The sequence below is a fragment of the Eubacterium xylanophilum ATCC 35991 genome (assembly GCF_000518685.1).
Taxonomy (GTDB): Bacteria; Bacillota; Clostridia; order Lachnospirales; family Lachnospiraceae; genus Eubacterium_F; species Eubacterium_F xylanophilum.
Window position 1 is genome coordinate 34,623 of the sequence record NZ_KI912470.1, and the last position, 57,671, is coordinate 92,293.

The 57,671-nt window shown below is 39.4% G+C and carries 43 protein-coding genes (1 of these 43 only partly in view); 30 read left to right on the plus strand and 13 right to left on the minus strand.

Annotation, left to right across the window (positions count from 1 at the left end; all coding sequences use genetic code 11):
- The first annotated feature begins 380 nt into the window (after nt 1–380).
- Genes L877_RS0107480 through L877_RS0107490 form a run of 3 tightly spaced genes read left to right on the plus strand, consistent with a single transcriptional unit; the run spans nt 381 to nt 3,830 of the window.
- Nucleotides 381–1,811, plus strand: coding sequence for an efflux RND transporter periplasmic adaptor subunit (locus L877_RS0107480; RefSeq protein WP_026835522.1), 1,431 nt, complete (start codon nt 381–383; stop codon nt 1,809–1,811).
- A gap of 31 nt (nt 1,812–1,842) precedes the next feature.
- A complete protein-coding gene (locus tag L877_RS0107485; protein ID WP_026835523.1) occupies nt 1,843–2,547 on the plus strand; it encodes an ABC transporter ATP-binding protein in 705 nt (234 codons plus the stop codon).
- Nucleotides 2,541–3,830, plus strand: coding sequence for an ABC transporter permease (locus L877_RS0107490; RefSeq protein ID WP_026835524.1), 1,290 nt, complete (start codon nt 2,541–2,543; stop codon nt 3,828–3,830). The genes L877_RS0107485 and L877_RS0107490 overlap by 7 nt, the downstream gene beginning before the upstream one ends.
- A 115-nt stretch (nt 3,831–3,945) precedes the next feature.
- Here the strand turns inward: L877_RS0107490 and L877_RS14125 are convergent, their stop codons facing one another.
- A complete protein-coding gene (locus L877_RS14125) occupies nt 3,946–4,104 on the minus strand; it encodes a hypothetical protein (RefSeq protein WP_156923013.1) in 159 nt (52 codons plus the stop codon).
- A gap of 725 nt (nt 4,105–4,829) precedes the next feature.
- Between L877_RS14125 and recA the strand changes: the two genes are divergently transcribed.
- From recA to rny, 8 genes are all read left to right on the plus strand, one after another.
- Entirely contained in the window at nt 4,830–5,897 is a 1,068-nt protein-coding gene (recA, locus tag L877_RS0107500; RefSeq protein ID WP_034785413.1) for a recombinase RecA, read from the plus strand.
- A 3-nt stretch (nt 5,898–5,900) separates the two neighbouring features.
- Nucleotides 5,901–6,377, plus strand: coding sequence for a regulatory protein RecX (locus tag L877_RS0107505; protein ID WP_026835526.1), 477 nt, complete (start codon nt 5,901–5,903; stop codon nt 6,375–6,377).
- 227 nt (nt 6,378–6,604) lie between these two features.
- The gene (locus tag L877_RS0107510) at nt 6,605–7,528 is read left to right on the plus strand and encodes an ATP-binding cassette domain-containing protein (RefSeq protein ID WP_026835527.1); all 924 of its coding nucleotides are present in this window, start codon (nt 6,605–6,607) and stop codon (nt 7,526–7,528) included.
- A 50-nt stretch (nt 7,529–7,578) separates the two neighbouring features.
- Complete coding sequence (locus tag L877_RS0107515; RefSeq protein ID WP_207637249.1) at nt 7,579–8,232, plus strand: hypothetical protein; 654 nt, start codon at nt 7,579–7,581, stop codon at nt 8,230–8,232.
- Nucleotides 8,233–8,241: 9 nt separating this feature from the next.
- A complete protein-coding gene (locus L877_RS0107520; protein ID WP_026835529.1) occupies nt 8,242–8,607 on the plus strand; it encodes a GntR family transcriptional regulator in 366 nt (121 codons plus the stop codon).
- Nucleotides 8,608–8,654: 47 nt separating this feature from the next.
- Nucleotides 8,655–9,380: an ATP-binding cassette domain-containing protein gene (locus L877_RS0107525; RefSeq protein WP_026835530.1), complete on the plus strand. Its 726-nt coding sequence runs from the start codon at nt 8,655–8,657 to the stop codon at nt 9,378–9,380.
- An 11-nt stretch (nt 9,381–9,391) separates the two neighbouring features.
- Complete coding sequence (locus L877_RS0107530) at nt 9,392–10,573, plus strand: hypothetical protein (RefSeq protein ID WP_026835531.1); 1,182 nt, start codon at nt 9,392–9,394, stop codon at nt 10,571–10,573.
- 206 nt (nt 10,574–10,779) lie between these two features.
- Entirely contained in the window at nt 10,780–12,279 is a 1,500-nt protein-coding gene (rny, locus tag L877_RS0107535) for a ribonuclease Y (RefSeq protein ID WP_479723597.1), read from the plus strand.
- A gap of 103 nt (nt 12,280–12,382) precedes the next feature.
- Here rny and L877_RS0107540 read toward each other — a convergent pair whose 3' ends face one another.
- Nucleotides 12,383–12,721, minus strand: a complete 339-nt coding sequence (locus tag L877_RS0107540; protein ID WP_034785416.1) for a helix-turn-helix domain-containing protein — start codon at nt 12,719–12,721, stop codon at nt 12,383–12,385.
- A gap of 179 nt (nt 12,722–12,900) precedes the next feature.
- Between L877_RS0107540 and L877_RS0107545 the strand changes: the two genes are divergently transcribed.
- Both L877_RS0107545 and L877_RS0107550 read left to right on the plus strand, forming a co-directional pair.
- The gene (locus L877_RS0107545; protein ID WP_026835534.1) at nt 12,901–13,869 is read left to right on the plus strand and encodes a zinc ribbon domain-containing protein; all 969 of its coding nucleotides are present in this window, start codon (nt 12,901–12,903) and stop codon (nt 13,867–13,869) included.
- A 71-nt stretch (nt 13,870–13,940) separates the two neighbouring features.
- Nucleotides 13,941–14,207, plus strand: a complete 267-nt coding sequence (locus L877_RS0107550; RefSeq protein ID WP_026835535.1) for a hypothetical protein — start codon at nt 13,941–13,943, stop codon at nt 14,205–14,207.
- A gap of 55 nt (nt 14,208–14,262) precedes the next feature.
- Here the strand turns inward: L877_RS0107550 and L877_RS0107555 are convergent, their stop codons facing one another.
- Both L877_RS0107555 and L877_RS12660 read right to left on the minus strand, forming a co-directional pair.
- Nucleotides 14,263–16,050, minus strand: coding sequence for a DUF4832 domain-containing protein (locus L877_RS0107555; protein ID WP_026835536.1), 1,788 nt, complete (start codon nt 16,048–16,050; stop codon nt 14,263–14,265).
- Nucleotides 16,047–16,814: a shikimate dehydrogenase family protein gene (locus L877_RS12660; RefSeq protein WP_051437747.1), complete on the minus strand. Its 768-nt coding sequence runs from the start codon at nt 16,812–16,814 to the stop codon at nt 16,047–16,049. Before L877_RS12660 ends, L877_RS0107555 begins: the two co-directional genes overlap by 4 nt.
- 159 nt (nt 16,815–16,973) lie before the next feature.
- Between L877_RS12660 and L877_RS12665 the strand changes: the two genes are divergently transcribed.
- The gene (locus tag L877_RS12665; RefSeq protein WP_051437748.1) at nt 16,974–19,340 is read left to right on the plus strand and encodes a cation-translocating P-type ATPase; all 2,367 of its coding nucleotides are present in this window, start codon (nt 16,974–16,976) and stop codon (nt 19,338–19,340) included.
- Nucleotides 19,341–20,183: 843 nt separating this feature from the next.
- Here the strand turns inward: L877_RS12665 and L877_RS0107580 are convergent.
- Together L877_RS0107580 and L877_RS0107585 are read right to left on the minus strand one after the other, a co-directional pair.
- Nucleotides 20,184–21,353, minus strand: a complete 1,170-nt coding sequence (locus tag L877_RS0107580; RefSeq protein ID WP_026835538.1) for a hypothetical protein — start codon at nt 21,351–21,353, stop codon at nt 20,184–20,186.
- Nucleotides 21,354–21,406: 53 nt separating this feature from the next.
- Entirely contained in the window at nt 21,407–22,876 is a 1,470-nt protein-coding gene (locus tag L877_RS0107585) for a DUF1846 domain-containing protein (protein WP_026835539.1), read from the minus strand.
- Between the two features lie 140 nt (nt 22,877–23,016).
- On the opposite strand from L877_RS0107585, the gene L877_RS12670 reads away from it, so the two are divergent.
- The 4 genes from L877_RS12670 (at nt 23,017) to L877_RS0107605 (ending at nt 27,829) form a co-directional block, all read left to right on the plus strand.
- Entirely contained in the window at nt 23,017–24,363 is a 1,347-nt protein-coding gene (locus tag L877_RS12670; RefSeq protein WP_034785418.1) for an MATE family efflux transporter, read from the plus strand.
- A gap of 105 nt (nt 24,364–24,468) precedes the next feature.
- A complete protein-coding gene (locus L877_RS0107595; protein ID WP_026835540.1) occupies nt 24,469–25,578 on the plus strand; it encodes a CobW family GTP-binding protein in 1,110 nt (369 codons plus the stop codon).
- A 15-nt stretch (nt 25,579–25,593) separates the two neighbouring features.
- A complete protein-coding gene (locus L877_RS0107600; protein ID WP_026835541.1) occupies nt 25,594–26,547 on the plus strand; it encodes a TIGR03943 family putative permease subunit in 954 nt (317 codons plus the stop codon).
- 76 nt (nt 26,548–26,623) lie between these two features.
- On the plus strand, nt 26,624–27,829 hold the full coding sequence (locus L877_RS0107605; RefSeq protein WP_026835542.1) for an NADP-dependent isocitrate dehydrogenase: 1,206 nt from the start codon (nt 26,624–26,626) through the stop codon (nt 27,827–27,829).
- A gap of 802 nt (nt 27,830–28,631) precedes the next feature.
- Here L877_RS0107605 and L877_RS0107610 read toward each other — a convergent pair.
- Together L877_RS0107610 and L877_RS0107615 are read right to left on the minus strand one after the other, a co-directional pair.
- On the minus strand, nt 28,632–30,884 hold the full coding sequence (locus L877_RS0107610; RefSeq protein ID WP_026835543.1) for a S8 family serine peptidase: 2,253 nt from the start codon (nt 30,882–30,884) through the stop codon (nt 28,632–28,634).
- Between the two features lie 22 nt (nt 30,885–30,906).
- Entirely contained in the window at nt 30,907–33,300 is a 2,394-nt protein-coding gene (locus tag L877_RS0107615; RefSeq protein WP_026835544.1) for a S8 family serine peptidase, read from the minus strand.
- 108 nt (nt 33,301–33,408) lie between these two features.
- Between L877_RS0107615 and L877_RS12675 the strand changes: the two genes are divergently transcribed.
- The 3 genes from L877_RS12675 to L877_RS0107630 are packed head-to-tail and all read left to right on the plus strand — an operon-like array spanning nt 33,409 to nt 40,217.
- Nucleotides 33,409–34,488: an HD-GYP domain-containing protein gene (locus L877_RS12675; protein ID WP_051437749.1), complete on the plus strand. Its 1,080-nt coding sequence runs from the start codon at nt 33,409–33,411 to the stop codon at nt 34,486–34,488.
- A 44-nt stretch (nt 34,489–34,532) separates the two neighbouring features.
- Entirely contained in the window at nt 34,533–37,700 is a 3,168-nt protein-coding gene (ileS, locus tag L877_RS0107625; RefSeq protein ID WP_026835545.1) for an isoleucine--tRNA ligase, read from the plus strand.
- Nucleotides 37,701–37,742: 42 nt separating this feature from the next.
- On the plus strand, nt 37,743–40,217 hold the full coding sequence (locus L877_RS0107630) for a glycogen/starch/alpha-glucan phosphorylase (protein WP_026835546.1): 2,475 nt from the start codon (nt 37,743–37,745) through the stop codon (nt 40,215–40,217).
- 881 nt (nt 40,218–41,098) lie between these two features.
- On the opposite strand, the gene L877_RS0107635 is transcribed toward L877_RS0107630, so the two are convergent.
- From L877_RS0107635 to L877_RS0107645, 3 genes are read right to left on the minus strand one after another with little or no spacing between them, the layout of a single operon-like run.
- Nucleotides 41,099–42,241 (minus strand): hypothetical protein, encoded by a 1,143-nt coding sequence (locus L877_RS0107635; protein WP_026835547.1) that lies wholly within the window; start codon nt 42,239–42,241, stop codon nt 41,099–41,101.
- Between the two features lie 42 nt (nt 42,242–42,283).
- A complete protein-coding gene (locus tag L877_RS0107640; protein ID WP_026835548.1) occupies nt 42,284–43,696 on the minus strand; it encodes an MBOAT family O-acyltransferase in 1,413 nt (470 codons plus the stop codon).
- A 27-nt stretch (nt 43,697–43,723) separates the two neighbouring features.
- Nucleotides 43,724–45,247 carry an acyl-CoA carboxylase subunit beta gene (locus L877_RS0107645; protein WP_084554827.1) on the minus strand — a complete coding sequence of 508 codons (1,524 nt, stop codon included), beginning with the start codon at nt 45,245–45,247 and terminating at the stop codon, nt 43,724–43,726.
- 194 nt (nt 45,248–45,441) lie between these two features.
- On the opposite strand from L877_RS0107645, the gene L877_RS0107650 reads away from it, so the two are divergent.
- The 9 genes from L877_RS0107650 to L877_RS0107690 all read left to right on the plus strand — a co-directional run bounded on the left by L877_RS0107650 (nt 45,442) and on the right by L877_RS0107690 (nt 55,985).
- Entirely contained in the window at nt 45,442–46,254 is an 813-nt protein-coding gene (locus tag L877_RS0107650) for an ABC transporter permease (protein WP_026835550.1), read from the plus strand.
- 34 nt (nt 46,255–46,288) lie between these two features.
- Nucleotides 46,289–47,050, plus strand: a complete 762-nt coding sequence (locus L877_RS0107655; RefSeq protein WP_026835551.1) for an ABC transporter ATP-binding protein — start codon at nt 46,289–46,291, stop codon at nt 47,048–47,050.
- A gap of 43 nt (nt 47,051–47,093) precedes the next feature.
- Nucleotides 47,094–47,492 (plus strand): glycerol-3-phosphate cytidylyltransferase, encoded by a 399-nt coding sequence (gene tagD, locus L877_RS0107660; protein ID WP_026835552.1) that lies wholly within the window; start codon nt 47,094–47,096, stop codon nt 47,490–47,492.
- On the plus strand, nt 47,489–48,595 hold the full coding sequence (locus tag L877_RS0107665) for a CDP-glycerol glycerophosphotransferase family protein (RefSeq protein WP_026835553.1): 1,107 nt from the start codon (nt 47,489–47,491) through the stop codon (nt 48,593–48,595). The genes tagD and L877_RS0107665 overlap by 4 nt, the downstream gene beginning before the upstream one ends.
- 59 nt (nt 48,596–48,654) lie before the next feature.
- Nucleotides 48,655–50,163, plus strand: coding sequence for an LCP family protein (locus L877_RS12680; RefSeq protein ID WP_051437751.1), 1,509 nt, complete (start codon nt 48,655–48,657; stop codon nt 50,161–50,163).
- Nucleotides 50,164–50,232: 69 nt separating this feature from the next.
- Nucleotides 50,233–51,480, plus strand: a complete 1,248-nt coding sequence (locus L877_RS0107675; protein ID WP_242837136.1) for a DegT/DnrJ/EryC1/StrS family aminotransferase — start codon at nt 50,233–50,235, stop codon at nt 51,478–51,480.
- Nucleotides 51,481–51,484: 4 nt separating this feature from the next.
- The gene (locus L877_RS0107680; protein ID WP_026835555.1) at nt 51,485–52,168 is read left to right on the plus strand and encodes a sugar transferase; all 684 of its coding nucleotides are present in this window, start codon (nt 51,485–51,487) and stop codon (nt 52,166–52,168) included.
- A 10-nt stretch (nt 52,169–52,178) separates the two neighbouring features.
- Nucleotides 52,179–53,636, plus strand: coding sequence for an O-antigen ligase family protein (locus L877_RS0107685; RefSeq protein WP_026835556.1), 1,458 nt, complete (start codon nt 52,179–52,181; stop codon nt 53,634–53,636).
- A 12-nt stretch (nt 53,637–53,648) separates the two neighbouring features.
- Nucleotides 53,649–55,985 carry a bifunctional glycosyltransferase/CDP-glycerol:glycerophosphate glycerophosphotransferase gene (locus tag L877_RS0107690; RefSeq protein WP_026835557.1) on the plus strand — a complete coding sequence of 779 codons (2,337 nt, stop codon included), beginning with the start codon at nt 53,649–53,651 and terminating at the stop codon, nt 55,983–55,985.
- A gap of 84 nt (nt 55,986–56,069) precedes the next feature.
- Here the strand turns inward: L877_RS0107690 and L877_RS0107695 are convergent, their stop codons facing one another.
- Nucleotides 56,070–56,663, minus strand: a complete 594-nt coding sequence (locus tag L877_RS0107695) for a metallophosphoesterase family protein (RefSeq protein WP_026835558.1) — start codon at nt 56,661–56,663, stop codon at nt 56,070–56,072.
- A 27-nt stretch (nt 56,664–56,690) separates the two neighbouring features.
- On the minus strand, nt 56,691–57,671 hold the 3' portion of the coding sequence (locus L877_RS0107700; RefSeq protein WP_026835559.1) for a BMP family ABC transporter substrate-binding protein. It continues 960 nt past the right edge of the window; only the last 981 of its 1,941 coding nucleotides appear in the window; its start codon lies off the right edge, out of view — the gene reads right to left on this strand; it ends in the stop codon at nt 56,691–56,693.

Consider the following 57,671-nt stretch of genomic DNA (forward strand, 5'->3'; position numbering starts at 1 on the left):
ATGCCCCGAAAGGGAAATGGAGAGATCCTAGGAGAGGGAAGGGGCATGCCAAAATGGGAAATAAATACGGATGAAAAGTCAATTTTTATGAAAACATCCGTATATAGAGGAATCGCATTCTGCTGGTCTTACTCCTTACAGTCGTAAGACAATTGACAGGAATCGCATATCGCTGGTCTTACTCCCGTTGGTCGTAAGACATTTGACAGGAAACGCATACTGCTGGTCTTACTCCCTGCGGTCGTAAGACATTTTTTAAGTTTTTTTTAAGGTTATGGACAAATAATATACTTATAATTTCCACAAACTCTACAAATTGTAGTCATTAATTAATCACAGCCTCCCAATAATATATAAAGAAAAACGGAGGTGACTTGCATATGAAAATGAGAGGAATATTTACCAAAAAAAGGATAATAATCATATGTATTATGTTGGCAGTAGTAGCCGCAGGGATTGTGGTATTTGCCGTGAAAGCGGGGAAAAGCAAGACTGCGGCGGGAAGTAAACAACAGCAAAATACGGTAGAACTTAGTAAGATGGACTTATCTACGTCGGTGAGTGCCACGGGGACTATAGAGAGTTCCAAAACAGTATCTGTTGCTGCTAACGTAAAGGATATTAAAATCAAGAATGTCAAGGTTCAAGTTGGTGATAAAGTCAAGAAAGGTGATACTTTGGTAACTTTTGATGTGAGCGACTTGAACGATGCACTAGAAGAAGCAGGGGAGACATATGAAGATACTGTTTCGGAGCAGAACAAAAAAGTTTCTAAAGCATCTTCTAATGTCAGTGAAGCAAAGAGTGATTATACCAGCAATACTAAGGAGAAAAAAGCAGCGGTAGCTAAGGCAAAGAAAGCCTTGGCAGAGGCCAAAAGGAAGAAGCAGGGAGTCGAGCAGGCTCAAAGTGCATATGAGCAGGCGGTATCAGAGCTTAAGAACAGCAAAAAACAGGATGAAAGTACCATAGAGAATGCAGAAGATAATCTTGATACTGCTATTAGTGAGCGAAAGAAGAGTATAAAGGAAGCCAAGAAGCAGCTTGATGAGGCAAAGGATGCCCTTGAAAAGTGTAAGGTGACATCTCCAATGACTGGGATTGTCACAGCGGTTAATGTAGAGGAAGGCGGAACTTACTCTGGAGATACAATGTTTAAGATTGTAAAGAGCAATTCTTATAATATCACTACAACTGTAGACGAATATGGGATTAGTGACTTGAAGATAGGTCAGAAGGTTGTTTTTTTGACAGAGGCTACGGGGGATGATGAATTGGAGGGTGAGGTTACATTTATTGCACCAACCACAGAGAGTTCAAATTCGTCTGCGGAGGGCGCGAATTCTGGCTCTTCCGGAGGGACATCTTCCAACACGACCAGTGGTTATGAAGTTAAGATAAAAGTTAAGTCGAAAGACAAAAGACTTCGCATGGGCTTAACTGCCAAGTGCAGTATTGTCAAAGAAGAGGTTAAAGATGTATTTGCAGTTCCATATGATGCTATCCACGAGGACTCATCCGGAAACTCAGTTATCTATGCAATTGTTTCAGATGACAAGACCAATAAGTCACAGGAGATTCAGGTAACCAAAGGGATGGAAAGTGACTATTATGTGGAGATAAGCGGAGAGAATCTACAAGAAGGCATGAAAGTCATCATTCCTAGCGATGAGACTTCAAAATCCTCTGATGACGAAGATTCCGATAGCAATAAGAACAGCGGAATATTTGGCAACATGGGAGGAGGCGGAATGCAAGGTGGAGGACCACAGGGTGGAGGCCCTCAGGGTGGCGGTGGTCAAGGAATGTAATTGCTTCCGCGTTGAAAGAAGGTGCGATATTATGAGAAAAACTGCAATTAAACTTCAAGGAATTAGGAAGAGTTTTTATATTGGACAACCCAATGAATTAGAAATTCTTCATGGAATAAATATAGATGTCAAGGAAGGAGAATTTGTCTCTATTGTGGGCGAGTCGGGGTCCGGCAAGTCAACTCTTATGAATATTATAGGGGCCCTTGACAGACCCACACAGGGAGAATATTTTCTCGATGGAAAGAAGATAAATGGTGCGAAAGACAGGGAGTTGTCGGTGATTAGAAATAAGAAAATAGGATTTGTGTTTCAAACTTATAATCTAATTGCGAGAACCAATGCTTTGTCCAATGTGGAGCTCCCAATGCTTTATGCGGGAATCCCCAAAAACAAGCGTGCAAAGCGTGCCAAGGAACTCTTAGATATTGTGGGAATGAGTGAGAGAATGGATCACAAGCCAGATGAATTGTCGGGAGGTCAGAAGCAACGAGTTGCTATAGCCAGAGCTATGTCCAATAATCCATCGATTATTCTCGCTGACGAGCCGACGGGAGCACTAGATAGTGATACCGGTAGAAAAATCATGGATATTTTCCACAGACTTCACAGAGAAAACGGCAAGACTATCGTGTTGATAACACATTCAAGTTCTCTGGCAAATGAAACAGAGAGAATTATAACATTAAAAGATGGTTTGGTTATAGGAGAGAGAAAGGGGGAGGCGTCATGTTAATTCTTGAAAACATAAAGCTGGCCCTAGCTTCATTGGCAGCCGGGAAGATGAGAGCACTCCTTACTATGTTGGGAATAATAATAGGAATTGGCTCTGTTATTGCGATAATGACTGTCAGCGAGTCCCTTACCAATTCGATTTCTGACTCGTTTCAGGAAATGGGAGCAAGCAACGTGACAGTGGGAGTTAAGCAAAGTGAATCTGAAAGTGAGACAAGAAGTAATGGACTTAAGTTCGGTGCCATGTCAAGGCGAAATTCTATAGAGGAAGAAGATAGAATTTCTGATGAAATGATCCGAGAATTTAAGGAAAAGTATAAGGATGAAATTGAGGCAATTAGCATCAATGAATCTCTGGGAAGTGGGACAGTAAGCAAGGAAGATGCATCAGCTAATATTACTTTGACGGGAATAAATGCGGAATATTTTACAAGCGAAGATATCACGCTGTTGGCCGGCAGAAAACTCTCATCTAGTGACATAAGTGGAAATAAGAGTGTTATAATGGTATCTGACAAGCTGGTTGAGACGCTTTTTGGCGGTAATAATGAGGCTGCCCTGTCCCAGAAAATTGGAGTAAATATCAATAATGTTTATTATTATTATTACATTGTTGGGGTCTATGAATATGATGACAGCGGTACAGTGGAGAGCACATCTGATTCAGAGGTTACAACTTCGGCATATGTTCCGCTTACAACGGGAAAGGAGCAGATGCATTCTGATGATGGATATACGCAACTCACGGTGGTAACATCATCTAAAGTGACAGAGGTTTCTAGCTTTGCAGATGAAATCGAGGATTTCTTTAACCAATACTATGTCGACAATGATGACTATGAAATCTCAACTTCAACCATGGAAAGCCTGATGGAATCAATGAATGAGACAATCGGAAATGTTTCGATAGCCATATCCTTTATTGCAGCCATATCTCTTTTAGTTGGTGGCATTGGAGTTATGAATATCATGTTAGTGTCTATAACAGAGAGAACAAGGGAAATTGGAACCAGAAAGGCCCTCGGGGCAGGCAATGGTTCAATCAGATTGCAATTCATAACTGAATCAATTATATTGTGTCTGATGGGCGGTATACTTGGAATTATCCTGGGCTTTATACTTGGGGCAGTGGCCGCTTCAATACTTGGATATTCTGCATCGGCACCGATAAGTGCAATCATGTTATCTGTGGGATTTTCAATGGTTATCGGAGTGTTCTTTGGATACTATCCCGCCAATAAAGCGGCGAAGATGGATCCAATCGAGGCACTGAGATATGAATAAAATGTCTTACAAGCGAAGCTTGTAAGACCAGCAGAATGCGTTTCCTGTCAAATGTCTTACAAGCGAAGCTTGTAAGACCAGCAGAATGCGTTTCCGATTTCGGGGCATGCCCATTTTAAAATTCCCATTTTGGCATGCCCCTTCTTTCTCCCGGAATCTCCTCATTTCCCTTTCGGGGCATGCCTATTTTAAATTTCCCATTTTGGCATGCCCCTTCTCTCTTCCGAGATCTCCTAAATCCCCTTTCGGGGCATGCCCATTTTAAATTTCCCATTTTGGCATGCCCCTTCTCTCTCCCGGGACTACCTCATTCTACTTTCGGGGCATGCCTATTCTATATTTTCTTTTCCACATCCTCAAGAATTCTTCCCGAAAATTGTCTTACGACTGTAAGGAGTAAGACCAGCAAAATGCGTTTCAAAAATTGTCTTACGACCAGCGCTATGCGATTCCGAGGGAGAGATACGCATGTGTATACGTGAAATATTCCTTTGACATATACATTTGCGTAGGTTTACAAAGTGCAATATATATGCTAGAATAAATCTGTTGTTATGCAACATGATTCTGAAATATATTCTATTAAATAATTCTTTTTACCGGTAAGAATCCGGTTATCTTCGGTTATCTATAAAAGTTTGAATAAGGTTATTGTAGTTATCCCAGTGCATGGGATGTAAAGCGGGAGTAGAATAACGATATATTGGAAGGGACGCGTAATGAGTGAGAGCGCGATGTTCAGACTTTTTGCAGTTTCTTATACGGTGAAATCCATTATTTAAAAATAAGAATATCAAGGGTAAGGTAGAATCATTCGGAAGTGTGAAGCGCGTTGCGTGGGGCAATGCGCGGAACATTTTCAAATTTTGTACTTTATTTTGATTTTTATGTTGACAAATTTAAAACAGTGGTGTATGATATATTCATACGAACAAATGTTCCGAAACAAAGTTCGATTAATCGGAACATAACCGCTTAAGCGGAGAATGGAGAGTAAAAATGATAGAACGTGACGAGAATAAATTAAGAGCATTAGAATCAGCTATTTCACAGATTGAGAAGAACTACGGTAAGGGATCAGTTATGAAGCTTGGCGACAAGGCTGCCAATATGAACATTGAAGCTGTTCCTACAGGATCTCTCAGCTTGGATATCGCATTAGGTGTAGGCGGTATTCCAAAAGGAAGAATTATTGAAATATATGGACCAGAGTCAAGTGGTAAGACTACCGTTGCATTGCACATGGTTGCAGAAGTGCAGAAGAGAGGTGGTATTGCAGGATTTATCGATGCAGAGCACGCACTTGATCCGGTTTATGCTAAGAATATAGGTGTAGATATTGATGAATTATATATCTCACAGCCGGACAGTGGAGAGCAGGCTCTCGAGATTACAGAGACTATGGTCAGATCCGGAGCAGTTGACATTGTTGTTGTTGACTCGGTTGCTGCGCTTGTTCCTAAGGCAGAGATTGAGGGCGATATGGGTGATGCACACATGGGTATGCAGGCTAGACTTATGAGTCAGGCTTTGCGTAAGTTAACAGGTGTTATCAACAAATCCAATTGTGTAGTTATCTTTATCAACCAGTTGCGTGAAAAGCTTGGCGTGATGTTTGGTAATCCTGAGACTACTACAGGTGGTCGTGCTCTTAAGTTCTATGCATCAGTACGACTTGATGTAAGAAGGATGGAGGCTTTGAAGCAAGCTGGAGAGATCATAGGAAATCATGTAAGAGTCAAGGTAGTTAAGAATAAGGTTGCGCCACCTTTCCAGGAAGCAGAATTTGATATTATGTTCGGAAAAGGTATTTCTCGAGAAGGTGATTTGATTGACCTTGCTACTAAGAATGATATCATTGTCAAGAGTGGTGCATGGTATTCATACAAGGGCGAGAAGATTGGCCAGGGTAGAGAGAACGCCAAGAAGTTCTTGGTAGATAATCCTGCTATATTCGACGAAGTGGACAAGACAGTTCGCGCTATGTACTTCAATAATGATGAAGAAGTTGCTGAAGAGGAAGCGGCAAAGGCCAAAGATGCAGATAAGAAAGCGAAGAGTAAGTAATCCATGAGAGAAGTTTCACAAGGATCAAAAAAAGCTATTGAAAAAGCCATGAGTCTTCTGCTCATCAAAGACAGGACCTCGAAAGAGTTGTCTGATAGACTTTTAACAGCGGGGTTTTCTGAAGATGAGACAAGGGATGCCATGGAATATGTAACTAGCTTCGGCTATGTAGATGACCGTCGCTATGTTGAAAATTTTATCTCGTTCCAGCGTGCAAAGCGCAGCAAAAAAGAGATAATATATAAGCTTATTCAAAAGGGCTTGAGAAAAGACTTTGTGGTTGAAATTATGGAGGAAATAGATTATTCTGAGGACAATATGGCAATTGCCAATCTCATTAAGAAAAGGTTGAAGGGTGAGGATATCAATGAAATTTCATATCAAGATAAGCAAAAGATATTTGCATATTTAGCCCGAAAGGGATTTGAGATTTCAAGGATTAAGAGAGTTTTCTCACAAATTGAAACCGGAGTCTTATGAGATATTATCTAATAGAATGTTTTTAATGATACACAATGACTTATTGAACCATTTTCAGATATTGAGGTATTTTAATTTGGAAAGTAGGTTGTTGTGTATTTTTTTTAAGAAATTACTTGACAAGAAGATGATAACTGTATATACTGTACATATACACGGAATACACAGTATATACAGTTTTTGCTTTATAAAGAAAATTGAGGGCACATTGGAAAGAGAGGTATGAGATGATTTCTAGATTAGAATGTAGGAATGTAACCAAGCGGTTTGATGTTTTTTCAATTGAAAACATAGATTTTATTGCCAATCAAGGTGAAATATTGGGAATTATAGGAGTTAATGGATCAGGTAAGTCAACATTAATAAAGGTTTTATTGGGAGCCTACAGACTATATGAAAAGGATAGTGGGACTTTTGGAATGCAGGATACTGACTGTGATAGGTTCTATGAATTTGATGGTAAGAATAATTCTAGGATTTATAAGGGGCATGTGGCATATGTATTTAATGAGACTCCATTTCAATCATATAGGAGAGCTGAAGAAATCGGATTCCTGTATGGTAAATACTATGAGAAATTTGATATTAACATGTATTTTGAGTACTTGAAGAAATATGATATTTCTGGGTATAGCAAAATCAAAAATCTTTCAACAGGTGAGAGAGTTAAGCAACAGCTTGCTTTTGCTCTTGCCACAAATGCTTCAGTTTATATACTGGATGAGCCCGCAGGAAACCTTGATATAGATTTTAGAGATGACTTATATGATATCATGAGAGAATTAGCCTATGACAAGAATAAGATAGTATTATTTTCAACTCACCTAGTCGGGGAATTAGAGACTATAGCAGATAGGATTCTCTGGATAGATAGAATTCATGATGACAAAGCGAAGGACAAGGGAATTCAAAGGTATTATGGCTCCATAGATGATTTGAGAGACTTATATAGAGTAGTAGAGGGAGAAAAGTGTGACTTGGATTCTATTCCGAGAGAATTGATTGTTTCGGGAGAGTATGCCGAGCTTCACTCCGAAGTTCTTGTTAAGAATAAAAGTGAACAATTACAGGAAATGAGGAATGTTAATGTGAGAATAGCATCGATACAAGAAATCATGTATTATCAACAAATGGGAATGAGGTGTAGGTAATGAAAAGTAATCTAATGCTTATCAAAAAGCGCATAGCTTGGCACCCTTTAATGTTTTTATTAGAAATGATCGGGATAATAAGCATATTTGCTACAGGTTTGGCGAACAACAAGATGGTGGGAATGTGGTTAATAATGGTTTTTGCCTCTTTTGATATTAATGGGAAGCTGGGAGACAATGTAACTGTGTTGCTTCCAATGACAGATAAGGAATATTTGCATTCGAGATTAAAAGTATCAGTTAAGGTAGTAACAAAATATGTCATAGCTTTAATCTGTGGATTAATACTTGATGTAATGCTTGTATTTAATGGAATAATTGATTGGAGCGTTGCGCCGGATTCGTCCTATAATCGGATTTGTGAAAATCAAATAGTAAATATATTATTTTATATTTTAGTCATATCAATTATATATAAGGATCATATTTCTATTGCAGCTAATTATATGAATAAGAACAAATCTATAATTAGAATACTCATGGGAGTTGTGGAGATGTTGGCTACTTGTACAATTGTCATAATATGGATATCTATCGTTATAGGATTCTATGGGCAAATAAAGAAGGTAATCGGATTTGATTGTAATAGTATAGGTTTTTTGGTTTGGCTTATATGCTGCGTTTTGGCCGTATGGAGTTCGGTAGTATATAAGATAAGAGAATGGAAACCAAGTGATATTATAATTTCCGGTGAAGACAGTTAGGAGGCAAATATGAATATAAATATTAATAGCAAGTCTGGTGTGCCAATATACGAGCAGATTGAAGAACAAATAAAAAAAATGATTTTATCGGGGGCGCTAAAAGAAGGAGAGTCTTTACCTTCAATTAGAGGATTTGCTTCTGATCTGAAGATTAGTGTTATAACAATAAAAAAAGCATATGAAAATCTAGAGAAGGAAAACCTTGTTTATTCTGTTCCGGGAAAGGGCTTCTATGTTGATAATCCCAATACCGAGTATATGCGGGAAAAGGAGACAAGAAGCTTAGAAAGTGATTTGTCAGAATGGATTCAAAATGCCAAGGAAATTGGTATAGGCAAGAGTGAAGCGATTGATATGCTTGAAATACTGTGGTGAAGAAATCATAAAGGCCCTAGGGCTAAAGCAGAATGGAGGAATATAAAATGATTGAGGCTAGTAATATATGCTATTCAATGGTAAGCAGGCACAAAAGCTTTGAAATCAAGGATTTAAATATTTCTTTGAGTCGAGGTTATGTGACTTGTTTGGTCGGACACAATGGCGCAGGAAAAACTACGATAATGAGCTTACTATATGGTATGAAAAGGCAAAATTCGGGGGAAGTAAGATTCAACGGAGAAATCATATCTCCCGAGAACATTGAAAAATATAGAGAAAAAGTTGCTTTTGTCGGGGGAAAGTGGTGTGTGCCACATATGACAGTAGAAGAAAATATAACGATGCTCTCAATGCTATATGAGGATTTTAGCAAAGAGAAGTATGATGAGTGCTTGAGATTGTTCGAAGCGGAACATTTATCTGATAAAGTGTTTGAGGAAATGTCCACAGGCGAGAAGAAGAAAGTCGAGTTGGCATTTTGCATTGCAAGGAATCCGGAGTTTATGTTTTTAGACGAGCCATATGCTAATATTGATCCGGTTGTGCGAAAAAAAATGGATGATATAATAGTTAGCTTGGCGAGAAAGAATAATGTGGGCGTTTTGGTCTCTACGCACTTGATTGATGAAATCAATGATATGGTTGATTATGTGGCAATTGTAGAGAATGGAATGCTGGTTGACTATGAGGACAGGGAAGAAATATTGGAAAAATACGAGGCATCAAATCTCAGAGAAGCGGTTAAACTTGCACTAAAGAATTATAAATGAAAGGAAGAATTATGAAAGAGAGAGATTTTTTTAAGTATATATCAAAGCTAAATAGCGGCGAGATATCGTGGATTGTAGGACTTATAATATATATCATTATAGGAATTATGAATGTGAATTTGAACCTTTTTGATAGTGGAAATGAATATATATGCCTTGTGGTAGGTGGCTTCATGATTATCGGCGTCAGTATCAGGTATTATGAAAAACACTTAAAGATTCGTCGAGAGAAGTTAGAAACGCCATTTGCCACGGGCGATACAGCTATTGCGAGTATTATGAAAAATCACAGTTTCTCGTTTGCGAAGTATTTTAAAGTTTTGAGAATCCGCTTTCTGGTTCCACAGATTTTGGGAATTGTAATTCTTGTTGCAAATGGAATTGCCTGCAGGCAGAAAATTAGCCTCTTATTCGCCTTGCTTTTGGCTGTTGTTCCTGCAATTATAAGCATTATATATCAAATGATTGTCCAGCACAATGGAGAAAACAAGTCAGTCATAATATGTACTAAGGCATTATTGTATATCGCCTCAAGTGTTGGAATCGTATTGAGCCTTATAATGGGCATTATTATATGTGTTTCCGGATTGTTGCTTGTGCAGCAGTTAATCTTACCTGTTACGATTGATGAAAATGTTCCGACGAGAATTATATCCGGTGGAGATGGGTTGGCATTTGTATATACTATTTCAGCGGTTTTCTTAATGGGAGTACTTCTAGTTGATTCGTGTAGAAAAGCATTAAGTCTGAGAAAAAGAGCTTTTTTCTTAATACGATTGAGTTTGTTTATGATAATGCTTATAACGGGGATAAGCAATATTATGATTACAACAAGTAGCTTTACCATGATGAGAGGAGATTCGATTGTTGTATCAGAAAAGAGTAAAATCAAGGAATATACACTTGATGATGTGAAAAAGTGTTACATCTATGAGAAGGATGGAAACATAGATGCCAAGTTAGTATTTGATGATGGTACAGAGAGAGGTATAATGCAAGGGGACTCGCAGAATAATACAAAGTGGGATGAGTTGTATCACTCTGACTTTAACTACGGAGCGGATCTGGTCCAGAAGCTTAGAGAAAGGGGAGTTGAGTGTCAAGTTTCGGATGCTGATAGGCTGGGAAAAGATGCTGAATCGATAAGCAAACAATCTAAGGAAGGATGGGACAGAATCAAAAGATTGATTTAGGCATTTCTTTTGGTAATATTAAACATTATCTTGTAAAAATATCATAAAACCTTGACAATTTTAACGAAATATTGTAAAATTTATATGTTGCACTTATGTGCATATAATTAAATAAAGGAGGTGCTCCTGTGTCAGGGTCTGGTATCAGTATTGGTACTGTAGTTATCATTGCTGTAATCTGCTTAGTTCTGATTGTGGTTGCCGCGTTGATTTCTTGGAAACTTGCGATATCTCATAGAATTCGCACAGAAAAAGAGAAGTTGGGCAATGCAGAAGACAAGGCAAGAAAGATTATAGATGATGCGCTTAAGACTGCAGAAACCAAGAAAAGAGAGGCTCTACTCGAAGCTAAAGAAGAAAATCTCAAAGCTAAGAATGAACTTGAGAGAGAAGCAAAAGAGCAGAGAGCGGAGATCCAGCGCTACGAAAAACGTGTGTTGGGTAAAGAAGAGACTTTGGACAAAAAACTGGATGCACTCGAGAAAAGGGAATCAAGACTTGCTTCAAAAGTGAACGAGTTTGAAAAAGAAAAAGAAAAGGTCGAAGAGATTCGACAAAGTCACTTGCGTGAGTTAGAAAAGATTTCCGGACTTACCTCCGAACAAGCAAAAGAATACTTATTAAGAACTGTAGAAGAAGATGTAAAACATGAAACTGCGGTAATGATCAAGGAATTGGAGCGTCAGGCTAAGGATGAAGCTGATAAGAAAGCTAAGGAGTACATTGTTAATGCCATTCAGAAGTGTGCAGCTGACCATGTGTCTGAGGCAGCTATATCAGTTGTTCCATTGCCTAACGAGGAAATGAAAGGAAGAATCATTGGACGAGAGGGACGTAATATTCGTACTCTTGAGAGCCTTACAGGAATTGATTTGATTATTGATGACACTCCTGAGGCTGTTATCCTTTCAGGTTTTGATCCTATACGTCGTGAGATTGCTAGGATTGCCTTGGAAAAACTTATCGTAGATGGACGAATTCATCCGGCGCGTATCGAGGAAATGGTTGAGAAGGCCAAGAAAGAGGTCGAGACATTGATTCGTGAAGAGGGAGAGGCTGCCATGCTTGAAGTTGGTGTTCATGGTGTTCACCATGAATTAGTTAGACTTCTTGGTAAGATGCGTTTCCGTACAAGTTTTGGACAGAATGCATTAAAGCATTCTATTGAGGTTGCTCATATATCTGGGCTCCTTGCTGGAGAATTAGGTGCAGATGTGAGACTTGCTAAGAGAGCAGGTTTGCTGCACGATATCGGTAAATCAGTCGATCACGAGATGGAAGGTTCTCATGTACAACTCGGTGTTGATTTGTGCCGTAAGTACAAGGAATCAGCTCTTGTTATTAATGCAGTTGAAGCTCACCATGGAGATGTTGAGCCAGAGAGCATGATTGCATGTATCGTTCAGGCAGCTGATGCTATATCAGCCGCAAGACCAGGTGCAAGACGTGAGACTGTAGAGACATATACAAATCGACTAAAACAATTAGAAGACATTTCAAATGGCTTTGATGGAGTAGATAAATCTTTTGCTATTCAGGCTGGTAGGGAAGTTCGAGTTATTGTTGTTCCTGAGCAGATTAACGATGATGAGATGGTATTGCTTGCTAGAAATATTTCTAAGCAGATAGAAGATGAATTGCAGTATCCAGGTCAGATTAAGGTTAATGTTGTTCGTGAATCAAGAGTAGTAGACTATGCTAAGTAGTATATATAGTTACATAGCAGATAAACCTACTTGAATATACAGTATTTGTTCTGAAAATTTTAAAGGTTATCATCGTAAGATGATAACCTTTTTTCAAATTAGTTTATTTATTGACTAGTGCTGATACTAAATCTTTTACAATTACTAAATTTTTTTTGGACAACAGTTTTAGGTTGCTCAGGATAGCTGTAACATCATTCTTTTTGTTGTTTTCATCGTGTGTTTTATCGTCAAAAAAGTAGCTGGGAGTTATTTCCAGATATTCACATATATAAAAAAATGTTTGCATTGATGGAAAACTCTTATTGTTTTCTATTCTGTTAATATAACTTGGATTTTGGCCTATTGCAAGACTCATCTCCCTTGCAGAGACACCTTTTAAGGTTCTAAGATAGTATAATCTTTCTGCAAATATTTTTTCGTAATTAATGCTTTTTTCCATTTTTTAGTCCTCCAAAGTTTATGGTACCTATATAAGATATTCTATAACACAGCAAAGTTGGAAATGAGATAACAGATGACATATTTTACTTGACACAAGACATTACATATCTTACAATTAAATTGATAAAACATATATTGTCTCAATAATCATTTTTTTATTTCGAGGAGGGGGAATACATGAAGTGTCAAAAATGTGGAGCAGAAATAAGTGATAAAAGCGTTACCTGCGAATACTGTGGTTCGCAGATTTCTTATGAAATGAAACGCGAATATGAAAAGATTAACAAACAGGGTTGTCCAAAATGCGGAAGTTCAAACATTTCATTTAACAGAGAAAAACAGGGAGAGTACAAAGGAAAAAGAGGAACTTCTGTTTTGCGAAAAACCATTGGTATATGCAAAGATTGTGGGTATACATGGGATCCGAATATGTTAAGCAAGAATAAGAAAAAAAGTAGTGATCCTAAAATATGGCTTTGGATTTTAGGATGGATTGTCATCTTCCCAGTCCCATTAACAATAATCTTGTGGAAACAAGAAAAGCTTGATTCGAAGATTCGATATGGGTTAATTGCTGCAGCATGGGTTCTTTATTTGGTTCTTGGATTTGTCGGAGGACATGATGAAAAAAAATCAACAAAAGAGTCAAATCAGTACCTTAATGAAAGCACTAGTACAAACTATGGAAAGAATAAAAGTTACGATTTGACAGAAACAAGTGCTCCTATGACTAGTGATAATTACCAGAAAGAGCCAAAGGATACAAATAAAGCCATAGAGGTTAAACTCAAGTTGATGAAAAATGTAAATGATGAGACTGGAGAAGTGCTTTTTGGTGTTGACAGTAACCTACCTGAAGATACAAGATTAATTGTAACAATCACAAATCAAAAGGGTTATAAATCTCAGGATAGCTTGACTATATTGAAAGATGGAAAAGGGTATACATCCGAGTTTTCTGAGAACGGAAAGGGTTTGAGCGGAAAGTATAATGTTACAATATCATCAGGAATAGCAAGAAAACAAAAACAATCGGTTAGGGATGTAATAGGAGAATATGGAGAAAATATTGTAGGGAAATATGTTAGAAGAGATGATAATGGAAAAGACAACATTATTGAAGGAAAGTTCAATGTCAAATTATGATTAGAGTATTCTAAGTATGGGAGTATGTGTAGATACAAACTAAAAGTATGGATAAGGAGGACAAAGATATTATGAAAAAAAAGTTAGTTATTATCGGCATGATGGTTGTGATGATGTTGGAAGTAGTAGGTACAGTACCGGCTACTCCAATAAATGAACATTCTAACGTTGTAGAGGCCAAGAAAAGGACAAAGAAGAAAAAAGCAAAAAAAGTTTACATTACACCTACAGGGAAATGTTACCATAGCAGAAAATGTGGTCGTGGTAGTTATTACAAGGTAACACTAAAAAAAGCAAAATCGTACTTACTTAAACCATGTAAGAAATGCTACAGATAAGTTTTCAGCAGAACAAACCACCGGCTAAGCCGGTGGTCATGATTTGTGAATTAATTTATCTGAATTTTTTGCTTTTCCACTTGCTATAATTATTTGAGTAAAATGTTCTGATTCTGAGGAAACATTTCTTTTTAGGATGTTTTCTCAGGTATCGTCTAATACTTTTACAGCTAATGGTTGCTTTGGTTTTGTTCCTAATTGTCTTGCGAATGATTATCTTGGAAAATTTTTTGCTCTTTGCGAGCTGGATTTGATATCCGTCACAGGAGACTTTTTTCCATCGAATTGCAAGTTTATTCCTACCCTTGTGCTTAATTGATTTAATAGTAGTTGGTTTTGGATACTTCTTAACGCTAACAATGGAATCAGTAATGTTTATATTACCAATATAGTTGGCTCCAAGTGATGTGTTCCACATTTTCGGACCATTTTCCATATCTTTATTGGCAAATCTAATGGGATATCCATCTAAACCAGTGCTGCCCTGGTTGTCAGCAAGTCTAAGGTATGTTTCATAGCTTCCCTTACTCAGTTTATTTGCTAATTTCAAGGAAATATTGAGATTAGTTGTTGCAGCTGAATCCCATTCTGTCGGATCGATAGGATGTTTAAGAATATCCTTTTCAACAGGTATTGTAATACAGTTATCATGGTTCTTAAATATGATATATACCTTCTTAGCCTTTATTAGATTGGCAAATCCAACGTTTTCAATATTGGCTTGAAGTGTAAAATTTGAATTCTGAGGAATGTTTGTGCTCATTATAAGCTTTCTTATTACGAACCTATACCCCAAATGATTGCGTATAAACTCGTATTCAGAACATCCTTTGTAAGCTTCATTGGTCCCTGAATATTTTGCTTTCTTAAAGTCATTAATTACTTCTTCGCTCCACTGAGTATTTAGATAGCTCGTGTGGGTTCTGAATGCTTCTTTTTCTAGATAGTTACAGGTGTTTTTTACACTTCCGGTATTATCGTTTTGGAGAATTTCTCCTCCGAATAATGTATGCTTTGCCTGTTCTTCCAGCCATGTAATTTCAGTTTCGCGATTTTCGTATGTTCCATCGTCATCATCCGTGGAAAGATATGCATCGTCGAATATCCCCACGCGATATGCTTTTGAACCTTTTGTAGTTTTATTAGTATTGAGCTTGCTTATATCAAGACCGGCCCAATCAGCATAAAATGTCGGTCTACGCACGGAAATGGTTATGCTTTCCGGGAGAACTTCGAGCCACTTATCTATCGCTTTACTGATATTTGCTTTGGTACACATCGGGGTGCTGTGCATCTCGCCCCATAAGCCAAATAGTCCGCACTCCACGGAACTTACAACGTCGGCGTACTTAGAAATAACTTTACCCAACTGCTCTTGGTGTGTGAGGATCATAGAGATATCAGGTTCCTTCACTTCCTCGCCTTTAAAATATGGGTCATAAGAAAAGCGCAGTATGGCAGAACTGTGGTGATTTCTTAAGTTTTTAAGGATGTTTTCCAGCGATTTTAACATATTATCTGAAAGTGGATTGTCTGCCTTGCCGTTGTAACCTTTGGAAAAATCTGATATATCCAACCTTAAGTGTACAAGGTTAGAAAACTCGGAGCCGACAGCATTTCCATTTTCTGTAAAGTGTATTGTCTCTGGTTCGTAAAAACCTATGCCAGGGTTATGAATCTCTGCAGTGGTCTCAGTGTAGTTGATTGCTTCACTTTTTTGCAGAGCATTAGCTGGAGAGTTGACCTTTTGTGGCAAGAGTATGTTGCTTAGGATGCCACACATGAATATAGTTATAACCAGTATGAGTGAATGTTTTAAATAATTGGATTTCATATATATCATTCTTCCATTTCCTTTGCAATGATTTCTGTTATTTCAGGAATCTTTTCATCCGGGAATGACGCATCTAGGAATATTTCTGCGGCATACTTTGCTTGGGCAACAAGCATTACAAGTCCACCAGCAGCAATCATTCCGCGTTTTTTTGCGTCTTTTACAAGCATGGTTTCAAGTGGATTTGCAACAACGTCTAAGACCGCCGAACATTTTTTAAAACAGTCAAGTTCGATAGGTGAGGCATTGACATTTGGGTACATGCCGACTGGGCTTGTGTTGATGATGATATCAGCGTCTGTGTGATTTTTGTAGCACTCTTCATAGCTAATAGACTCGACGTCCGGACGGCTCTTGACAATTATCATTTCTTTCGCTCCACAGGAGGTGACTACTGCTTTGATTGCCTGAGCAGCGCCGCCGTTTCCTATGACGATAACTTTTTTATCAGAAAAATCCACATTGTTGGCCTTGGCCATATAATCAAATCCTAGATAATCAGTATTATATCCATATAATTCGTTATTTCGGTTGACAATTGTATTTACTGCACCGATAGCCTTTGCCTTGTCATCAATATATGACAGATATGGTATAACATCCTTTTTATAAGGAATAGTGACATTGATTGCTGTGAAGTCCTTCTCACTCATAAATTCTTCGAATTCTTCTCTTGTGAGAGGTGTTGGCTCGTAGGTATAATCCGTCAATAACTCATGTATTTGCTTGGAGTAGCTATGACCTAGCTTTTCTCCGATTAGTCCATATTTCATAATACTTGTTCCTTTCTAAACTTTGCTAATAATAGAATACCAAAAATTGATCTTTTAGTAAAGTAAATTAAAGCATATGAATTAAGCTTTCTCGTTTGACATAGTTTCTTGTATTTGTTAAGATTGTAATATGGTAGCTTGAGAAAGGAATATTTTATTATGGAAAAGAAGATAATAGGTTTGACAACAGAGCAGGTTAGAGAGGCAGAATATAGGGGAGAAGTCAATGTCCAACAAGATAAATCTCAGAAAACAGTCAAGGACATAGTTAAGGAAAATGTTCTCACGTATTTCAACCTGATATTCGCTATACTTGCAGTATTGTTGTTATTTGCAGGTGCATTTAAGAGTATGACTTTTTTGCCGATTATAGTGGCCAATACGCTTATCGGCATATTTCAAGAGCTGAAGGCGAAGAAAGTTCTGGACTCGCTGTCGGTGCTTACCCAACCGACGGTGCCGGTGTACCGAAATGGCGAGAAACAAGAAATTGCCATAGAGAAGCTGGTAAAAAACGATTTGGTAGTTTTTGAAGAAGGGGCGCAGATATGTGCGGATGCCGTAGTTGTAAGGGGCGAAGCTTCTGTCAATGAGTCGCTTTTGACCGGTGAGTCCGATGAAATTGCCAAGAAAAAGGGCGATGAACTCATGTCCGGAAGTTTCGTGGTTGCGGGCCGTTGTCTGGGACGTTTAACTAAGGTAGGCAAGGAGTCATATATATCAAAGCTGACAGCTCAGGCCAAGGAGATGCAGGGACATGAGCAGTCGGAGATGGTGAGGAGTATCAATCAGTTTGTAATTGGGGCAGGAATAGCAATTATTCCGGTGGGAATTATGTTATTTGTCCAGAGTATGATTGCAGGAAAGGGGTTTTCCCCAAGTGTGACTTCTATGGTTGCGGCAGTTGTAGGAATGATTCCTGAAGGGCTCTACTTGCTTGTGAGCATCACCCTTGCTGCAGGCGCTACCAGACTAGCCAAGAAAAAGGTTATGCTTCATGACATGAAGTGCATAGAGACCTTGGCGAGAGTTGATGTTCTGTGTGTTGATAAGACAGGAACCATCACTGAGCCCGACATGGTAGTTCACGGTTTGGACATCGTAGATGAGGATGAGGACGAGCTAAACGTAGATGTTGAGAGGCTTTTGGCTTCCTATATTTTGGCTCTGCCAGACAACAATATTACTATGAAGGCCCTCAGGGCAAGATTTATGTGTGCAAGCCCGATTTCGGCATCGGATACTATGCCATTCACCTCTAGATTCAAGTATTCTTCGGTTAAGATGAAGAGTGAGAGTTACATGCTCGGTGCACCGGATATTCTGTTGGCGAGTAATTATGAAAAGTGGAGAGAAAGAATAGAAAAATATTCCGCCAAAGGGTACAGAGTTCTAGCCTTTGCAAAATCTCAGGGAGATATCCCAAGGGAGGGAATAGGCGAACGAGATGTACAACCGATTGCATTTATCACTATTAGCAATCCTATAAGAAGCGGGGCTAAGGATACATTTGAGTACTTTGCGAAGCAAGGCGTGGATATCAAGGTTATATCCGGAGATAATCCTGTCACCGTTTCGGAGGTCGCCAGTCGAGCGGGTATCAAGAACGCGGAACATTTTATAGATGCAAGACAGTTGTCCAGTGGAGATGACGTGGCGGATGCAGTTGAAAAATATACTGTGTTTGGACGTGTGACACCGGAGCAGAAGAGAATGATAGTAAAAGCGCTTCAGGCAGCTGGTCATACAGTCGCCATGACGGGAGACGGAGTAAATGATATCCTAGCTATGAAGGATGCGGATTGCTCCATTGCCATGGCATCCGGATCGGATGCGGCGGTTCAGTCCTCCCAAGTGGCTCTTTTGGATTCAGATTTCTCGAGAATGCCTCATATTGTTGCGGAGGGAAGACGAGTAATCAACAATATAGAGAGGTCAGCAACCCTTTTCTTGACAAAGAATATTTTCTCGTTGATGTTAGCGATATTTGCCATAATAAATGTGCTGTCATATCCGCTTCAACCTGAACAGGTTTCGCTGATTTCAATGTTTAATATTGGTATCCCGGCATTTTTCCTCGCCTTAGAGCCCAATGAGCAGAGGATTCAGGGAAGGTTTATGACCAAGGTGCTTCTGAAGGGGATGCCGGCGGCTCTCACCAACTTTTTTGCTATTGCAGCTCTTGTTATATTCGGTAGGGTATTTGGAGTGGCAGAGACGGATATATCAGTCGCCTCAACTATGCTTATGGCTATAGTTGGTTTCATCATCTTGTTTAATATAAGCGTGCCTGTCAACAAGTATAGAGCTGTAGTTATAATTGGTTGTATTATAGGAATTATTGTTTTTGGAATATGTTTCCATAACATGTTTACGATACAGAAGATATCACAGAAATGTGTTATGTTATTTGTCTTATTTGCAATAGCAACAGAGCCTTGTATGAGATATCTCACAATGTTATTTACATATATAGAGAAGAAAATATTGATGAGAGATAAGAGAGCAAAGGCAATTATAGAATAAAATGAAATGGGGCTGTCGCACTAACAATTAAAAAATTGTTAGTGCTCAGCTCCTTTTTTGTGCTAAATTAGGGAGATTTTATTATTATTCTTTGTTAATTGAGAAGAGTGAGGGCATGCCTATTTGAAAAAAGAAAATTTGGCATGCCCCGAGATGGGGAGAGACTTGATTGAGAAGACGTGAGGGGCATGCCTATTTGAAAAAAGAGGATTTGGCATGCCCCGAGATGGGAAAAGACTTGATTGATAAGGCGTGAGGGGCATGCCTATTTGAAGAAAGAGGATTTGGCATGCCCCGAGATGGGAAAAGACTTGATTGACAAGGCGTGAGGGGCATGCCTATTTGAAAAAAGAGGATTTGGCATGCCCCGAGATGGGAAAAGACTTGATTGATAAGGCGTGAGGGGCATGCCTATTTGAAGAAAGAGGATTTGGCATGCCCCGAGATGGGAAAAGACTTGATCGATAAGGCGTGAGGGGCATGCCTATTTGAAAAAGAAGGATTTGGCATGCCCCGAGAGGGGCGAGAGACTTGAATGAGCCTTCTGCCTGAATACTTCGATTCATACGATATCTCAGGTTTTTCGAAGCCTGAGATTTTATTGGAAACGCATATTGCTGGTCTTACAAGCTTTGCTTGTAAGACGATTTTTTTTGGAGGAATGTCAGCACTAGATAAGTATAATAATTGTCTTACGAACGACGTGAGTAAGACCAGCGCTATGCGATTCCGAAAAAAAAAACAGGAAGAGGCCAACCAGAGAGAGACTTCAATGAGCATGCATTGCGTCTCGAGTCGGTTGGACTCTTCCTGTTTTTAGACTATCTTAGTGCGACAGCCCCATTATTTATTAAAATTAGATGTATCATCGTCGTAGTTTGATTTTTTGGATATTGCCAAATCATTCTTCATGTCGCTTGTTTTTCTGTAACCATTGACATTTCCAAACCATCCATAAGTTAATCCTGTACTTCCAAGAATATTTGTTGAATCAAGTTTTACATACAAAGTACCATCAGCATACTTAAGTACATCTCGGAATTCAAGTGGGAAGTAAACCTTAGATGTCTTAAACTTGTTTGGCTTCTTTGCTTTTACAGTTGCTGAGTAGATAATATAAACAAGGTTTTTATTTCCCCATGAGCTGTCATTTTTGGCTGACAGGAAGTAGAATCCTGCGTATGAAAGTCCACTTGCTTTGAAATCTTTCTTGTTAGTAGCCAAGTAGGATTTTATGGAATCTTTTGCCTGTTTTTTCATATCCTCAAGCGCTTTAGTTCCCTTTATATCATCTGCTTTTGTGATATATGCATCTACCTTATCAACTGTATATTCTTTTTCGGTAGAACTGAGTTTTATTCCATATTGTTCTGTAAATTGTTCAGAAGCATTTGCTTTAATGGTAAATTTATCTCCGAGCTTGAGCCCGTATCTCTTTTCGATATCAAAACTTATTGTTTTTAAAGCATCCTCAGTTGCGCTATTTTCAGTCTTAACAGATACGTTAGGTGAGATACCGGTAAATTCGACTTTAAGGTTTGCAAAAGGATCAACTTCCTTGACTTCGTTCAAACCGCTTACAGTGAATGTCATTGGCTCGCCTTTGTATTTTATCTTATAATCGCCAGCGATATCATTGTTATATGTAAAGCTAACTGTTACGACATCTCCATTTTTCAAGCCCTCAGTTTTGTCGAGCTTTTTGCTGACAGAAGATACGGCTTTTTCATATTTGCCTAATTCTTCAATGTTACTTACGAGAGAAGAAATGTTGTCGAGTTTTGCATCAGAATTTATATTAATTCCAACCGCATTTGCAACATCAACATTGAATTTGGAGTTGTCAAAATCGAGCTTGGCCTTTCCATATCCATCGTATCCCTCAAATGTCACCTTAGTGTAGTCTTGAAGATTAATTGTCTTTTTGTGAGTTACTACAAGAATAATAACTGTCAAGAGAATGACAAAGGCAACTGCCGCTGCACCGATTATTATTGCTTTCTTTGATTTCATGATATAATAGTCCTCCTTCATGAATAATTTATTTAAAACAGATTATTACCGTTTTAATTCATTTTTTTAATGACGGGTTCGCATGTGAGATCCACACCGAGCTTCTTAAATGTTGTAAGATCCGCTGCAGATAGCATTGTTGTGATGTGAACCTGACACCCCTTGAGATTAGGAATCTGTTCAAATGCCTTCTTAGCATTCTCGTCTGTGAGAGTAGCAGTTGAAAGGGCGATGAGAACCTCATCTGTGTGGAGACGAGGGTTGCGTCCCGCAAGATACTTAACCTTCAGCTCCTGGATTGCTTCAATTGCCTCAGGTGAGATAAAGTGAACTTCTTTCGGAACATTTCCAAGTACCTTTAGGGCATTGAGCAAAAGTGCTGCGGAAGGTCCAAGTAGGTCAGAGGTCTTAGCCGTAATAATGCGCCCATCTTGTAACTCGATTGCTGCACATGGTGTGCCGAGTTTCGCAGCCAGTTCGTTGGCATAGGTTGTGACCTTACGATCCTCTGGTGATATCTTCGCCTGTTTCATGAGAAGTTCTATCTTGTAGGCTTCCTTCTCATCTGCTTTTTCTTCCACAATTCTATTTAAAGTAGTAAAGTATCTTCTTATAATCTCATTTTTAGATGCATCGCAGCATGCTTCATCATCAATGATACAATTTCCCGCCATGTTGACACCCATATCTGTAGGTGACTTATAAGGATTCTCGCCGTAGATTCCCTCGAATATAGCATTGAGAACTGGGAAAATCTCGATATCTCTGTTGTAATTAACAGTTGTCTCGCCATAAGCTTCCAAGTGGAATGGGTCGATCATGTTAATATCATTTAGGTCAGCTGTTGCTGCTTCATATGCCAAATTAACAGGATGCTTGAGTGGAATGTTCCAAATAGGGAATGTCTCGAACTTAGCATAGCCTGCCTTGATTCCCCTCTTGTTTTCATGATATAGCTGTGAGAGACAAGTGGCCATCTTTCCGCTTCCCGGTCCCGGTGCAGTTATAACAACAAGTGGTCTTGTTGTCTCGATATAGTCATTCTTACCATATCCTTCATCGCTGACGATAAGCGGTACATTGGATGGATATCCATCGATAGTATAGTGCTGATAAACTCTGATATTGTGTTTTTCTAATCTTTCTTTGAAAGCAATAGCAGAAGACTGGCCGGAGAAGTGTGTGATAACAACGCCACTAACATATAAACCTCTGTCTTCAAATGCTTTTTTGAGTCTGAGAACGTCCTCGTCGTAAGTGATTCCCAAGTCGCCACGAACTTTGTGTTTCTCAATGTCCTTGGCGCTGATTACGATTACAATTTCTGCTTTGTCAGCTAGTTTCATAAGCATTCTCAACTTGCTATCTGGCTCAAAACCAGGCAAAACTCGTGATGCATGATAATCATCGAAGAGCTTTCCGCCGAACTCAAGATAGAGTTTGTTGCCAAATTTTCCGATTCTCTCTACAATATGCTCAGATTGCATTTTTAGATATTTCTCATTATCAAAACCGATTTTCATTATATTCACCATTCCTGTTAAAACAAATCTTACCAATAACAAAGGACTATTATAACATAAAACCATAAATTTGACAAGTTGGTAATTTTGGTGCTATATTATTATAAGTTTAAAAAATATTTTGAAAGAAGGTCGTTATAGTGGTAAAGGATTTGACTAAGGGAGAAGTCAGAAGTGTCCTGTGGTTATTTACAATTCCAATGTTTGTCAGCGTAGTGTTTCAGCAGATATACAACATAGCAGACAGCGCTATCGCCGGAAGATTTGCCGGGGAAAATGCTCTGGCAGCAGTTGGAGCATCATATCCTATCACAATGATTTTTATGTCCATAGCTGTGGGATGCAATGTGGGTTGCGCTGTGGTAATCTCTAAGGCCTTTGGTGGTGGAGATATCATAGGTGTTAAAACGGCAACATATACTACTATAATTTCCGGTCTTGTGTTATCAGCAAGCCTCACAGCAATAGGTCTTTTTATATCACCGATACTGCTACAGATGATCAAAACTCCTGCGAATATTTTCAATGACGGAGATGCGTATCTGAAAATATATATCGGAGGCCTGGTTTTCTTGTTTCTTTATAATATGGCCACCGGAATATTTACTTCTTTGGGAGATTCTAGAACTCCGCTTTACTTCCTAATAGGTTCATCTATTGGAAATATCATCCTAGATATCTTGTTCGTAAAGAACTTTGGATGGGGAGTTAAGGGTGTTGCTTGGGCAACATTTATCGCCCAAGGAGTGGCCTGTGTACTTGCGTTAATCTCACTGTACTTTCGTCTCAAAACTCTAAAGTGTGACGAGAGAAGAGTTCATTATTTCTCCAAAAAAATGTTAGTTAAAATCAGTAGAATCGCTGTTCCAAGTATCTTGCAACAGAGTTTTGTCTCAATCGGGAATATTTTTATTCAAAATCTTGTAAATGGTTTTGGGTCCGGTGTAATAGCCGGTTATTCGGCTGCAGTCAAATTGAACACGTTCGCCATAACATCATTTGCAACCCTTGGAAATGGCTTATCAACCTTCAGCGCTCAAAATTTGGGTGCAGGAAGCTATACTCGAATCAAGAAGGGCTTTTTCTCCGGAGCAGCTCTTTCTTGGATAATTAGCATTATATTTTTTGTGGCATATTTCTTCTTTGCTGAGAATGTTCTTCTCTTATTTATAGAAAATAGAACCGGAGAGGCCTTGGCGACGGGACGCCAGTTCTTGCACATAGTTGCTCCATTTTACTTTATAATCTGTATTAAACTCTTAAGCGATGGGGGATTACGCGGCCTCGGAGACATGAGTAAATTCATGATTTCAACATTTACTGATTTGATTCTTCGAGTGGGAATAGCATATGTGCTGGTAAATTACTACGGAAGCACAGGTATATGGATTTCTTGGCCAATAGGCTGGGTGATTGCGGCGATCATATCGACTTGTTTTATCTGGAGCAATATTAAGAAGCTTACCATGGTGAGAAAAACCACATGAGCAAGAACTTTCCAACTATTGACAAGAGTTCTGTTCTTTTGCTACAATTACATATTAGGGATGGATTAACAAAGTTTATTTAATTATAGAAAGGTGAGATTGAAAATGACAAAGATTGATGTAGTTTCAGGATTTTTGGGAGCAGGAAAGACTACTCTTATTAAAAAACTTATCGCTGAAGTATTTCAGGGAGAACAGCTGGTGCTCATTGAAAATGAGTTTGGCGAGATTGGCATCGATGGGGGATTTTTGAAAGATGCCGGAATTAATATTACAGAGATGAATTCGGGATGTATTTGTTGTTCTCTAGTTGGTGATTTTGGAACAGCACTCAAAGAAGTAATTGATAAGTACTCTCCGGATAGAATTATTATCGAGCCATCCGGTGTTGGAAAGCTATCTGATGTTGCCAAGGCCGTTTTAGATGTAAAAGATGGTTTTGAAGACGGAGAGATTGAATTGAATAGCACAGTTACGGTTGCAGATGCGACAAAGTGCAAGCTTTATATGAAGAATTTTGGTGAGTTTTACAATAACCAGATTGAGAGTGCCGGAACAATCATTCTCAGCAGAACTCAGGGAATGAATCAGGACAAGTTGGATAAGTGCATGGAGCTCTTGAGAGAGCATAATAAGGATGCAGCAATCATAACAACTCCATGGGATGATATAGAAGGTTCTAAAATATTAGAAGCTATTGAAGGCAAGAATTCACTTGAGAATATGTTATTCGAAGAAGAGGATATTTGCCCTGAGTGTGGTCATCACCATGACCATGACCATGATCATGAACACCATCACCACGACCATGACCATGACCACGAGCATCATGACCATGATCATGAACACCATCACCACGACCATGAACATGGTGAGGAATGTAGTTGTGGATGTGGACATGATCACGATCACGATCATCACCATCATCATGCAGATGATGTGTTCTCAAGCATTGGAATCGAGACAACTCACAAGTTTACTGAAGACGGATTGAGTGAGATCCTGGAGCAGATTGCCGATGGTGAAGTTGAGGTCGGAACAGTGCTCAGAGCAAAGGGAATTGTGCCGGCTGAAGATGGTGGAGAATGGATTCATTTTGACCTTGTTCCGGGAGAATTTGAAGTTCGAAGAGGTAGTGCAGATTACACAGGTAGAATATGTGTGATCGGTTCTGAGATGAACGAAGAAAAAGTTAGAGAAATGTTTGCAGTATAAGAGGAGCGAAGAATTATGTTTGGTAAAAAAGATATTCCAGTATACCTTTTTTCGGGATTTTTGGAGAGCGGTAAGTCCACTTGTATTCAAGAGGTTATCGAAGAGGGAAACTTTTCAGATGGCAAGAAGACACTCCTCATACTCTGTGAAGAGGGAGAGCATGAGATAGATGAGCAAATGCTTGTCAACAATTTGATTTCCTGTGTTGTTATTGAGGATGAGGAAGAACTCACTGAAAAACAGTGCTTAGCTCTCGAGAAGAAGTACAAACCGGATAGGATTTGTATTGAATACAATGGAATGTGGGATGGTGAGAAGTTAGTAAACGAGATTATTCCAGCTCACTGGTACGTTGTTCAAACATTTGTGACTGTAAATGCTCAGACATATGAAATGTACAACAACAATATGAAGCCTATTCTTATTGGTCATTATAAGCAAGCTGATCTTGTCATTTTTAACAGATGCCCTAGGGAGGGAATGGACAAGGCAGCTGCCAGAAGAAGTGTAAAAGCGGTTAATCGAATGGCTCAAGTAATATTTGAGTTGGAGGATGGAACTGTTGATAATGATATCAAAGATGAGCTTCCTTATGATGTTGATCAGGATATCATCAAACTCGAGGATGACGACTATGGCTTGTGGTACTTAGATGCTTCTGAGAATCCGGAGAGATACAAGGGAAAGGTTATTATACACAAGGGAAAAGTGTACAAGGGCAAGAAATTTCCTAGTAATGCATTTGTTCCGACAAGAGAAGCTATGACTTGTTGTGTTGATGATATTGCTCCGATTGGATTTGTATGCTACTATGCGGATGCGCCTAAGCTCAAGCAAGATTCATGGGTTACAGTAAAAGGCAAAGTTAAGGTTGAACACAATCCACAGGGGCAACCGTATATTGCAATGGATATATTGGACGTTCAACCCGCAGAAGAGCCGGAAGAGAAAATCGTGTATTTTACTTGATATGAATAATCGATTTTGATATAATTATATGAGTGTGTTTGGGTGGAATATTTTAAAAGTAATTGAGGAGGCAGTAATGGCAAAGATACAGATGAAAACTCCGTTGGTTGAGATGGACGGAGATGAGATGACAAGAATTCTATGGAAGATTATTAAGGATGAGCTTATTATTCCATATGTTGATTTGAAGACAGAGTACTATGATCTTGGATTAAAGCATAGAAATGATACTAATGATCAGGTGACAATTGATTCCGCAGAAGCTACAAAGAAGTATGGTGTTGCAGTTAAATGTGCGACTATTACTCCAAATGCAGCTCGTATGGATGAGTATGATTTGAAGGAGATGTGGAAATCTCCAAATGGTACTATCAGAGCAGCTCTAGATGGTACAGTATTTAGAGCGCCTATCCAGGTTAAGGGAATTGAGCCATGCGTTAAGAATTGGAAGGCTCCAATCACTCTTGCTCGTCATGCATATGGAGATGTTTATAAGAATGCTGAGATCAAGGTTCCCGGAAAGGGAAAGGCAGAGCTTGTGTTTACTGCTGAAGATGGAACTGAAATCAGAGAGGTTATTCATGAGTTTGACGGTCCTGGAATCATTCAGGGAATTCACAATACAGATAAGTCAATCTCAAGTTTTGCCAGAGCATGCTTTAATTATGCATTAGATATCAAGCAGGATTTGTGGTTTGCTACAAAGGATACTATTTCTAAGAAGTATGATCACAATTTTAAGGATATTTTCCAGAATATCTATGACAGTGAGTACAAAGATAAGTTTGAGGCGGCTGGAATAGAGTACTTCTATACACTTATCGATGATGCTGTTGCCCGCGTTATGAAGGCAGACGGAGGATTTATCTGGGCTTGTAAGAACTATGATGGAGATGTTATGAGCGATATGGTATCATCTGCTTGCGGTTCTCTTGCCATGATGACTTCTGTTCTTGTATCACCAAGTGGAGTATATGAGTATGAGGCGGCTCATGGAACAGTTCAGAGACATTATTACAAGCATCTCAAGGGAGAAGAGACTTCTACAAATTCAGTTGCAACTATTTTTGCATGGACAGGGGCTCTCAAGAAGAGAGGAGAGCTTGATAGTATTCCTGAGTTGGTTGAATTTGCAGAGAAGCTTGAGAAGGCAACACTTTCAACAATTGAGAGTGGTAAGATGACAGGCGATCTTGCAAGAATTACTGATATTGAAAATGTTGAAGTACTCAACAGCGAAAACTTTATCAAGGCAGTCAGAGCAACTTACGATCAGATGTAAGAGGCTTATAATAATTGGGGATGTCGCACTAAGACAGTCTAAAAACAGGAAGAGTCCAACCGACTCGAGACGCAATGCATGCGCATTGAAGTCTCTCTCTGGTTGGCCTCTTCCTGTTTTGTTATACTTATCTAGTGCTGACATTCCCCCCAAAAAATAAAATCTCCCTAATTTAGACATATGGGAAACGCATATTGCTGGTCCTACTCCCTACGGTCGTAAGACAATTTGTGGGAAGAATTCTTGAGGATGTGGAGAGTGGAATACGGATGAAAATTGAGAAGTTTGTGTTTGACGTATTTGGGGGAGAGTACGGCAAGATATCTTGATTATGTGAGTTTTTCCGTACTTACCGACAATTGAGAATTTTGCGTTCAGAGTTTTTGGGGCGAAGTACGGCTAGACTTCCTGATTTCGTGTTTTTTTTCCGTACTCGTCGTGGATTGAGAGGTTTGTGTTTGACGTATTTGGGGGAGAGTACGGCAAAATTTGAGAATTTTGATAATTTTTCCGTAATATCTTTAAAAAGGTCGTGACAAGCTTCAGCGCTTGACTTAAAAGTACGGCAAAATTCTAGAATTTTGAATAAATTTCCGTAATATCTTAAAAGAGGTCGTGACAAGCGTTAGTGCTTGACCTGAAAGTACGGCAAGATTCTTGGTTTCTCGAGATATTGCCGTACTGCCCCACTCCCTCGAAAAAGCGCCCCGCCCCTGCGAAAAACGATTTTCAAGAAATAATCCGTATATAGATATAGAGGAAACGCATTTCGCTGGTCTTACTCACGTCGTTCGTAAGACATTTATTTTATACATATTTTGAGATTCGCCTTGATTCGCTTTTTCTTCTTGTAATAACAAGTGATATTTACGCTTCTACCTATGCCCGCTTTGTGAGGAATAACTAATCCGGTGTTGGTGACACTCGCATATTTTTTGTTCGATGATTTCCAAGAAATGATATATTTGGTCAGGACATTTGGCGTTGTCAGAGCATAGAGCTGAAGCTTTTGGTTTGTAGTGACGATAAGGCCGGGGTGAATGCGGTATTTCTCTTTTTTTCGTCCCTTAATCACCCGAGCATTTCGCTTGATTCTGACCTTTTTTATTTTTGCGTTAAATGCATCTCGCTCTTTGACAAATCCCTTGATATTTGTGTGCTTATGGGCTTGATCCTTGCTGTTTCGAACGAAACTTTTGACTTTGCTCAAATCGAGTATTCCACCGCTTAAGCAAGAATTTTTCAAACTATCTTTCTTGTTAATACAGCTCATAAGGCGCTTTTTGCGTGTTATAATTGTATCAGAAGGATACTTTTCAGCAAATGCTGCAATTACACCACTGACAATAGGGGCGGACATGGAAGTGCCCGTCATATATTCATACTTAGCAAACTTTCTTGTGTCGGGATTGGCAACAGAGATGCCAATGTTGTCTATATAATACTTGACATTTTGGCTGTTTGCTGTGACGTTATATAGCAAAGCTATGTAGGTCCGACCATTTTCTATATAGAACCTGGTGTTGATTTTATGGGATTTAGCAGAAAAATGTTCCCACACCACGTTGTTCTTGCTCTGTTCTTGCCCTATCATGCAGGATATATAATACAGCTTAGTTGTATCTTTGACTAGTCCTGTCACATCTAGGTAAATGCCGACTAATGGGGGAATATAGGACTTTTTATTAATATTTAATTCCCAACAAATAGATTTTGAACCGGGCTCGTCGTTGTAATCGATATCGCTCATGGTTACGGATTCTTTGATGGAGAGCTCCTCGTCAAACATCTTGCCGGTTTTGAGCCTTGAAAGGATGCTGGCGTTATTGCATTTGTCAGATACCAGATTTAGACTCGGAGATTCCACTGTGTCCGGAGCATATGATCCGGAGGAAAATGTGGAGACGATGTCAGTTCCCGGAGCGAGTAGATCCACGTTTTTTCCGTATGTCGAGAAAGGGGCAAGCTCATCTTTGCGGTTAGAAGAGCCAACTATCACGATATACTTTTTGTTGGCGGAATATTTTCCATCGTATAGGCCGTATGGTAGAGCACTTGCCAGCTGCTTGCTGTCTATGCCCTGATTTCCTGAGGCGAATACGAAGAGAGTTCCGGAGCTTCCGATAGCTCGCACCAGCTTTTTGATGGTGCCGGAACAGATGCCACCACCCCAGGAGCAGTTGATGGCCGATATCTTTACGCCGAGGCTTTTTGCTTTGGCAATATAATCAAGTCCGGCTATAATTGCAGAATTGGAAGTTTCCTTGGAATCAGAAAAAATCTTGATATTCATGATTTTGGCCTTGGAGATTCCATTGATGCCATTTTCATTGTGTGCTCTGGCGGCTATAGTGCCTGCACAGTGAGTGCCATGTCCGATTGTATCGATGCAATCGCTTTTTTTCTTGGCAAAATCATATCCATACTTGCCGGGTAATTTCTTGTGGCTGAATGGGTTTTTCCAGAGGCTCTTCACCAGATCTTTGTGCTTGTAATTGACTCCGCTGTCCATAATGGCCACGACTGTTTGCTTTTTGTTCTTGACTTTCTTGAGTGAAGAGTAGTTAATGCCATTGGTCGTATTAGCATAATCATCTCCGTCTAGATACCATTGATTCTTTGATGGGATGGTAGTGGAAGAACACAAATACTGTTTGTAGTCTGGGTCCACATCGGTTACATAGGCCTTGTGACGGAGCTTTCTAATCAATTGTTTCGTGGTATATTTTTTGGATGTAACAGTTGAGACATAGTAAGACTTGTCACCCAAAAAGCGTTCTTGATCAGCGGAGTCCGCGAGAATACTGCCCTTCCCAAACTTATATGTATTTTCGACAATTATACTTTTGTCGTAGGGGAGTGGGCCGAGTTTTGATAGAGAAGTTCTGCTTCCCGAGAGAAGAGAAACAGTAACTCGTCCCTCTCTATAGTCTCCATCTATGTATATATCATGCTTGCTCTTGGCATTCACCGAAATAACACGTGCAGGTGGTACTTGTGCGACCATTACGAGGGCCACAAGTAGCGCCAAAAGCTTAATGCGCACTGGCTTCATCTAATCATCCCTTTCGAGTCATTTAGCGAGTAATCTTAATCTTGATTGTGTATTTTGCCTTTGAATTGGATCGTGACTTAACTGTAACTTTGACAGTATGCCCAATTCCCTTTTTCTTGAAAGAAACAAGTCCCGAAGAGCTGACTTTTGCATATTTGCGCTTGGAAACAGACCATTTTACCTTTTTGTTGGAGGCGTTTGATGGTGAGATTGTAGCGGTCAGCTTTAACTTGTACTTTCTTTTAATCTTGATTTTTTTTCCGCGAATTTTCACGGTTTTTTTCTTATTTTTCTTGATATATTTCTTTGCCTTTTTCTTGATTTTTACTGTTTTTACGGCGATATTTGACGAACCATTATTGCCGGGTTTGGCAACTATGGTTTGACGGCCGCCTTGCTCGACGCTTGTCACAGGTTGTGCAGTCTTTTTGTCCAATTCTTCCGTGCTTATAGGAGTTGGCGTAAATGATTGCTCCTCCTCAGAAGGAGAGTAACTGTCAAGGTTTTCCAAATTCAGAATTGCGCCGGTGACGCAGTAGTCACTTAGTCCACTTACTTTTCGAGCAGTAGATAGAATCCTTGACTTTGTTGTCTTTAGCGTATCCTCCGGGAAGAGGGTTGAGGCAAGGGCAACAGCACCGGTCACAAAAGGAGCAGCCATGGATGTTCCATCCTTGTACTCATATTTCCCGAAGTGGGATGTATCAGTGTTTCCGGCAGATATAGCAAAGTCATCTATTACCAATGACAGCGATGGAGTGCTGCTCAGATATGCATAGAACAAAGCGATATAGGTTCTTCCGTTCTTTACAAAAAACCTAGACTTATCCTTGGTAGAGACATTGGTATAATGGTCCCAATTAATGTCGCCATCTTCGACTTTTCCAATCATCATGGAGATGTCATATTGCAAGCTGGTATCTAATTTGAGATCCGTGACATCGTAGTAAAGGGCCAATTCCTTGTCCATATTATACCATGAAGAGACATTCAAATCAAATCTAATCGAGCCGGATGACGCGTTGTTCTTGTAGTCAGTCCTTGTCCAAGCCATGTCGTAATTGTACCCCTTAGTTCCGGCCAAATCCTTGGATGTGGTGAGCTTTGAGAGCGAACTTGAGGAGTTAAAGTGATCTATAAAGGCATTGTCGCTTGGGTACTTGACCGTATCCGGATTATATACACAGCTGTTAAAAGTTGAGAGAATCTTGGACCCAGGTGCAAGTAAATCTACAGTTGTAGAACTGTAGTTGGAAAAATACGTAATAGAATCTGTTTCATCTGATGCCCCCACGTTGATGATATACTCTTTGTTCCCTGAAAATGTTCCGTCGCACAGGTCCAGTGGAGTAGTGAGCACAGACTTTTCTTCTGGAATCTCTCCCTCGTTGCCCGCTGCAAATACAAAGAGAACTCCTGATTCGCCGAGCATCCTTATTAAATCTTTCATGGCATCAGATGAGAGTCCACCTCCCCATGAACAGTTTATTGCTTTTAGATTAACGCCGAGAGATTTGGCCTTGGCCGCATATACGAGGGCATCTATGATGATACTGTTTTTGGTCTCGCCGTCCGCTGAGAATATTTTCAAGGACATTATTTTTGCATTTGATGTGCCGGTGATTCCAAGCTTGTTGTCTGAGGCAGCAGCTACAACACCGGCGCAGTGAGTTCCGTGACCAAAGGTGTCTAGAACGTCAACATCATTGTCTACAAAGTTATAGCCAAATGTTCCGTCTAGATCAGAGTAAGTATTGACCCAAAGTCGCCCTATAAGGTCTTCGTGAGTATAATCGATTCCGGTGTCGACAATAGCCACCACGGGATCATCCGAGTTAGATGTGGCAGATGCTTTATCCAGAATATCACTGTATTTTTGCATTGCGGCGGAGTAGTTAATGCCCGGGGAGGAGCAGGTGAAGTCTCCGGTTCCGTCAAGACCCCATTGTAAGTTTCGGAGCGGATCATTTTCCTGTGTTAGATGTTGGATATAATCGGGCTCCACATTTGATACATAGGCCTTGTCTTCCAAGATATCTATAAGTTCTTTGGTTGAATACTTATCTGATGAAACTGTGGAAACGTAGAAGTCTTTGTCGCGAAGAAAATCTCTTTGCTGTTTTGTCTCAGCTAAGTCAGTAGCTTCGCCGATTTGATAGGTCTCATCGACACTTATCTCATTGTCAAAGGAAGTTTTTCCGGGTTTTGTCAGACTTGTTTTCTTTGGCGCTAGGACTGTGACGATAACTTCCCCGTCTTCGTAATCGCGAGACTCGTCGATGGGAGTTTTCAAGGAATTATCGACAAAATCGCTAGTTTCAGGGGCTTTGGCATATGTATATCCCCATGAAGACACAGTGGTGCACAGGGCTAATGCCAAGGCGATGATAGATTTTTGGCTGAATATTTTTCTCATATACGATTCCTCCACGTTTTTTTGTATGTTTAACTTGTTTTATTCTCAAATAAATGTTACTATATATAATAGTGGAGAAATGTGTCGAAAAAATGAAAGGAGACAAAAATGCTTTTCATTAAGGTTGATGATTTGAAGGCGGGGATGCGCCTTGGAAAACCTATATACAATAAAAATGGGGTACTGCTATATGATAGAGATACTAAACTCACTACTCAGGCAATATATGGAATTAAAAATTTTGGGTTGATGGGTTTATATATATTGGAACCAGCGGAGCCGGCACCTAAGCTTACGGAAGAGGATATAAACTTTGAGAGATTCCAGACCATGGCTGTATTTAGTATACGTGAGGATTTGGAACTTTTGAATTCCGGTAAGCGAGATAAGGGGATTGAGTGGCTGTGTAATCTTATTATAAAGAACTATGCCAACAAGAAAGATAAGATTACATTTATTCAAAGCTTGCGCAGTACAGATGATTTTTGGTACAAGCACAGCATTAGTGTAGCCATACTTGTGGCGATTATCGCGGGCAAGATGAGCATGCCACCGGCGAGACTTCACATGCTGGTCAAAGCGGCGCTGTTACATGATTGCGGTGCCATAAGCGTTCCTTCAGCGGGATATGCGGAGGATGATCCTGATATCAAGGCAGCTATCAGAAAAGCTTCTCTCGAAACACTGAGTTCCTTCTCGGATTTGGGTGAAGATATATATAGAACAGTGCTTTTCTACCATGAACTCTATTTGGGAGAGGATACCAAGAATATTACAGATGCGGTTAAGAGCGATGTGAATGCAGCTATATTATATGTTGCAGATGCCTATGAGAGAATGACTGCCATGAAGTCCTATGAGGAGCCTACGAGTGAGATTTTAGCATTGAAGACACTTTTGGCAGATCCCGATAGATACGATCCGGTTGTTGTTCAGGCATTGATTAATGGCATCAATGTGTTATATCCGGGCGTTTGCGTGGAGCTCACAGGAAGAATCAAGGGTCTTGTTATTGCAGAGAATTATCTGGATGTATTCAAGCCATGGGTTCTCAGCTTTATGGACAATAAAGTCTATGATTTGACTTCTCCGGCTGCACGAGGTGTGGAAGTGGTTGATATCATGAAGACGATGGATAACAGGATAAAACTTGATCCTGACTTACTTAACGAGTATAGACCAGTTTAATGGTTAGAATAAAAAATATACTATTGAAAAGAGGAAGATGAATTATGTACGAAAAAGTTTCAACAGGTCTCAATTTTGTTGACAGAGAAAAAGAAGTAGAGAATTTTTGGAAAGAGAATGATATTTTCAAAAAGAGTATTAAGCTCAGAGAGGGCTGCCCTACTTATATGTTCTTTGATGGCCCACCGACAGCTAACGGTAAACCTCATATAGGTCATGTATTGACACGTGTAATCAAGGATATGATTCCACGTTATCGAACAATGAAGGGTTACCAGGTTCCTAGAAAGGCTGGATGGGACACCCATGGACTTCCGGTGGAATTGGAGGTTGAGAAACTTCTCGGGCTCAATGGTAAGGAACAAATTGAAGAATATGGTATGGAGCCATTTATAAATAAGTGTAAAGAATCAGTTTGGAAGTACAAGGGAATGTGGGAAGATTTCTCTGGAACTGTAGGATTCTGGGCTGATATGGATAATCCATATGTAACTTATGATGATGATTATATCGAGTCTGAGTGGTGGGCGCTCAACCAGATTTGGGAGAAGGGCTTACTTTACAAGGGCTTTAAGATTGTCCCATATTGTCCTCGCTGTGGTACTCCGTTGTCAACAGCTGAGGTTTCTCAGGGATATAAGACATTAAAAGAAAAGTCTGCAATTGTAAGATTCAAGGTTATTGGTGAGGATGCTTATTTCCTTGCTTGGACAACTACTCCTTGGACACTTCCAAGTAATGTGGCTCTATGTGTGAATCCGGATGATACATATGTTAAGGTTAAGGCCGCAGACGGATATACATATTACATGGCAGAGGCATTGCTTGATGCAGTTCTTGGAAAATTGGCAGACGAAGAGAATGGCGTTAAGGCTTATGAGGTGCTTGAAACATTTAAGGGTAAGGATCTTGAGTACAAAGAGTATGAGCCATTGTTTGAGTGCGCCAAAAAGGCTGTTGAAAAGCAGGGAAAGAAGGGCTTCTTCGTTACATGTGATTCATATGTTACTATGTCAGATGGTACTGGTATCGTACATATCGCCCCTGCATTCGGTGAAGATGATGCCAATGTGGGAAAAATATATGATCTTCCATTTGTTCAGTTCGTAGATAGCAAAGGTGAGATGACAGAAGAAACTGATTACGCCGGAAAATTTGTTAAGGACGCAGATATGCCTATTCTCATTGATTTGGACAAGGAAGGCAAGCTTTTTGATGCGCCAAAGTTTGAACATGAGTATCCACACTGTTGGAGATGTGATAAACCACTTATCTACTATGCTAGGGAGTCTTGGTATATCAAGGAGACAGCAGTAAAGGATGATTTGATAAAAAATAATAACACAGTTAACTGGATTCCTGAGTCAATCGGTAAGGGAAGATTCGGTAACTGGCTTGAAAATATTCAGGACTGGGCTATTTCACGTAACCGTTACTGGGGAACTCCGCTCAATATCTGGGAGTGTGAGGGATGTGGAAGACAGGAGTCTATCGGAAGCAGAGCTGCACTTGCAGAGAGAAGTGGAAATCCTGATGATGCCAAAGTAGAGCTTCATCGCCCATATATCGATGAAGTCACATTCACATGTCCTGATTGTGGCAAGACCATGAGAAGAGTTCCGGAAGTTATTGACTGCTGGTTTGACTCTGGCGCTATGCCATTTGCACAACATCACTATCCATTTGAGAACAAAGAGTTGTTTGAGCAGCAGTTCCCAGCTCAGTTCATCTCAGAGGCTGTAGACCAGACTCGTGGTTGGTTCCACTCTCTTATGGCTGAGTCTACTTTGCTCTTCAACAAAGCTCCATATGAGAATGTAATTGTACTCGGACATGTTCAGGACAAGGATGGACAGAAGATGAGTAAGAGTAAAGGAAATGCAGTTGATCCTTTTGAGGCCCTTGGAAAGTATGGCGCAGATGCGATTCGTTGGTATTTCTATGTGAATTCTGCTCCATGGCTTCCTAACCGTTTCCACGGAGATACTGTTGTAGAAGGACAGAGAAAATTCATGGGTACATTGTGGAATACATATGCATTCTTTGTACTCTATGCCAATATTGATGAATTCGATGCAACTAAGTATGAGCTAGATTATGACTCACTTAGTGTTATGGATAAATGGCTTCTCAGCAAGTTGAATACAGTAATTGGAGAAGTAGATGACAATCTCGCAAATTACAGGATTCCTGAGACGGCAAGAGCTCTCCAAGATTTTGTTGAGGACATGAGTAACTGGTATGTTCGTCGTTGTCGTGAGAGATTTTGGGCAAAGGGAATGGAACAGGATAAGATCAATGCCTATATGACATTGTATACTGCCCTCGTAAATATTTCTAAGGCAGCAGCACCTATGATTCCATTTATGACAGAGAGCATTTATCAAAACCTAGTTTGCGGAATTGATAAGAGTGCTCCGGAGAGTATCCATCTTTGCGACTTCCCGGAAGTCAACGAGAAGTTTATTGACAAAGAACTCGAGGCTGTTATGGACAAGGTTCTTCAGGTTGTTGTTCTTGGTCGCGCATGTAGAAATACAGCCAATATCAAGAATCGTCAGCCAATAGGAAAGATGTATGTTCGCGGTGCAGAGTTTGATGAGTATTACAAGCAGATTATTGAAGATGAGTTGAATGTCAAGAGCGTTATCGTAACCGATGATGTTAGGGACTTTACAACATATAATTTTAAACCACAGCTTAGAACACTCGGCAAGAGATTCGGGGCTAGATTGGGCGATCTCAAGGCAGTTTTGGCTGAGCTTGATGGTAATGCCACAGTTGACGCATTAGAAGCTGATGGTAAGATTACAATTACTGTGACAGGTGAAGAAGAAGTTCTTGAAAAAGATGATCTTCTTATTGAATCAGCACAGATTGACGGCTATGTATCGGAGGAAGACAGAGGAATTACCGTTGTTATTGATACTAACCTTACACCTGAACTAATTGAAGAAGGATTTGTAAGAGAGATAATCAGCAAGATTCAGACTATGAGAAAGGATTCCGACTTTGATGTTACTGATAAGATTGAGGTATACGCAGTCGGTAGTGAAAAAGTTCTGGATGTTATTATCAATAACTCAGAGCAGATTAAGCATGATGTTCTTGCCAGAAAGATCATCGTTGGAGCTATGCAAGGCTTTACTAACGAGTGGAAGATCAATGGTGAGGATGTCACATTTGGAGTTGCCAAGGTAATATCTTACTAAGATGATATTTGTCGCCGGACTATAGGAAAGTGAGGTATTAAGATGACATTATTAACAACTCAAGGCCAAAAGGAAGAGTTCAAAAAAGATGTGCAGAATTATATGCGTCTTTTGTTTAGAAAGGATATCGACAAGGCGTCGAGCCAACAGTTATTCCAGGCAGTTTCTTATGCAATAAAAGACATTGTAGTTGACGATTGGTTTGAAACACACAAACTCTATGAGGAAAAGGATGTCAAGACTGTTTATTATCTTTCCATGGAATTTTTGATGGGAAGAGCGTTGGGAAATATAATTATCAACCTGCGCAAAGACAAGATAGTCAGAGAAGTCCTTGACGAGCTGGGAGTTGATCTCAACTGGATTGAAGATCAGGAGCCGGACGCTGCATTGGGTAATGGAGGTCTTGGAAGACTTGCAGCTTGTTTCCTTGATTCATTGTCAACACTTGGATATCCTGCATATGGCTGCGGTATTAGATATAAATATGGTATGTTTATGCAGAAAATCAAGGATGGATACCAGATTGAGGCTCCGGACGATTGGCTAAAAGATGGCAATCCTTTCGAGATGAAGAGAGCGGAGTACTCTGTTGAAGTAAAATTCGGTGGATATGTGGCAGTTCACAGAGGGGAAGATGGGAGAGATCATTATGTACAGGAAAACTATCAATCAGTTCTCGCTGTGCCATATGACATTCCTATCGTAGGCTATGGCAATAGAATAGTTAACACCCTTAGAATATGGGATGCTGAGGCTATTGATAATTTCAATCTAGAGTCATTTGACAAGGGAGATTATCAGAAGGCTGTTGAGCAGCAGAACCTTGCCAGAACTATCTGTGAGGTCTTATATCCTAATGACAATCATGTTTCCGGAAAGGAATTGCGATTAAAGCAGCAGTACTTCTTCGTATCTGCAAGTGTTCAGCGTGCTATTTCCAAGTATATGGAGAAGCATGATGATATTCGCGGATTGCATGAGAAGGTATGCTTCCAGCTCAATGATACACATCCAACAGTAGCTATTCCTGAGCTCATGAGAATTCTTCTCGATGAGTATAACCTCGAATGGGATGAGGCTTGGAAAATCACCAACAAATGTTGTGCATATACCAATCATACAATTATGTCAGAGGCGCTTGAGAAGTGGCCAATTGACCTTTTCTCACGACTTCTGCCAAGAATCTATCAGATTACTGAGGAGATTAATAGAAGATTCCAGAATAAGATTGCCGAGATGTATCCTGGAAACTTTGAAAAGCAACAGAAGATGGCAATCATATATGACGGCCAGGTTAAGATGGCTCATCTCGCTATTGCCGCTGGTTTTTCCGTTAACGGTGTTGCGAGATTACATACAGAGATCCTCAAAAATCAGGAGTTGAAAGACTTCTATGAGATGATGCCAGAGAAGTTCAACAATAAGACCAATGGTATCACTCAGAGGCGCTTCCTTCTCCATGGAAATCCACTTCTCGCCAATTGGATCACTGAGAAAATAGGCGATGAATGGATTACTGATTTGAAGAAGATTAAGAAGATTAAGCCACTTATCGAAGACGAAAAAGCACAGAAGGAATTCATGAATATCAAGTATGAGAATAAGCTTCGTCTCGTTAACTACATCAGAGAGCACAATGGAATTGTAGTTGATCCTAATTCTATCTTTGATGTACAAGTAAAGAGATTGCATGAGTACAAGCGTCAGTTGTTAAATATTCTGCATGTTATGTATCTCTACAATAAGTTGAAAGCAGATCCAAGTATAGACATGGTTCCGAGAACATTTATCTTTGGAGCTAAGGCATCTGCCGGATACAAGAGAGCTAAAGCTATTATCAAGCTCATTAACAGTGTCGCAGATGTTGTAAATAATGACTCAGCTATTGGTGGCAAGATTAAAGTGGTATTTATCGAGAATTATCGCGTCAGCAATGCAGAGATTATCTTTGCGGCAGCAGATTTGTCAGAGCAGATAAGTACAGCAAGTAAGGAAGCATCAGGAACAGGAAACATGAAATTCATGATGAATGGTGCCCCTACTATCGGAACTATGGATGGTGCCAATGTGGAGATCGTCGAGGAAGTTGGAGAGGATAATGCATTTATCTTCGGACTTTCATCCCAGGAAGTAATTGACTTCGAGAATAATGGCAATTACAATCCGAGAGATATTTACTACAATGATGAAGAAATTCGCAGAGTAGTAGACCAGCTGGTAGATGGAACTTACGGCGAGGGAGATGAGTTTAGAGATATCTATACATCCTTACTCGATTCCAATGGATATGACCGAGCTGATATGTACTTTATTCTCAAGGATTTCAGGTCTTATGCTGAGGCTCAACAGAGAGTTGATAAAGCTTACAGAGACAGAACTTCATGGACAAAGATGGCTATGTTAAATGTAGCAAAGTGCGGAAAGTTCTCGTCTGATAGAACTATAGAAGAGTATGCCAAGGAGATTTGGCACTTAGAAAAGGTTAAACTCAAGAAGAGAAAACCTGTTATATAAGATGGTCTAAAAACAAGAAGTGACCAACCGACTCGAGACGTGGCGCACTCGCGCCAAAGTCTCTCGCTGGTTGGTCACTTCTTGTTTTTTATATACATTTAGTGCGGTCGTAAGACAATTTCTTGAGGTTTCGGGGAGTGGAATACGGATGAAAAGTCAATTTTTAAGAAATCATCCGTATACACGGGAAGAATTCTTGAGGCTCCGGAGAGGAAAATACGGATGAAAAAAGAAATTTTAAAAAATCATCCGTATATAATGGGAAACGCATATTGCTGGTCTTACTCCCCGTGGTCGTAAGACAATAAACGCATACTGCTGGTCTTACTCCCTGCGGTCGTAAGACATTAAGTGGTAAGAATTCTTGAGTCATGGAAACATTAAATACAGATGAAATTGAGAAGTTTGTGTTTGACGTATTTGGGGGAGAGTACGGCAAGATTTGAGAATTTTGAGAATTTTTCCGTACTTACCGGCAATTGAGAATTTTGCGTTCAGAGTTTTTTGGAGGAAGTACGGCTAGACTTCCTGATTTCGTATTTTTTTCCGTACTCGTCGTGGATTGAGAGGTTTTGTGTTTGACGTATTTGGGGGAGAGTACGGCAAAATTTGAAAACTTTGAGAATTTTGCCGTAATATCTTTAAAAAGGTCGTGACAAGCTTCAGTGCTTGATTTAAAAGTACGGCAAGATTTTTGGTTTCTCGAGATATTGCCGTACTGCCCCACTCCCGCGAAAAAGCGCCCCGCCCCCGCAAAAAAAGATTTTCAAGAAATCATCCGTATGTAGAGGAAACGCATACCGCTGGTCTTACAAGCAAAGCTTGCAAGACTAGCAATATGCGTTTCGATTATTGTCTTACAAGCAAAGCTTGTTAGACATTTATCTTTCATATATCTTTGGGACGAGGCTTGGATCATCGAGGGATTTGTAAGGGAGTGTACCATGTTCATCGAAGAATGCTTTCCACTCAGCCAATTTTCGACGCCTAGAAGCTATGTGCTCATCCACGTTATCTCTGGTTAAGAGAATTCCGAAGTCGGAATATTTACATGGTTCACCTGCCATGGTATCAATCATCAGGTCACCAACTTCTTTGTAGTAGTGCGATGGGTCGTAGTAATTGTAGTAGTTTAGGGCGATGTCGTTAAATGTATTGAAACACCATACTTTATCGCCGATTTCAACGACCTGTCTCAGGAAGTCATAGAAGCAATCGCTCTCGAAAGCTACCATCTGTCCTGCAAAAATTGATCCGAAGAAAATCTGTAATTCGACATTGTGTTTTTTGCACATTGACTTGATTCGCTTGAGAGAATCGACACATTGCTTGATTACATCTGATCTGTCTTTGATTCCTCGTTTGAAATCTTTATAGAACTTATCTACCTGTTTTTTCATCAGGAAGTCATAATACTTATCAGTTCCTTTGTTTTCGTTGAAAAACTTGTAATACTTGGTGAGATTTCGCTCGCCGGTTTCAAAACAAGGATATTTAGGATCTTTGTCCGTAATCTTTTCATATGAGAGTTTTAGATTCTTAAACAGGAAAGTAGCCATCTCTGCGATTTTGGACTCTCCTGTGAGGATTGCAGGCGTCTCAAAGACAGCTCCGCGGTACTCTCTGTCAAACTGCTTAATTTCTGTTGTTGAAATCTGCAGAAGAATCTTCTTGGCATTGGTATGTTCGCATATATACTTGGTATATGCTTCATAATCCTGAAAGTTTCCGGACATAACCCAGCAGTTGTAGTAGTTGTAACCATCGATTTTCTTAAGCTCCTCTGTTCTCAGAGCACCTGCTTTTGAACCACCGATTAGATACGCGTCGTACTTATCTGAGAAATGCTTGATATGCTGCGCTTTTAGCTCTCTGAGGTAGTCATCCTCATCTAGGGTATAGTTGTCACCACTTTGAGCTTTAAAGTAGCAATATGGGTCGATTACGACGTTTATACCCATAATAGCCACTAGAACAGCTAACATTATACATAAAAATGATATGCACCATCGTTTTGCGCTCATTATAATTCCTCCAATTATTGTTATTATTGTAAAATATTCCGCCTAGAATTGGAAATACAAGAATTGTACTACCTTGTCCATGTTGAGAATACAAATCGTCAATAGAACGGCTGCATACGCAAGGTACTTCCAATTTGTCTTGAATTTTGAACTCATCTTTTCTGTTGTTGGGAGGAACCAACAGATTCCAAGTCCCACGGCGGTAAGCGCCCAATTATCCCAATTCTCTACAACCAGCTTGGTAAGAGTTGACCAGTGAACAGTAGAGAAGTTGAACATGCCCTTGAACACTTTGTATGCATCAGAGAATGTGTTGGATACAAACAATACTCGGACTAAGATGGCGAAGAGGAATGTGAGTGGAAGTCCATACCAAACCTTGATATCAACGCCTTTTCTCTTTATCCAAGAGGAGAGACATACCAACGCTCCGTTGATAACGCCCCATGCCACGAATGTCCAACCTGCACCGTGCCAAAAACCTGATACAAAGAATGTAACCATAGTTGCAATGTAGTAATTGCGATATTTTACACCCCTGCGATAAACATTTCTAAATATATAAGCTCCAAGGAAGCGAGAGAGTGTCATATGCCATCTCTGCCAGTATTCTTGGAAATCCTTTGCTTTATATGGCGAATTAAAATTCTGTGGAATCTTAATATTGAACATCCAACCAAGACCGATGGCCATATCCGCATATCCTGACAGGTCGAAGTAGTAGGACACTGTATACTCAACTGAGTGGAACCAGGATTGGATCATTGGAAGGTTGTTGGTTATGTGATCAAAGAATGACTGGGCATCTGTTGTAAGCGGATCGGCTATGAGCATTTTCTTGGCACAGCCGATGGCAAAGATAAATATTCCTTTGGCCACATTGTCAAAAATGATTTTGTGATTATCTGTATTTTCAAACTGTGGAACCACCTCGGCGTGATGGATGATAGGTCCGACAATCAGCTGAGGGAAGAAGGTTATGAAAAGAAGATAATCCATAACATCATATGTCTTAGTCTCTCCGCGGAAGGAATCTACCAAGAATGCGATGAGCTGGAAGGTGAAGAATGAGATTCCGATTGGGAGAATTATATGCTGGAGTGGGAAGTGAGATCCCGTTACAAAGTTGACATTATTAATAAAGAAATCAGTGTACTTATAGTAACCCAGGAGACCGACGTTGGCCAAAACTCCAACTGCGAGAAGTAAACCGCGTTCGATGCGATGTTCCTTTCCCTGAAGCTTTGATAGTCCTGTTCCCACAACGTAGTTTCCTACCACGCTTCCAAGGAAGAATGGGAAGAAATCAGGGCTTCCCTGTGCATAGAAGAAGAAGGAAGCCAATACAAGCCATAACTTTGCCAGGGTAGTGTACTTAAATCTGTGTAGTACAAAGTAGCCAACAAAAGTTATTGGTAAAAATAGTAATATAAATTGATATGTTGAAAAAATCATGTCAGAAAAAACCTTTCTCTAAGTGTATTATAGCGGAATATTTCCATGTTTTTTGCATATTCCCGTTATAGGCTTTTTGTCAGCCAGCATGAGAATGTCGCTGTATAGCCTAGCTCTAGTCGCTTCCGGTTTGATGATTTCGTCAACATAACCGTGCATAGCTGCGATTCCAGGGTTCATGAATTTCTGGTTGTACTCAGCTATTTTATTATCGCGAAATGCTTTTTTCTCGGCAGGAGACATGTTCTTCATCTGCTTTCCATATAGGATGTCTGCAGCGCCTTCTGCTCCCATAACAGCGATTTCAGCGGTTGGCCACGCATAGACATAATCAGAGCGAAGATGCTTACTGCTCATGGCTATATAAGCGCCACCGTATGCTTTTCTCAATATTACATTGAGCTTGATTGTCGTTGCCTCAGAATATGCATAGAGAAGTTTTGCTCCGTGGCGAATAATTCCCTTATACTCTTGATCTTTGCCCGGCAGGAAGCCCGGTACATCTGTTAGAGTGATGATTGGAATGTTATAGGCGTCGCAGTAGCGTATCTGCCTTGCCGCCTTGTCACTGGAATCACAATCAAGAACTCCGGCCATATAATTTGGCTGATTTGCGATGATGCCGACAACGATACCATTGAGTCGCCCAAAGCCGACAACAACGCTTTTGGCGAATTCCTTTTGAACTTCGATAAATGTTCCGCTGTCGATAATTCCGTCAATGACCTTATGTATATCATAACTCTGAGTGTCCTTCTCAGGAATAACATGGGATAATTCCTCGACAAACTCTACATTATCTTGATAATGTGGCAAAGATGTGTTTTTTGGCACATGAATGTGATTTTCATTATAACATGGTGGAATAATGTCTATGAGACGGCGAACTTCTCTAAAACATTCCTTCTCATCCTTCATGTGGAAGTGAGCAACACCGCTGGTTGCCGCATGTACATTGGCTCCTCCGAGAGCATCTGCCGTGATATCCTCATTGGTAACGCTCTTGATAACCTTAGGTCCTGTTACAAACATCTGACTAATGTCATCGATAACGAAGATAAAGTCGGTGATTCCAGGGCTGTAGACTGCACCACCTGCGCAGTTTCCGGCAATAATGGAAATCTGAGGTATGTAACCCGATGCCATTGTGTTGTAGTAGAATATTTCACCGTAGCCTGAGAGGGCGTTAACTCCTTCTTGAATTCTCGCTCCGCCTGAGTCATTTATTCCGATAATTGGACATCTGCTTTCAATAGCCATCTTGATGGTGTTGGCAATCTTGAGGCCGTGCATCTTACCTAGGGTTCCACCAATCACAGTGAAGTCCTCCGAATAGATAAATACTTTCTGACCATTTATGGTTCCATAACCTGTAATGACGCCATCGTATGGAAATTGTCCTTTTTTAATATTAAAAGCATCTTCCAAATTTGATACGCTAGATCCGATTTCACGAAAAGAATCTTCATCAACAATATGGCAAATTCGCTCTAGGGCATGTAACTTGCCAAGTTTGTGCTGTTTTTCCATGTTATACATAGAAGTATCCATTGTTTTTCCTCCATTCATCAACTGAAATTTACACATATTTATATGTGATAATTCTAGAATTTTTCATAAAAACACAAATATACTATATCTCAAAATAAAAAAAGTGTCAATCATATGTAGTTAAAAAGTTGACTAAAATCCTCAAGAGTGATATAATCAGATGATTGAAAAAATGAAGGAGAAAGTTTAGAAAAATGTCAAGTATTTTAAAGAACTTCAACAAATATAGGTATTTGCTAGGGGAATTAGCAAAGAAAAATATCAAATTAAGATATAGAAGATCATACCTTGGAATCTTGTGGACACTGATTGAACCACTTTTGACCATGATTGTTTTGAGCATTGTTTTCGGAACATTGTTGGGAAGACACAATACCGACAAGGCCTTTGTGGGCGTACCATTTCCCGTATACGTCCTGACAGGTAGATTGCTGTATTCTTTCTTCTCATCGGCTACCAACAGTGCCATGAAGTCAATTCGTGCCAACGGAGCTATGATCAAGAAAGTATATGTGCCTAAGTATATGTATCCTATTTCAGGAATTATTTCAAACTTTATTATATTCCTGATTTCCTTGATTGTTCTTGTGGCGGTTATGGGATTCTTCTTAATACAGGGATCTTATAAAGCGAATATTAATCCATATATGCTCATGTCAGTATTTCCTCTGTTGAATCTGATGCTTTTTGCCACGGGAATAGGACTCATATTGGCGACATTGTGTGTATTCTTCAGAGATATTGAGTATTTGTGGAGCGTTATGCTGATGCTCATCATGTATTGTAGTGCGATTTTCTACTTCGCAAGCGGTATGAAGGGCGCTACTTTGAGACTCGTTAAGTTTAATCCTTTGTTTGGAATTATCGATAATTTCAGAAGATCGCTGTTTGGACAGCATATGGATTTCAATCTGGCTGTTTATACTTGGGGAGTCAGTGCCATAGCGGTAGTCATAGGAATTATTGTATTCTACAAGAAGCAAGATTCGTTTATTTTGAATATTTAGAAACTATAATTATGTGGAGAGGATTTTATTAGAAATGGCAAAGAATAAAACAGCTTTGAGAGTCAACAATGTGAGTATGAAGTTCAATCTCAGCTCTGAAAAAGTTGACAATATCAAAGAATATTTTATTAAAATGATAAAAAAAGAGCTTATGTACCAAGAATTTTGGGCATTGAAGAATATCGACTTTGAGGTAAAAAAAGGAGACAGAGTCGGAATTCTTGGACTCAACGGTGCCGGCAAAAGTACGCTTCTCAAAGTTATAGCAGGAGTGCTCAAACCGACAGAGGGAAGTGTGGAATGCTTTGGCAAGATAGCGCCGCTCTTGGAACTTGGAGCCGGGTTTGACCGCCAGTATACCGGTGCGGAGAATATTTTTCTATACGGTGCTGTGCTCGGTTACAGCAAGGATTTCATCAAAGAGAAGTATGATGATATCGTAGAATTCTCTGAGCTTGGAAAGTTTATTGACGTTCCCGTGAAGAATTATTCTTCAGGAATGAAAGCTAGACTTGGTTTCTCTATTGCCACTGTTGTGGAACCTGAGATTTTGATATTGGATGAGGTCCTCAGTGTTGGAGATAAGAAGTTCAGAAAAAAATGTGAAGCTCGAATCAAGAGTATGTTTGACAAGGGAGTTACAGTTCTCTTTGTGTCTCATTCCACCAGTCAGGTTTTGCGAATGTGTAACAAGGGAATTCTCTTGGAAAATGGTCAGCTGATTGCCCAGGGTGAGGCAGAGGAAATCGTCGATTTATACGATGAGAAATTGGGAATGGAAAGAGATGAGGGATGATGTCAAGATGGCACTATCCTAGATATATGTAATGGAGGTTATCATGAAAAAAGTTATTACATACGGAACATATGATTTATTACATGTGGGTCATATTAATCTGTTGAGAAGAGCAAAGGCTTTGGGAGATTACTTGATTGTAGTTGTATCAAGCGATGAGTTTAATGCGGGAAAAGGAAAAAAGGCATATCACTCTTTTGAGGACAGAAAGAAGATTTTAGAGGCTATCAAGTACGTGGATGAGGTTCTCCCTGAGTACACATGGGAGCAGAAGATAGATGATGTAGTTAATAATGATGTAGATGTCTTTGTAATGGGAGATGATTGGGAAGGAAAGTTTGACTTCCTCAAGGATTACTGTGAGGTTGTATATCTTCCAAGAACAGAGGGTATCTCTACAACAAAGATTAAGGATGATCTTGGTTTGGGAAATAACAAATGATTAAAGAAATAGGTTACAGACTATTTTCGATTTTTTACAAGATATTCACTGTCTTTCCGCAGGATCCTGAGAGTGTGTTTCTGATTGCAACACATGATAAGAGCGCTGAGGGCAATATTGGCATTGTTGCCAATAAGCTGGCGAGAGAGATGCCGGAATACAAGTGTACTTGGCTTACAAGAGACAACTCTTACAAGAATCCGATAGATTATTTCTTGAAAAAGCCATACAAACTGGCCAGGTCTAAGTATATATTTCTCGACAATGCGTTCCTGCCGCTTTCTTACTTTAAGGTGAGAAGAGGGACGAAAGTCGTGCAATTGTGGCATGGTACCGGGGCAATCAAGAAGTTTGGTCAGGATTATAATACGGGAAAACTTGGAGAACTCGAGAGAAGAGCCAATGAAAACATAACGCATTTAATTGTCGATTCCGAGAGTGTGGCGGTTGAGTACGCCGGAGCATTTGGCGTGGATGACGATAAAGTTATGAGAATCGGGCTTCCGAGGACAGATTATGTTTTGGATAAGGACATAATGAATAAGCTCAAAGCTCAGTTTTATGAGGCTTATGGAGAATTGAGACAAAGAAAAATAGTCCTATATGCCCCAACTTTTCGCGACAGTGAAGTTGATAATCCAAAAATAAATATGGATCTTCAGAGAATATCTGATTTACTTGGAGAAGAGGGAGTACTACTCTTGAGATTACACCCCTTTGTTGCAAAAAATATGCCTGATGAAGTGAAGGATAATCTGCCGGACAATGTGTATGACATGTCACTTTATCCAAGTGTAACAGGTTTGTTGAGCGTTGCAGATATATTGATTACCGATTATTCTTCGATTATATATGAATACGTGCTTTTGGAGAGACCAATTATATTTTATGCATATGACTTGGAAGAGTTCTCGAGCAATGGCAGAAGTTTTTACAGGGACTATGAGACTTTTGTTCCGGGGCCTATAGCACGTAATCAGGATGAGTTAGAAGACAATCTTAAGGTTTGTGACAACAGTAAGTCCAAGGAGTTTGTTCAAAGGGAAATTGAGCATTTGGATGGAAAATCCACGGATAGACTTTTTGATTTGATTTTTTCATGATTTTAGTTTATAATGGATATGTTTGTTGTCAAAGAAAAAAAACAATGGAGGACCGAAAGGTGAAGACAATAGTTAAGAGAAAATTAAGTTTGGTATTTTTGATATTGCAGTTATTGGTGACAGCTGGTTTGATTGCTGTTATTGTTAAAGTTGGATTTGTACCAATGAAGTATATAGCTCTCGTAATTGGAATCGGAGCATTTTTCTTTGTATATACGTTGTTTAGTCAGATGACTAACAAGAGTTATATAGTTGGACGTATACTGTGCGTTATGATGTGTGGTATTTACGTTTTTGGCGGATATTATTGTGTTAATACATATTCATCGATTGATACTGCTGCAGGAAAGTCTGTAAAGGTAGATAATATTTCTTGTATTGTATTAAAAGATGATAAGGCACAGAGTATCTATGATACCAAGGATTATATATTTGGTATCTTCTCAACTGCAGACAGAGCCAATACAGATAAGGCTTTGGATGAAGTAAAGGCGGCTATCGGAACAGAGCCTAAGACACAGGGCTTTGAGGATAATGATACTTTGGTTGATGCGTTATATGCCAAAGAAGTTAATGCTATTATCATTAATGAAGCCAGCAGACCTTTGATTGAAGAGTATTATAAGACCTTTTCCAAGGATACTCGTGTTTTGAATACTCACAAAGTTGAGACTGTTATCGAGGAAAAGGAAGTATTGGATGATATTACTCAGACACCATTTAATGTTTACTTGAGTGGTATCGATATTTATGGTGATATTAATACAACAAGTCGTAGTGATGTAAATGTTATCGCAACAGTAAATCCTATAACCAAAGAGATTCTGTTGACATCAACACCACGTGACTACTATGTGCCGCTGACTATTTCTAATGGAATACCTGATAAGCTTACACATGCCGGTATCCATGGTGTAGATTGCTCAATTGGTACTCTTGAGAAGTTGTATGATATTAAGATTGATTATTATGTGAGAGTTAACTTTACCAGTGTAAGAAAGATTGTTAATATCTTAGGTGGAGTTAAAGTATACTCAGACTTTGACTTTATGTCAGACTGGGGACCTAACGGAGCCGGAACACATTATTATTACAAAAAAGGTTATAATAAAGTTAATGGTAAAGAGGCATTGGCATTCTGTCGAGAGAGACATCACTTTGCCAATGGTGATTACCAGCGTGGACGAGATCATCAGCACATGATTGAGGCTGTGCTTAATAAAGCTATGTCACCAAAGGTATTGCCTAATTATGCTAAGCTTTTGAAAGCAGTATCTGAGAACTTCCAGACTAATATGAAGACTAAGGAGATTGCAGCTCTCTGTAAGATGCAGCTCAATGATATGTCTCAATGGAAGATTAAGTATGCCAATGCAAAGGGATCTGAGGCAAAGAGAACTACATATGCATATCAGTCAAGAAAGCTGTATGTATGTGTTCCTGATTATGATTCTGTCGCAAAAATTTCAAAGAAGATTAAGAAGCTTCTCAAGGCTAAGGAAGCTACTATGTCAAGTAAGAGTGTCGATCAGCAACCTATATCTGACACAACGGGTGGTACAGAATAAGAGATTTAAGGAGAGGTTCCGCCTAATGGTGGAATCTCTTTGTGCTTTGTGATAAATGCAACATGACCAATGAAAGGAAGATTGCAGATGAGAGTTATTCCATTTTCTCCTCCTGATATTACAGAAGAGGAAGAATTAGAAGTTGTTAATGCATTGAGATCTGGATGGATTACTACAGGACCTAGAACTAAGGAGTTGGAACGAGGTATCGCGGAGCTCTGTGGAACAAGTAGAGCAGTTTGCCTAAGTTCCGCCACATCATGTATGGAGATGACACTTAGAATCCTCGGAATCGGCGAGGGTGATGAGGTTATCACAACTGCTTATACATATACAGCTACAGCGAGCTCTATTTTCCATGCGGGAGCAACACCGGTATTGGTTGATACCATGCCCGGATCATATGAGATTGATTATGATGCAATAGCAGATAAAATTACAGAAAAGACCAAGGCGATTATGCCGGTAGATATTGCAGGTGTGCCTTGTGATTATGATAGACTTTATCACATAATAGAATCTAAGAGAAGCGAGTACAAGCCATCAGATAATGAATTTCAGAAGGCATTTACAAGAGTGATTATAATTGCTGACTGTGCTCACGGACTTGGTTCTACGAGAGATGGAATATCTACGGGAAGTCTCGCAGACTTTACATGTTTTTCATTCCATGCTGTAAAGAACTTCACAACAGCAGAGGGTGGAGCAGTGACATGGAGAGATATTCCGCTGATAGATTCGGAAGAAATATATAAAAAGTATATGCTTATTTCCCTTCACGGCCAGACCAAGGATGCTTTCGAGAAAAGTAAAGCGGGTAGTTGGGAATATGACATTGTAGACCTCGGATATAAGTGTAATATGACAGATATTCAAGCTGCAATAGGAAATGTTCAGCTAAGACGCTATCCGGGTTTGCTTGCCAAGAGAAAAGAGATAGTTGCAGCATATATGGCCGGGATTGATGAAATCAACAGTAAACTAAGTAGATATCAGATTAAGCCACTCATACATCAGACAGAGAACTATGATTCCAATTGCCACTTATTTTTGATGAATATCGAGGGTGCTGATATTGAGACCAGAAATGCCATAATCCAACAATTGTCGGAGAAGGGCGTATCGGCAAATGTTCATTACAAACCGTTGCCTTTGTTGACAGCTTATAAGAATAAAGGATATAGAATTGAAGAATATCCTAATGCGTACAATATGTATTCAAATGAAATTACATTGCCACTTCATACTCTGTTGAGCGAGGAAGATGTTGAGTATATCCTAGATATTCTCGAGAGAGTTATGACCGGCTTGGAGTAATACTATGATAAGAAAATGGAACGATTTACCTTCATTTATGAGATGTGAGGAAGTCAAGCCTTATTATGATATTCTCGCCAAGAGAAAGGCGAGCCTTGTAATTAAACGTATATTTGACGTTTTTACTGCGTCTATTATGATGGTATTGGCATTTATCCCTATGGTAATTATAGCTATATGGATAAAAGTTGATTCCAAAGGTCCTGTATTTTATCGACAAAAGCGAGTAACTCAGTACGGAAGAGTTTTTCGCATACACAAGTTCAGAACAATGGTAAACAATGCAGACAAGATGGGGACGGCTGTTACTGTTGATAATGATGTGAGAATTACTTCTGTCGGAAGTAAGCTAAGAGGTATGCGATTAGATGAGTTGCCACAGCTTATTGATGTTTTGCAGGGAAATATGTCCTTTGTGGGAACGAGACCTGAGGCAGTTGAGTATGTCAAAAAATATGACAAGGAATACTATGCCACGTTGCTTCTTCCGGCCGGCATTACCAGTGAGGCCAGCATTCGCTACAAAGATGAGGATAAACTTCTGAGCGAGGCGGAAGATGCGGACAAAGTATATATGCAAGAAGTTTTGCCTGAGAAGATGAAATGGAACTTAAAGTCAGTGAAAAAGTTTAGCTTTTTTGGAGATATTTTGACTATGTTAAGAACGGTTACTGCTGTCTTAGGCTGAGGAGATAAATATGATTAATTGGCTTCAGGAGAAATACATTAGTTTGTTATCGCCTTGGATTCCGATTATGGGTAAGGTTAATTCTAAAATCAAATACAGATTATTAACTGCATGTTTTTTTGTAGACCTTGTATTGTTTTGCATTGTCAGATATGTGCTTCACAAGGAGAGTTATTTTTATAATACAATATGCGGTTTTATAATCATGTTCGCTATTGCTATTTTATCCCTTGATAGAAAGCTTGAGAAGAAGACATGGCGGAGATCTATATGTGTTTCTTGGTTTGGAATGTGTGCGCTTTTCACACTTTCAGATTTCCTAGTTACCAAGAAGGTATGTGGTCTCGGCCTTGTTTTGGCATTTGTCTTTACTATGGTATTCTTCGTATGGCAAAATAATTCACGCAAGGATTTGCTATGGAAATCCTTTAAGGATGCAGTTAAGATTGCATTTGTTATTATTGCAGTCTTGGCATTTCTCTTCAGACCATTTTTCGATGGAGGAAGATATGCCGCTATATTTACAAATCCCAATACATTTGGATTGTATATTTTTGTGGTTTTTGCAGTATATATGTCAGATCTCGATTGGAATGTTGAGATAGGAAAATGTACCAAGAGATGTATCGGAACGTATTTTATGCTGGCACTTTGCATATTTTACTTAATAGTTTCTCAGGCGAGAACGGCTTTGTTGGCTGTCATAGCTATATTCGCTGTATGGCTATATCTTAGGATTTCCAACGGGATTAAAGAGAAGAGACATAAGCATTATTTGAAGGCAATTGGCATGCTTGTTCTATTTTCAGTAGTATTGTTTCCTGTATTCTTTATCAGCGCTAAGAAAATTCCTTATTTGGTAGGTCATCCAATTATATTCCAGGAGGATGTACTTTATCTGAGCAATGGAGAGAAGATTGAGTCAGTGGGTGATAAGGTTATTAATGAGTCCGATAATATTGAGAGTGTTGATACTTTCCAGAAAAAAGAAGAACACATAAATGTTATTGATAGAATTATAAAGGGGATTATGAATAACGAGACCCTTAATAATATTTCTAGCGGAAGGCTGACTATTTATAAAGCATATATGTCAAAGCTCAATTTTAGTGGGCATAAGAGAATTACCATGAATATCAACGGTAAGAAGGTGTCGCATGCGCACAATAATTGGCTTCAATTTGCATATACATATGGAATTCTCAGCTTAGTTATGTATACTATTGTGACGTTACTTAGTTTTACGAGATCAATTTACTTTTATAAGACCAATAGGAGAAAGAATGCCACATATGCCTTCTTTATTCCGGCTATTTGCTGTGGATTTCTCATGGCGACACTGACAGAGGCATTGTTTTTGCCATTTGAATTGTTCCCGGCTTTTGCATATTGGTTTGCATTTGGAGATATTTTTGAGAAAAAAATAGAAGAAAAAAATACGGATGAGTTGATAGAAGGAAATCATTAGGAGGAAATATCGATGGAAAAAATTAGTGTGATTATCCCGGCTTACAATGTAGAAGCCTATATAAGGAGATGTCTGGATTCTGTTTTGGAGAATTCATATCCTAATCTTGAGGTAATTGTAATAGATGATGGCAGTGAAGATAGAACAGCAGAATTCATAGAAGAATACGTAGAAATGTATCCTGACAAAATTCGCTTTGTCAAACAAGCCAATAAGGGTCTTGCGGCCACAAGAAATGTCGGCATGAAATTGGCAACAGGAGACTATATTGCCTTTGTCGACAGCGATGATTTTGTGGAAAAGACCATGTATGAAAAACTCATAAAAGAAGCCAAGGAAAAGGACTGTGATTTGGTCACATGTGGCTTTTATCAGTGTTATGAGGATACCGGTGAGATCGTGGCTTACCAGAGTGGATTTAAGGGTGAATTTGATCAGAGCATTTTCGAAAATCCTCATCTTCTCAGAATAAATTCTCCTCATGCAGTTAATAAATTATACAGAAGAGATTTGGTTGAGAAGGCTGATTTTTCTTTCCCTGAGGGAATAATTTTTGAAGATCTATGCAGTGTATTTCCTCTGTTTGCCAAGGCTGAGAAAGTAGGGCGAGTACATGAGCCACTGTATTATTATATCAGAAACAGAGCTAATGGAATATTGGCAACCTACAATGAAAAACACGGTCAAATCGTAGATTCGTTGGGAATCTTGGTAGAAAAATTCAAGGAAATGGGATGTTTTGATCAGTTTGAAGATACCCTGAGATACTTCTCAATTAGGCATATTTATGCTAGATTTGATGACATGGATAAGTATAATAGTGACGAATTCAGGGCTGATTTTGAGAAGCGCGCTTTTGGATTTTTGGACCAGTGGTTTCCCGGTTGGCGAGACAGCCAGGAGTTTTCAGAACTTCGCAATCCTGAGGAAGATGCAGAAGCTGAAGAGGATACAGCTTCTGACAGTGAATCAGAGAATGTAGAGAAGGAAGCTCCTAAGGTACCCAAAAATAAGAAAAAAAGATCTGAAATATTTGAGGAATATGTACTGAATCAGGAGATAAAGCCTAATTCATATTTGATTGAGTGTTTCCACGGTCATGACTTCTGCGGTCAGGGGTATAATATTGCAGTTGGCCTGGCTGAAAAACCGGGGAATAAGGTGTTTGTATCTGCTGCAAATGATGCAAAGTTAGCTAGATTCAAAGAAAAATATTCCGATAAAATCTATGAGAATATAGAATTTATCAACGTGACTCAAGACGAGTATCTAGAGGCTCTTGCCACATGTGAATATGTATTTAATAATGTGGGATTTCACGCTTTTTACAGAAAAAGAGATGGTCAGAAGTTTATCTTTACGGATTTTTTGCCCGGTTCAAAAGTAGGACTTGCTGATAGGTTGCATATTGCAGATATGCAGGCAAGGCAGATGTCAATGGCTCTTGCGGATGCAATTCCTTATCCCGCTGAAGTAAAGGATAGTTTTGAGAAAAAACTCCAAATGTTCTGCATGGATAAGTTGTGTCGAAAAAAGGGGCTGTTTGTTCCGTTTGAAACACTGTATCCACGAGTTTGTCAAGACCTTGATATGTCAAAAAACAACATAAAATATGTATATTATTGTCCTAAGAATATAGTGTATGATGGAGTTAAGGATAAGAAGTACTACTTGTTTCTCAGTCGTCTTAAAAAGAGACTTAATGAGTTAGATGAGTTAATTGGTGATGATACCAAGGTGGTTGTTGAGTTTCCAAGATTGGTTCGAAGAAGATTTAAGAACAATGAGTGGAAGCATATAATATTTGCAAATGATGAGTATCAGGGAGTTTATGTCTCAAGCCAATATGACGCGATAATCACAGAATGTGAAGCTGAGGCAGATTTGTTGCAGAGCCTCGGGAAAAGGGTATTATTCTCAGAGGAACTCACTCCTGAGGTTATGGCTGAGTGGATAGGAAAAAATGCCGGATCATGCGTTGATGGTGATGGCAAGGTGGTGGATGTTTTTGCATCAATGAAGATAAAGGCCAAGAAGAATCCTAGGATTCGCCATGACATTATATATATCGATGCTTACGAGCATAAGAAGGATTTGGATGAATTCATGAGTGGATATAATCTCAAGAAGACTATTTTCATGATTGAAAAGAGCAAATTGAATGAGTCCATGTCGGCATGGCTAAGTCGATACTACGGCGAGATTATGCTCCTTGTGATTATTCGAAATGCAGTTATTAGCCCTGAAGAGGAGGAGCTTTTGGAGAAAAAGAAGGTCACAAAAGGTCAGATCAGGCGAAGTAGAGATAGGGAGAGATATCTTGGATATAAATCTCTAAAAGGATGTTGATTTAGAAATTGCAAAATTAAAGCCCAGGTGATATGATTCTTATTCTTAGAATTCATAATCCTGGGCTATTTTAATTGGAAACAATCAGTACTCAAATTCGTACCTTTCATAGGCGTTAATTATGGTCGTATTTTCGTTATATTGATATATTCTCGGCTGCTTATGGTTATATGATAGGTGCATATGACCGTGAATGAAGTACTTGGGTTTTGCGCGGTCAAGCATCTTGGTAAACACCTTGAAGCCTCGATGCGAGAGGTTGTCGGCATCGTTGATTCCATATGCAGGAGCATGGGATACCAGTATGTCAAAACCCTTGTGAAATGCAATCGTGGGCGCTAATGCGAGAACTCGCCTTCGCATTTGTCGTTCAGAATATTGCTTGGTTCCATAATTATATAGCATGGAGCCGCCGAGACCGACGATTCGAATTCCCTCGTGTATATACATATCTCCGTCGATACAGATACAACCTTCAGGTGGTTTTTGGTCATAGCTTTCATCATGATTGCCATGTACGTACAATACAGGTGCTTTTGTATATGTTGCAATAAATGACAGGTACTCAGCTTTCAAATCACCGCATGATATTACCAAGTCCAAGTCCTTTAGTTTCCCATCTTCGTAAAAATCCCATAAATATCTTGATTCAACGTCTGATAGTGCAAGTATCTTCATAGTGTTTATCCTTTTCCTTTCATGCTGTTACAGTATTGTTGATGCAGATTGGTCGGTAAGTGTTTTATCAATTCCTCGCAATTCTACGATTGGCTTGGCCTCGTCTGTCAACTCATCCAGGGTTGGAATTCGACCGATGACATTGTCGACAAGCCAGTTCATAGTAATAATCTTCTCCGGTGGGAGAATGTCAGTTTTAGACACTCGAAGTTTGCCTTTTTGGTCATGTATAGGGCCGGAAAACGGGTTAAATATTCCGTCTTTGATGGCGTTTTTAATCATCTTGACAAGCTTCAGATTCTCCGGAAGGATATTCTGAGAATAGATAATATCAATTGCATCAGATGAAAGTCCCCAATAATAGTTCATCGCTTTATATTCGCCGGCAGCATGCTCTGTTTGTAGGGTACCCTCTATGATATTGCTCACCAGTTTTTCATAGAAAACGCCCCAATTACAAATAGACATGGCTATGTTAGACTTCACTCCATCGTGGATGGAGTAGAGTCCATAGTCTTTGCCGCTGTCATATGGTGCAATCATATCCTGTGTTGAGATATAATTGATATTTTCTTTCTCGAATAGTTTGGAAGGATTGTAGTCCTTGGCCGTGGACCATTCAAGGTAAACTTTTGCATATGGATTGGCCATCTTTGCCCCGATTGCAAAGGCATTGATGTTAGCTGTCATACCATTGATTGGATAGTCAGCAATATAGCCAATTTTGTCATTTTCGCAGGTCATACCTGCAATCATACCAGTCAGAAGTTTGCTTTCATACAGTCTTGGATAGTATGTCATAACCGTGTTGTGACTAGCCATAGGAGAGCAGTTTAGAATCCTAACTTGAGGATAAGATGCTGCAATCTTAATGCTTGATTTAATGAGCTGTGGAGTAACTGTAAAGATGATATCATACTTTTCTTTGCAGAGTTTTCTGAGAAGCTTCTCTGCTTGTGAATCAGTATTTTCAACCACAAAACTCTCAGTTTCAATGGCATAGTCCAT

Bases quoted from the DNA above. Each gene is read 5' to 3' on its own strand.
- L877_RS0107480 (WP_026835522.1), top strand. From the start codon at position 381: ATGAAAATGAGAGGAATATTTACCAAAAAAAGGATAATAATCATATGT.
- L877_RS0107485 (WP_026835523.1), top strand. From the start codon at position 1,843: ATGAGAAAAACTGCAATTAAACTTCAAGGAATTAGGAAGAGTTTTTAT.
- L877_RS0107490 (WP_026835524.1), top strand. From the start codon at position 2,541: ATGTTAATTCTTGAAAACATAAAGCTGGCCCTAGCTTCATTGGCAGCC.
- L877_RS14125 (WP_156923013.1), bottom strand. From the start codon at position 4,104: ATGGGAAATTTAAAATGGGCATGCCCCGAAAGGGGATTTAGGAGATCT.
- recA (WP_034785413.1), top strand. From the start codon at position 4,830: ATGATAGAACGTGACGAGAATAAATTAAGAGCATTAGAATCAGCTATT.
- L877_RS0107505 (WP_026835526.1), top strand. From the start codon at position 5,901: ATGAGAGAAGTTTCACAAGGATCAAAAAAAGCTATTGAAAAAGCCATG.
- L877_RS0107510 (WP_026835527.1), top strand. From the start codon at position 6,605: ATGATTTCTAGATTAGAATGTAGGAATGTAACCAAGCGGTTTGATGTT.
- L877_RS0107515 (WP_207637249.1), top strand. From the start codon at position 7,579: ATGTTTTTATTAGAAATGATCGGGATAATAAGCATATTTGCTACAGGT.
- L877_RS0107520 (WP_026835529.1), top strand. From the start codon at position 8,242: ATGAATATAAATATTAATAGCAAGTCTGGTGTGCCAATATACGAGCAG.
- L877_RS0107525 (WP_026835530.1), top strand. From the start codon at position 8,655: ATGATTGAGGCTAGTAATATATGCTATTCAATGGTAAGCAGGCACAAA.
- L877_RS0107530 (WP_026835531.1), top strand. From the start codon at position 9,392: ATGAAAGAGAGAGATTTTTTTAAGTATATATCAAAGCTAAATAGCGGC.
- L877_RS0107540 (WP_034785416.1), bottom strand. From the start codon at position 12,721: ATGGAAAAAAGCATTAATTACGAAAAAATATTTGCAGAAAGATTATAC.
- L877_RS0107545 (WP_026835534.1), top strand. From the start codon at position 12,901: ATGAAGTGTCAAAAATGTGGAGCAGAAATAAGTGATAAAAGCGTTACC.
- L877_RS0107550 (WP_026835535.1), top strand. From the start codon at position 13,941: ATGAAAAAAAAGTTAGTTATTATCGGCATGATGGTTGTGATGATGTTG.
- L877_RS0107555 (WP_026835536.1), bottom strand. From the start codon at position 16,050: ATGATATATATGAAATCCAATTATTTAAAACATTCACTCATACTGGTT.
- L877_RS12660 (WP_051437747.1), bottom strand. From the start codon at position 16,814: ATGAAATATGGACTAATCGGAGAAAAGCTAGGTCATAGCTACTCCAAG.
- L877_RS12665 (WP_051437748.1), top strand. From the start codon at position 16,974: ATGGAAAAGAAGATAATAGGTTTGACAACAGAGCAGGTTAGAGAGGCA.
- L877_RS0107580 (WP_026835538.1), bottom strand. From the start codon at position 21,353: ATGAAATCAAAGAAAGCAATAATAATCGGTGCAGCGGCAGTTGCCTTT.
- L877_RS0107585 (WP_026835539.1), bottom strand. From the start codon at position 22,876: ATGAAAATCGGTTTTGATAATGAGAAATATCTAAAAATGCAATCTGAG.
- L877_RS0107595 (WP_026835540.1), top strand. From the start codon at position 24,469: ATGACAAAGATTGATGTAGTTTCAGGATTTTTGGGAGCAGGAAAGACT.
- L877_RS0107600 (WP_026835541.1), top strand. From the start codon at position 25,594: ATGTTTGGTAAAAAAGATATTCCAGTATACCTTTTTTCGGGATTTTTG.
- L877_RS0107605 (WP_026835542.1), top strand. From the start codon at position 26,624: ATGGCAAAGATACAGATGAAAACTCCGTTGGTTGAGATGGACGGAGAT.
- L877_RS0107610 (WP_026835543.1), bottom strand. From the start codon at position 30,884: ATGAAGCCAGTGCGCATTAAGCTTTTGGCGCTACTTGTGGCCCTCGTA.
- L877_RS0107615 (WP_026835544.1), bottom strand. From the start codon at position 33,300: ATGAGAAAAATATTCAGCCAAAAATCTATCATCGCCTTGGCATTAGCC.
- L877_RS12675 (WP_051437749.1), top strand. From the start codon at position 33,409: ATGCTTTTCATTAAGGTTGATGATTTGAAGGCGGGGATGCGCCTTGGA.
- ileS (WP_026835545.1), top strand. From the start codon at position 34,533: ATGTACGAAAAAGTTTCAACAGGTCTCAATTTTGTTGACAGAGAAAAA.
- L877_RS0107630 (WP_026835546.1), top strand. From the start codon at position 37,743: ATGACATTATTAACAACTCAAGGCCAAAAGGAAGAGTTCAAAAAAGAT.
- L877_RS0107635 (WP_026835547.1), bottom strand. From the start codon at position 42,241: ATGAGCGCAAAACGATGGTGCATATCATTTTTATGTATAATGTTAGCT.
- L877_RS0107640 (WP_026835548.1), bottom strand. From the start codon at position 43,696: ATGATTTTTTCAACATATCAATTTATATTACTATTTTTACCAATAACT.
- L877_RS0107645 (WP_084554827.1), bottom strand. From the start codon at position 45,247: ATGGATACTTCTATGTATAACATGGAAAAACAGCACAAACTTGGCAAG.
- L877_RS0107650 (WP_026835550.1), top strand. From the start codon at position 45,442: ATGTCAAGTATTTTAAAGAACTTCAACAAATATAGGTATTTGCTAGGG.
- L877_RS0107655 (WP_026835551.1), top strand. From the start codon at position 46,289: ATGGCAAAGAATAAAACAGCTTTGAGAGTCAACAATGTGAGTATGAAG.
- tagD (WP_026835552.1), top strand. From the start codon at position 47,094: ATGAAAAAAGTTATTACATACGGAACATATGATTTATTACATGTGGGT.
- L877_RS0107665 (WP_026835553.1), top strand. From the start codon at position 47,489: ATGATTAAAGAAATAGGTTACAGACTATTTTCGATTTTTTACAAGATA.
- L877_RS0107675 (WP_242837136.1), top strand. From the start codon at position 50,233: ATGAAAGGAAGATTGCAGATGAGAGTTATTCCATTTTCTCCTCCTGAT.
- L877_RS0107680 (WP_026835555.1), top strand. From the start codon at position 51,485: ATGATAAGAAAATGGAACGATTTACCTTCATTTATGAGATGTGAGGAA.
- L877_RS0107685 (WP_026835556.1), top strand. From the start codon at position 52,179: ATGATTAATTGGCTTCAGGAGAAATACATTAGTTTGTTATCGCCTTGG.
- L877_RS0107690 (WP_026835557.1), top strand. From the start codon at position 53,649: ATGGAAAAAATTAGTGTGATTATCCCGGCTTACAATGTAGAAGCCTAT.
- L877_RS0107695 (WP_026835558.1), bottom strand. From the start codon at position 56,663: ATGAAGATACTTGCACTATCAGACGTTGAATCAAGATATTTATGGGAT.